General features: G+C 72.2%; 52 protein-coding genes and 4 pseudogenes (2 of these 56 only partly in view). 25 read left to right on the forward strand and 31 right to left on the reverse strand.

Annotated elements, in window-relative coordinates; all coding sequences use genetic code 11:
• Together ACFWBB_RS04140 and ACFWBB_RS04145 are read left to right on the forward strand one after the other, a co-directional pair.
• Positions 1-167: the end of a hypothetical protein gene (locus tag ACFWBB_RS04140; protein ID WP_385266647.1), read on the forward strand. The gene continues 703 nt to the left of window position 1, outside the view; only the last 167 of its 870 coding nucleotides appear in the window; its start codon lies beyond the left edge, outside the window; its stop codon occupies positions 165-167.
• A 54-nt stretch (positions 168-221) separates the two neighbouring features.
• Complete coding sequence (locus ACFWBB_RS04145) at positions 222-1,124, forward strand: aldo/keto reductase (RefSeq protein WP_385266650.1); 903 nt, start codon at positions 222-224, stop codon at positions 1,122-1,124.
• Here the strand turns inward: ACFWBB_RS04145 and ACFWBB_RS04150 are convergent.
• Positions 1,121-1,579, reverse strand: coding sequence for a pyridoxamine 5'-phosphate oxidase family protein (locus ACFWBB_RS04150; protein WP_385266653.1), 459 nt, complete (start codon positions 1,577-1,579; stop codon positions 1,121-1,123). The two genes, ACFWBB_RS04145 and ACFWBB_RS04150, sit on opposite strands and share 4 nt — an antisense overlap.
• Before the next feature lie 203 nt (positions 1,580-1,782).
• On the opposite strand from ACFWBB_RS04150, the gene ACFWBB_RS04155 reads away from it, so the two are divergent.
• Both ACFWBB_RS04155 and ACFWBB_RS04160 read left to right on the forward strand, forming a co-directional pair.
• Positions 1,783-2,178, forward strand: a complete 396-nt coding sequence (locus ACFWBB_RS04155; RefSeq protein WP_385266812.1) for a VOC family protein — start codon at positions 1,783-1,785, stop codon at positions 2,176-2,178.
• A gap of 27 nt (positions 2,179-2,205) precedes the next feature.
• Positions 2,206-3,276 (forward strand): adenosine deaminase, encoded by a 1,071-nt coding sequence (locus tag ACFWBB_RS04160; protein ID WP_385266656.1) that lies wholly within the window; start codon positions 2,206-2,208, stop codon positions 3,274-3,276.
• Here ACFWBB_RS04160 and ACFWBB_RS04165 read toward each other — a convergent pair.
• Together ACFWBB_RS04165 and ACFWBB_RS04170 are read right to left on the reverse strand one after the other, a co-directional pair.
• Positions 3,258-3,773 (reverse strand): DUF664 domain-containing protein, encoded by a 516-nt coding sequence (locus ACFWBB_RS04165; RefSeq protein WP_385266658.1) that lies wholly within the window; start codon positions 3,771-3,773, stop codon positions 3,258-3,260. The genes ACFWBB_RS04160 and ACFWBB_RS04165 overlap by 19 nt on opposite strands.
• 25 nt (positions 3,774-3,798) lie before the next feature.
• Positions 3,799-4,683 carry a LysR substrate-binding domain-containing protein gene (locus ACFWBB_RS04170; RefSeq protein WP_385266661.1) on the reverse strand — a complete coding sequence of 295 codons (885 nt, stop codon included), beginning with the start codon at positions 4,681-4,683 and terminating at the stop codon, positions 3,799-3,801.
• A 123-nt stretch (positions 4,684-4,806) separates the two neighbouring features.
• Here ACFWBB_RS04170 and mgrA point away from each other — a divergent pair, with 123 nt between their 5' ends.
• Positions 4,807-5,799, forward strand: a complete 993-nt coding sequence (gene mgrA, locus ACFWBB_RS04175; protein ID WP_385266664.1) for an L-glyceraldehyde 3-phosphate reductase — start codon at positions 4,807-4,809, stop codon at positions 5,797-5,799.
• Here mgrA and ACFWBB_RS04180 read toward each other — a convergent pair.
• Entirely contained in the window at positions 5,789-6,076 is a 288-nt protein-coding gene (locus ACFWBB_RS04180; protein WP_385266667.1) for a DUF1905 domain-containing protein, read from the reverse strand. The two genes, mgrA and ACFWBB_RS04180, sit on opposite strands and share 11 nt — an antisense overlap.
• Before the next feature lie 107 nt (positions 6,077-6,183).
• The gene (locus ACFWBB_RS04185) at positions 6,184-6,585 is read right to left on the reverse strand and encodes a nuclear transport factor 2 family protein (RefSeq protein WP_385266670.1); all 402 of its coding nucleotides are present in this window, start codon (positions 6,583-6,585) and stop codon (positions 6,184-6,186) included.
• Between the two features lie 308 nt (positions 6,586-6,893).
• Here ACFWBB_RS04185 and ACFWBB_RS04190 point away from each other — a divergent pair, with 308 nt between their 5' ends.
• The 4 genes from ACFWBB_RS04190 to ACFWBB_RS04205 are packed head-to-tail and all read left to right on the forward strand — an operon-like array spanning position 6,894 to position 11,230.
• Complete coding sequence (locus ACFWBB_RS04190; protein WP_385266673.1) at positions 6,894-7,304, forward strand: hypothetical protein; 411 nt, start codon at positions 6,894-6,896, stop codon at positions 7,302-7,304.
• 52 nt (positions 7,305-7,356) lie between these two features.
• On the forward strand, positions 7,357-9,696 hold the full coding sequence (locus ACFWBB_RS04195) for an FHA domain-containing protein (RefSeq protein WP_385266676.1): 2,340 nt from the start codon (positions 7,357-7,359) through the stop codon (positions 9,694-9,696).
• Positions 9,697-9,704: 8 nt separating this feature from the next.
• Complete coding sequence (locus tag ACFWBB_RS04200) at positions 9,705-10,259, forward strand: hypothetical protein (RefSeq protein WP_385266680.1); 555 nt, start codon at positions 9,705-9,707, stop codon at positions 10,257-10,259.
• Positions 10,259-11,230 carry a serine/threonine-protein kinase gene (locus ACFWBB_RS04205; protein WP_385266683.1) on the forward strand — a complete coding sequence of 324 codons (972 nt, stop codon included), beginning with the start codon at positions 10,259-10,261 and terminating at the stop codon, positions 11,228-11,230. Before ACFWBB_RS04200 ends, ACFWBB_RS04205 begins: the two co-directional genes overlap by 1 nt.
• Positions 11,231-11,520: 290 nt before the next feature.
• On the opposite strand, the gene ACFWBB_RS04210 is transcribed toward ACFWBB_RS04205, so the two are convergent.
• Positions 11,521-12,789: a streptophobe family protein gene (locus ACFWBB_RS04210; protein WP_385266686.1), complete on the reverse strand. Its 1,269-nt coding sequence runs from the start codon at positions 12,787-12,789 to the stop codon at positions 11,521-11,523.
• Between the two features lie 206 nt (positions 12,790-12,995).
• On the opposite strand from ACFWBB_RS04210, the pseudogene ACFWBB_RS04215 reads away from it, so the two are divergent.
• Positions 12,996-14,312, forward strand: a pseudogene (locus tag ACFWBB_RS04215) (DUF6777 domain-containing protein); the annotation flags it as partial.
• A gap of 330 nt (positions 14,313-14,642) precedes the next feature.
• On the forward strand, positions 14,643-15,095 hold the full coding sequence (locus ACFWBB_RS04220; RefSeq protein ID WP_385266689.1) for an ATP-binding protein: 453 nt from the start codon (positions 14,643-14,645) through the stop codon (positions 15,093-15,095).
• 156 nt (positions 15,096-15,251) lie between these two features.
• Here the strand turns inward: ACFWBB_RS04220 and ACFWBB_RS04225 are convergent, their stop codons facing one another.
• Positions 15,252-16,139, reverse strand: a complete 888-nt coding sequence (locus ACFWBB_RS04225; RefSeq protein ID WP_385266692.1) for a SigB/SigF/SigG family RNA polymerase sigma factor — start codon at positions 16,137-16,139, stop codon at positions 15,252-15,254.
• A 313-nt stretch (positions 16,140-16,452) separates the two neighbouring features.
• Here ACFWBB_RS04225 and ACFWBB_RS04230 point away from each other — a divergent pair, with 313 nt between their 5' ends.
• Positions 16,453-16,893: a helix-turn-helix domain-containing protein gene (locus tag ACFWBB_RS04230; protein ID WP_385266695.1), complete on the forward strand. Its 441-nt coding sequence runs from the start codon at positions 16,453-16,455 to the stop codon at positions 16,891-16,893.
• A 21-nt stretch (positions 16,894-16,914) separates the two neighbouring features.
• Here ACFWBB_RS04230 and ACFWBB_RS04235 read toward each other — a convergent pair whose 3' ends face one another.
• Positions 16,915-17,517: a ClpP family protease gene (locus tag ACFWBB_RS04235; RefSeq protein ID WP_385266698.1), complete on the reverse strand. Its 603-nt coding sequence runs from the start codon at positions 17,515-17,517 to the stop codon at positions 16,915-16,917.
• A 1-nt stretch (position 17,518) separates the two neighbouring features.
• A complete protein-coding gene (locus ACFWBB_RS04240) occupies positions 17,519-18,157 on the reverse strand; it encodes an ATP-dependent Clp protease proteolytic subunit (protein ID WP_385266701.1) in 639 nt (212 codons plus the stop codon).
• Positions 18,158-18,388: 231 nt separating this feature from the next.
• Between ACFWBB_RS04240 and ACFWBB_RS04245 the strand changes: the two genes are divergently transcribed.
• The gene (locus tag ACFWBB_RS04245) at positions 18,389-18,871 is read left to right on the forward strand and encodes a VOC family protein (RefSeq protein WP_385266814.1); all 483 of its coding nucleotides are present in this window, start codon (positions 18,389-18,391) and stop codon (positions 18,869-18,871) included.
• On the opposite strand, the gene ACFWBB_RS04250 is transcribed toward ACFWBB_RS04245, so the two are convergent.
• From ACFWBB_RS04250 to ACFWBB_RS04265, 4 genes are read right to left on the reverse strand one after another with little or no spacing between them, the layout of a single operon-like run.
• Positions 18,856-19,788: an aminoglycoside phosphotransferase family protein gene (locus ACFWBB_RS04250; protein ID WP_385266704.1), complete on the reverse strand. Its 933-nt coding sequence runs from the start codon at positions 19,786-19,788 to the stop codon at positions 18,856-18,858. The genes ACFWBB_RS04245 and ACFWBB_RS04250 overlap by 16 nt on opposite strands.
• A 44-nt stretch (positions 19,789-19,832) precedes the next feature.
• Positions 19,833-20,711, reverse strand: coding sequence for a geranyl diphosphate 2-C-methyltransferase (locus ACFWBB_RS04255; RefSeq protein ID WP_385266707.1), 879 nt, complete (start codon positions 20,709-20,711; stop codon positions 19,833-19,835).
• A 50-nt stretch (positions 20,712-20,761) separates the two neighbouring features.
• The gene (locus ACFWBB_RS04260; protein ID WP_385266710.1) at positions 20,762-21,814 is read right to left on the reverse strand and encodes a family 2 encapsulin nanocompartment cargo protein terpene cyclase; all 1,053 of its coding nucleotides are present in this window, start codon (positions 21,812-21,814) and stop codon (positions 20,762-20,764) included.
• Between the two features lie 16 nt (positions 21,815-21,830).
• Positions 21,831-23,273: a family 2B encapsulin nanocompartment shell protein gene (locus ACFWBB_RS04265; RefSeq protein ID WP_385266713.1), complete on the reverse strand. Its 1,443-nt coding sequence runs from the start codon at positions 23,271-23,273 to the stop codon at positions 21,831-21,833.
• A gap of 314 nt (positions 23,274-23,587) precedes the next feature.
• Between ACFWBB_RS04265 and ACFWBB_RS04270 the strand changes: the two genes are divergently transcribed.
• A complete protein-coding gene (locus ACFWBB_RS04270) occupies positions 23,588-24,388 on the forward strand; it encodes a VOC family protein (RefSeq protein WP_385266716.1) in 801 nt (266 codons plus the stop codon).
• Between the two features lie 32 nt (positions 24,389-24,420).
• Entirely contained in the window at positions 24,421-25,140 is a 720-nt protein-coding gene (locus ACFWBB_RS04275) for a ribonuclease H (RefSeq protein ID WP_385266719.1), read from the forward strand.
• Positions 25,141-25,154: 14 nt separating this feature from the next.
• On the opposite strand, the gene ACFWBB_RS04280 is transcribed toward ACFWBB_RS04275, so the two are convergent.
• From ACFWBB_RS04280 to ACFWBB_RS04290, 3 genes are all read right to left on the reverse strand, one after another.
• Positions 25,155-25,607: an SRPBCC family protein gene (locus tag ACFWBB_RS04280; protein WP_385266722.1), complete on the reverse strand. Its 453-nt coding sequence runs from the start codon at positions 25,605-25,607 to the stop codon at positions 25,155-25,157.
• A gap of 97 nt (positions 25,608-25,704) precedes the next feature.
• A complete protein-coding gene (locus tag ACFWBB_RS04285; protein WP_385266724.1) occupies positions 25,705-26,529 on the reverse strand; it encodes a tyrosinase family protein in 825 nt (274 codons plus the stop codon).
• 53 nt (positions 26,530-26,582) lie between these two features.
• A complete protein-coding gene (locus ACFWBB_RS04290) occupies positions 26,583-26,951 on the reverse strand; it encodes a tyrosinase cofactor (protein ID WP_385266727.1) in 369 nt (122 codons plus the stop codon).
• Positions 26,952-27,307: 356 nt separating this feature from the next.
• Here ACFWBB_RS04290 and ACFWBB_RS04295 point away from each other — a divergent pair, with 356 nt between their 5' ends.
• The 5 genes from ACFWBB_RS04295 (at position 27,308) to ACFWBB_RS04315 (ending at position 32,399) form a co-directional block, all read left to right on the forward strand.
• Positions 27,308-28,519 (forward strand): FAD-dependent monooxygenase, encoded by a 1,212-nt coding sequence (locus tag ACFWBB_RS04295; protein WP_385266730.1) that lies wholly within the window; start codon positions 27,308-27,310, stop codon positions 28,517-28,519.
• Positions 28,520-28,628: 109 nt separating this feature from the next.
• Complete coding sequence (locus ACFWBB_RS04300; protein WP_385266733.1) at positions 28,629-30,119, forward strand: MFS transporter; 1,491 nt, start codon at positions 28,629-28,631, stop codon at positions 30,117-30,119.
• Between the two features lie 32 nt (positions 30,120-30,151).
• The gene (locus tag ACFWBB_RS04305; RefSeq protein ID WP_385266817.1) at positions 30,152-30,748 is read left to right on the forward strand and encodes a TetR family transcriptional regulator; all 597 of its coding nucleotides are present in this window, start codon (positions 30,152-30,154) and stop codon (positions 30,746-30,748) included.
• A gap of 73 nt (positions 30,749-30,821) precedes the next feature.
• A complete protein-coding gene (locus ACFWBB_RS04310; RefSeq protein ID WP_385266736.1) occupies positions 30,822-31,805 on the forward strand; it encodes an aldo/keto reductase in 984 nt (327 codons plus the stop codon).
• Positions 31,806-31,973: 168 nt separating this feature from the next.
• On the forward strand, positions 31,974-32,399 hold the full coding sequence (locus tag ACFWBB_RS04315) for a DUF6328 family protein (RefSeq protein WP_385266819.1): 426 nt from the start codon (positions 31,974-31,976) through the stop codon (positions 32,397-32,399).
• Between the two features lie 6 nt (positions 32,400-32,405).
• Here ACFWBB_RS04315 and ACFWBB_RS04320 read toward each other — a convergent pair whose 3' ends face one another.
• Both ACFWBB_RS04320 and ACFWBB_RS04325 read right to left on the reverse strand, forming a co-directional pair.
• The gene (locus ACFWBB_RS04320) at positions 32,406-33,470 is read right to left on the reverse strand and encodes a hypothetical protein (RefSeq protein WP_385266739.1); all 1,065 of its coding nucleotides are present in this window, start codon (positions 33,468-33,470) and stop codon (positions 32,406-32,408) included.
• A 121-nt stretch (positions 33,471-33,591) separates the two neighbouring features.
• Entirely contained in the window at positions 33,592-34,563 is a 972-nt protein-coding gene (locus ACFWBB_RS04325; RefSeq protein ID WP_385266741.1) for an LLM class F420-dependent oxidoreductase, read from the reverse strand.
• A 96-nt stretch (positions 34,564-34,659) separates the two neighbouring features.
• Here ACFWBB_RS04325 and ACFWBB_RS04330 point away from each other — a divergent pair, with 96 nt between their 5' ends.
• Positions 34,660-36,126, forward strand: coding sequence for a serine hydrolase domain-containing protein (locus ACFWBB_RS04330; protein ID WP_385266743.1), 1,467 nt, complete (start codon positions 34,660-34,662; stop codon positions 36,124-36,126).
• Here ACFWBB_RS04330 and ACFWBB_RS04335 read toward each other — a convergent pair.
• From ACFWBB_RS04335 to ACFWBB_RS04370, 8 genes and pseudogenes are all read right to left on the reverse strand, one after another.
• Positions 36,115-37,761 carry a serine/threonine protein kinase gene (locus tag ACFWBB_RS04335; RefSeq protein ID WP_385266746.1) on the reverse strand — a complete coding sequence of 549 codons (1,647 nt, stop codon included), beginning with the start codon at positions 37,759-37,761 and terminating at the stop codon, positions 36,115-36,117. The genes ACFWBB_RS04330 and ACFWBB_RS04335 overlap by 12 nt on opposite strands.
• 313 nt (positions 37,762-38,074) lie before the next feature.
• A complete protein-coding gene (locus ACFWBB_RS04340; protein WP_385266821.1) occupies positions 38,075-39,034 on the reverse strand; it encodes a threonine/serine dehydratase in 960 nt (319 codons plus the stop codon).
• A 130-nt stretch (positions 39,035-39,164) separates the two neighbouring features.
• A pseudogene (locus tag ACFWBB_RS04345) lies at positions 39,165-39,617 on the reverse strand (polyprenyl synthetase family protein); the annotation flags it as partial.
• A 162-nt stretch (positions 39,618-39,779) separates the two neighbouring features.
• Entirely contained in the window at positions 39,780-42,770 is a 2,991-nt protein-coding gene (locus tag ACFWBB_RS04350) for an AAA family ATPase (protein WP_385266748.1), read from the reverse strand.
• A gap of 125 nt (positions 42,771-42,895) precedes the next feature.
• Positions 42,896-43,249 carry a UBP-type zinc finger domain-containing protein gene (locus ACFWBB_RS04355; RefSeq protein WP_385266750.1) on the reverse strand — a complete coding sequence of 118 codons (354 nt, stop codon included), beginning with the start codon at positions 43,247-43,249 and terminating at the stop codon, positions 42,896-42,898.
• Positions 43,246-44,721, reverse strand: a complete 1,476-nt coding sequence (locus ACFWBB_RS04360) for an ATP-binding protein (protein WP_385266752.1) — start codon at positions 44,719-44,721, stop codon at positions 43,246-43,248. Before ACFWBB_RS04360 ends, ACFWBB_RS04355 begins: the two co-directional genes overlap by 4 nt.
• Positions 44,718-46,391, reverse strand: a complete 1,674-nt coding sequence (locus tag ACFWBB_RS04365) for an FAD-dependent oxidoreductase (protein WP_385266824.1) — start codon at positions 46,389-46,391, stop codon at positions 44,718-44,720. The genes ACFWBB_RS04360 and ACFWBB_RS04365 overlap by 4 nt, the downstream gene beginning before the upstream one ends.
• A gap of 201 nt (positions 46,392-46,592) precedes the next feature.
• A pseudogene (locus tag ACFWBB_RS04370) lies at positions 46,593-47,005 on the reverse strand (radical SAM protein); the annotation flags it as partial.
• A gap of 507 nt (positions 47,006-47,512) precedes the next feature.
• Here ACFWBB_RS04370 and ACFWBB_RS04375 point away from each other — a divergent pair.
• Positions 47,513-47,635: pseudogene (locus ACFWBB_RS04375) on the forward strand (maleylpyruvate isomerase family mycothiol-dependent enzyme); the annotation flags it as partial.
• 30 nt (positions 47,636-47,665) lie between these two features.
• Here the strand turns inward: ACFWBB_RS04375 and ACFWBB_RS04380 are convergent.
• From ACFWBB_RS04380 to ACFWBB_RS04395, 4 genes are all read right to left on the reverse strand, one after another.
• On the reverse strand, positions 47,666-48,676 hold the full coding sequence (locus ACFWBB_RS04380; protein ID WP_385266755.1) for a PDR/VanB family oxidoreductase: 1,011 nt from the start codon (positions 48,674-48,676) through the stop codon (positions 47,666-47,668).
• 67 nt (positions 48,677-48,743) lie between these two features.
• Positions 48,744-49,931 carry an acetyl-CoA C-acyltransferase gene (locus tag ACFWBB_RS04385; RefSeq protein ID WP_385266757.1) on the reverse strand — a complete coding sequence of 396 codons (1,188 nt, stop codon included), beginning with the start codon at positions 49,929-49,931 and terminating at the stop codon, positions 48,744-48,746.
• Between the two features lie 121 nt (positions 49,932-50,052).
• Positions 50,053-50,658: a histidine phosphatase family protein gene (locus tag ACFWBB_RS04390; protein ID WP_385266760.1), complete on the reverse strand. Its 606-nt coding sequence runs from the start codon at positions 50,656-50,658 to the stop codon at positions 50,053-50,055.
• A 70-nt stretch (positions 50,659-50,728) separates the two neighbouring features.
• On the reverse strand, positions 50,729-52,267 hold the full coding sequence (locus ACFWBB_RS04395) for an AMP-binding protein (protein ID WP_385266763.1): 1,539 nt from the start codon (positions 52,265-52,267) through the stop codon (positions 50,729-50,731).
• Between the two features lie 263 nt (positions 52,268-52,530).
• On the opposite strand from ACFWBB_RS04395, the gene ACFWBB_RS04400 reads away from it, so the two are divergent.
• The 3 genes from ACFWBB_RS04400 (at position 52,531) to ACFWBB_RS04410 (ending at position 55,479) form a co-directional block, all read left to right on the forward strand.
• Complete coding sequence (locus tag ACFWBB_RS04400; RefSeq protein WP_385266766.1) at positions 52,531-53,772, forward strand: acyl-CoA dehydrogenase family protein; 1,242 nt, start codon at positions 52,531-52,533, stop codon at positions 53,770-53,772.
• 138 nt (positions 53,773-53,910) lie between these two features.
• A complete protein-coding gene (locus ACFWBB_RS04405; RefSeq protein ID WP_385266769.1) occupies positions 53,911-54,675 on the forward strand; it encodes an SDR family NAD(P)-dependent oxidoreductase in 765 nt (254 codons plus the stop codon).
• 3 nt (positions 54,676-54,678) lie between these two features.
• Positions 54,679-55,479, forward strand: coding sequence for a ThuA domain-containing protein (locus tag ACFWBB_RS04410; RefSeq protein WP_385266772.1), 801 nt, complete (start codon positions 54,679-54,681; stop codon positions 55,477-55,479).
• Between the two features lie 65 nt (positions 55,480-55,544).
• On the opposite strand, the gene ACFWBB_RS04415 is transcribed toward ACFWBB_RS04410, so the two are convergent.
• Positions 55,545-55,611, reverse strand: partial view of an NAD(P)-dependent alcohol dehydrogenase gene (locus ACFWBB_RS04415; RefSeq protein ID WP_385266775.1) — the end only. Its footprint extends 977 nt past the window's final position; the window shows 67 of its 1,044 coding nt (coding positions 978-1,044); its start codon lies beyond the right edge, outside the window; it ends in the stop codon at positions 55,545-55,547.

Raw genomic sequence — 55,611 nt, forward strand, 5'->3', positions numbered from 1 at the left:
GCACACCGTCCGCCGCGGAGCGCCGGCGGGCCAGGTCCGGCCCGCTGCCCGAACGCCGGGAGCCGACCGTGCACACCGTGTCCTCGGCCACCCCGCGCACGGCCCGGCACTGGAGCCGCGACGTCCAGGAGGCGCTGCGCAAGTGTGAGGAGACCGTGGCCTGTTGAGGGTCCGCGCCACCGGCCCGTGCCGGTGCGCGCGGTGCGTGCGAGACTGCACGGATGACCACCGGAACGATCACCGCGGACGCGGCGGGCACCTGGAACGTCGGCGACCTGACGGTCGGCCGCATCGGCTTCGGCGCGATGCGGCTGACCGGCAGCGCGGCCTTCCACCTCGGCACGCCGAGCGACCGTGGCCGCTCGATCGCCGTCCTGCGCAAGGCGATCGATCTCGGTGTCAACCACATCGACACCGCCGCCTTCTACTTCTCCGCCCTCCGCTCCGCCAACGAAATCATCAACAGCGCGCTCGCCCCGTACCCGGACGACCTGCTCATCGCCACCAAGGTCGGCCCCTTCCGCGACTACTCGGGGGAGTGGGGCACCTCGGCCCGCCCCGAGGACCTGCGCGGTCATGTCGAGGAGAACCTGCGCCAGCTCGGCCGCGACCACCTCGACCTGGTGTACCTGCGGCGGATGCGCCAGGAGTCGATCGCCGAGCACTTCGGAGCCCTGGCCGAGCTGCGTGCGGCCGGACTGATCCGCCACCTCGGTCTCTCCGACGTCGAACCCCGTCATCTCGCCGAGGCGCAGGCCGTCGCCCCCGTCGCCGCCGTGCAGAACCGCTACGGCCTCGGGCACCACGCCCCCGCGACCGAGGAACTCCTGCGTGTCTGCGGCGAACAGGGCATCGCGTTCGTGCCGTTCTTCGCCATCGCCGGCGACGGCGGAGCCCAGGGCGCGACCACCGCCCACGACGAGGCGCTGCTCTCCGTCGCCCACGCCCACGGCGCGTCCCCCGCCGGGGTCCGCCTCGCCTGGACCCTCGCCCAGGGGCCGCACGTGCTGGCCATCCCGGGCACCGGCGACCCCGACCACCTCACGGAGAACGTTGCTGCGGGCGCGCTGCGCCTGACGGCAGGGGAACTGGACCGCCTGAACGCCGCGCACCGCGGCGCCTAGACGACCCACACCCCGTCCCGCATGAGGTGCCGCCGGGGCAGCTCGTGTTCCTCGCGCCATGCCTGCACCGCCACCGGCCGCACCCGGAAATAGGCGTACGAGGCGCTGTCCCGGCCCGGATCCCAGCCCGTCTTCGCGCGGAAGGCCCGGGCTGCCGCCACCGGTATCTCCTCCCGTGTGTACGTCTCGACCTGGCCGTCGACGAGAACCACGTTCCGCGTGTCCCCGAAGGCCAGGCGGGCCCGGCCGGCCTCCTGGAGGTTGCGGCCGGTGGGGTTGGTGAGGCGGGTGGACAGCCACAGGTGTTCACCGTCCCAGACGAACCACAGCGCGACGAGACAGGGCAGCCCCTCCCGGTCCGCCGTGGCGACCCAGATGTCGGTCTCGCGTTCCAGCCGGTCCAGGAGTTCCTGCTTGCGCTGCGCGGGGGTGCGGGGCGGCTCCGTGATCTTCATTGCGTCGACGCTAGTGACGGCCGGGGCTCGCCGCCTCGGACCACGGTCCCGAAAGCACCTCGGGCCCGCGACCTAGGACGGGCCCTGGAGCGGGCCCGGTCACCGCCGCTGCGGAGGCGACTGGCGTGCGGGACGTTTTACGTATAACCTCTCCCGTCAATCGCATCTCCCGGTAGTTCCCGGACACTCCCCGAAAGGCCATGATGAGTCGTATCGCCCTGGTCACGCTTGTCGTCGACGACTACGACGAGGCGATCCGCTTCTACACGGAGGCGCTCGGGTTCCGGCTCGTCGAGGACGAACCCCGCCCCGACGGCGCCCGCTGGGTCGTCGTGCGGCCCGGGGACCGCCAGGACGGCACCGGGCTGCTGCTCGCCCGGGCCAAGGGCGACGCCCAGCGTGCCCGGATCGGCGACCAGACCGGCGGCCGCGTCGGGTTCTTCCTGCACACCGACGACTTCGCAGGCGACCACGCCCGCATGCTCGCCGCCGGCGTGACCTTCCTGGAGGAGCCCCGCCACGAGGCCTACGGCTCCGTCGCCGTCTTCCAGGACCTGTACGGGAACCGCTGGGACCTGCTCCAGCCCGCCACCACCTGAGAACCACCTGCCGAGGAACACAGACTCATGACCGCGCCCCACATCGACGCCGACACTCTCCGCCGGCTCCCCAAGGCCGTCCTGCACGACCACCTCGACGGCGGCCTGCGCCCCGCCACCGTCGTCGAGCTCGCGGAGCAGGTCGGCCACACGCTGCCCACCACCGACCCCGACGAACTCGCCGCCTGGTACTTCGAGGCCGCCAACTCGGGTGACCTGGTGCGCTACATAGCCACCTTCGAGCACACCCTCGCCGTGATGCAGTCCCGCGAGGGTCTGCTGCGCACCGCGGAGGAGTACGTCCTCGACCTCGCGGCCGACGGAGTCGTCTACGGCGAGGTCCGCTACGCCCCCGAACTGATGCTGAACGGCGGGCTGACGCTCCCCGAGGTCGTCGAGACGGTGCAGGAGGGTCTCGCGGCCGGCATGGCCAAGGCCGCGGCCGCGGGCACACCGGTCCGCGTCGGCACGCTGCTCTGCGGCATGCGGATGTTCGACCGCACCCGGGAGACCGCCGACCTCGCGGTCGCCTTCCGGGACGCGGGAGTCGTGGGCTTCGACATCGCCGGCGCCGAGGACGGCTTTCCGCCCGCCGACCACCTCGACGCCTTCGAGCACCTGCGCCGCGAGAACGTCCCCTTCACCATCCACGCCGGCGAGGCCCACGGGCTGCCCAGCATCCACCAGGCCCTCCAGGTCTGCGGCGCCCAGCGCATCGGCCACGGCGTGCGCATCACCGACGACATCGTGGACGGCAAGCTCGGCCGCCTCGCGGGCTGGGTGCGAGACCGTCGCATCGCCCTGGAGATGTGCCCGACCTCCAACCTCCAGACCGGCGCCGCCGGCTCGATCGCCGAGCACCCGATCACCGCGCTGAAGGACCTCGGCTTCCGCGTCACCCTCAACACCGACAACCGGCTGGTCTCCGGCACCACGATGACCCGCGAGATGTCGCTGCTCGTCCAGGAGGCGGGCTGGACCGTCGAGGACCTGCGGACCGTCACGGTGAACGCCCTCAAGAGCGCGTTCGCGCCGTTCGACGAGCGCAAGGCCCTCATCGAGGACGTCGTGCTCCCGGGTTACGCCGCCGCGCTCTGAAGCAGCCCGCGGACATAGGCGGCCTGTCCGACGTGCTGGAGGTCGTCGGACAGGACGCTGACCAGCCGTACGCCCAGGGTGACCGGCGGATCCCAGCGCTCGTCCACGACGCGCTCCAGGTCCGCCGCGGTCAGCGCGCGCAGCGCCGTCAGGCTCTGCGCGTGCACGGCGTCGTAGTACCCGGTCAGCAGGCCGCTGTCGGAGACCCGGACCTTCGCGACCTGTGCGGCGCTGTGCCCGTACCCGGTGTCATGGCGCGGCAGGTCGAGGCCGAACCGCTTCTCCCAGTCCTGGGTCAGCCACACCTGGTCGAGCCCGAAGGCGTCGGCGAGATGGTCGTCCTGGACGCGGGCGAGATGCCAGACGAGCCAGGCGATCGAGTTGGATCCGGCGGCGGGCCGGGCCACGAGGTCGTCGGGTTCCAGGCCCTCGACGGCGGCGTGGACCTCTTCCCGGATGCGGCTGTACCCGTCGATGAGGATGTCCTTGGCATGCATACGTCCACCATCGCGCACCCCGCGCTCACACGCTCCCCGTTTCCAGCAGCGCCATCAGCGCCCGGGCCGCCGGGCTGGTGGCCCGCGCGGGCGGCAGCAGCGCGACCGTCTCGTACACCGCCTCGCCCGTCCCCTTGAGGGGCAGCGCGGTGAGCGCCTCGCGCTTGTGCCGGAAGTGGCGCGGTACGACGGCGACGCCGAGGTTCTCGTCCACCAGGTCCAGGAGACTGTGCACGTCGTTGACCTCGAGGGCGACCGTGCGCCGCACTCCCGCCTCGGCGAACGCGACGTCGGTGGCCCGCCGCGGACCCCAGTCCGGATGGAAGTCGACGAACACCTCGCCCGCGACGTCCTCCGGCGTCAGCGCCGCCGAGACCCCCGCGAGGCGGTGGTCGGGATGGCACAGCACGTACATCGGCTCGGTGGCCAGCGGCGCGCAGCGGAGCTGGTCGGTGTCCGTCTGGGTCCGGTAGGCGAAGGCCAGGTCGAGCCGGCCGGCCGCCACCTCCTCGCCGAGCGCGCCCGAGCCGGTCTGCCGCAGCCGGATCTCCACATCCGGGTGGCGCCGCCGGAACGCCGCCAGCAGCCCGGCCACGTTCACCCCGGCGATGCACTGCTCGGTGCCCACGGAGAGCGTGCCGCGCACCACCCCTTGCACGGCGGCCACCGCCTCGTGGGCCGCCCGCACCTGCGCCAGGATCCGCTCCGCCTCCGCCAGCAGCGCCCGGCCCGCCTCCGTCAGCGTCACCCGCCGGGTGGTCCGAACGAACAGCGGAGCGCGCAGCTCCCGCTCCAGTGCCCTGATCGACGCCGACAGGCCCGACTGGGAGACCATCAGGCGTTCGGCGGCCCGGGTGAAGTGCTGGTCCTCGGCGACCGCGACGAAGTGCTGGAGGTGGCGCAGTTCCATGATTGAGAAGCGTAGCCGCACAATTCCATCGGATTCTTCTGTTGGACCACTATCCGCAGGTCGACCAGAGTGGGTAACGGTTCCCGAGACCGATCTTCCGTGCCAACCCTTCCTGGAGTCGCGTTGTACACCGCACATCCCGACCGCTACGCGGACATGCCCTACCGGCGCACCGGACGCAGCGGCCTGAAGCTCCCCGCGCTGTCGCTCGGACTGTGGCACAACTTCGGGCCGGACCGCCCGGTCGAGACGCAGCGGGCCATCCTGCGCCGCGCCTTCGACCTCGGCATCACCCACTTCGACCTGGCCAACAACTACGGTCCGCCGCCCGGCGCCGCCGAGTCCGCGCTGGGCGAGGCGCTGAGGGCGGACTTCGCGCCGTACCGCGACGAGCTGGTCATCTCCACCAAGGCCGGGTATCTGATGTGGCCGGGCCCCTACGGCGAATGGGGCTCGCGAAAGTACCTGCTGTCCTCGCTCGACCAGAGCCTGACCCGGATGGGCCTGGACCACGTCGACATCTTCTACTCGCACCGCCCCGACCCGGAGACTCCCCTCGAGGAGACGATGGGCGCCCTGCACACGGCCGTCCAGCAGGGCAAGGCGCTCTACGCCGGCGTCTCCAACTACTCGGCGGAGCAGACCCGCGAGGCCGCCCGCATCCTCCGTGAACTGGGTACCCCGCTGCTCATCCACCAGCCGCGCTACTCGATGCTCGACCGCCGCCCCGAGAGCGAGGGCCTGCTCGACGCCCTGGACGAGCTCCAGGTCGGCTCGATCGTGTTCTCGCCGCTGGAGCAGGGGCTGCTGACCGGCCGCTACCTGGACGGCATCCCGGAGGACTCGCGGGCGGCGAGCGACAGCCCCTTCCTGAACTCCGACGCGCTGACCGGGGAGCTCGTGGGCAAACTGCGCGCCCTCGACGACATCGCCAAGTCCCGCGGCCAGTCACTCGCCCAGCTCGCCCTGGCCTGGGTGCTGCGCGGCGGCCGGGTGACCTCCGCGCTGGTGGGCGCGAGCAGTGCCCGGCAGATCGAGGACAGCGTCGGCGCCCTCGCCAACCTGGACTTCGAGGCCGAGGAGCTGGCCCGGATCGACGCGGTGATCAACGGCTGAGCCGCTCCGTCAGGAGGACGGTCACCGAGTCGCCCTCCTGCTTTCCGATCGCCTTGCGCACCTCGGCATTGACGGGGAGTTTGTGGGTGCCGTCCCCGAGGGCCATGAACGAACCCCGGAACGGATGTCCGTCGACCGTTCCGCGGATCTTGACCAGTCCGCGGGTGCCGAAGTATGCGACGGACTCCGGCCAGACGACATAGGTCCAGCCGCCTTTAGCCGGGCTCTTTCGCAGGACGGCCGTGAATTCGGCATTCAGTGTTCCGGTTGTGCTCATGATGTCCTCCGCTCGCGGTGATCTCCTGTCGGTAGACCGCCGCGAGCGGAGGAATTCATCGCCGACCGACCGACCGACCGACCGACCGACCGACCCACCGACCGGACTCAGGCTCCGGCGGGCACCCGGTCGAGGAATCCGAGGACGGATGTGATCCGGTCCCGGTCGTCGAGGGTGATGACGTCGGATCCGGCCACCGGCGCCGCTCCTCCTCCGGCGGAGGTAGCCCCGGCCGTGCTCACGAGCTCCCAGGAGAAGCGGGCCGTGTCGTGGTGCCCGTCGACAGCGCCGGTGAGGCGGAAGACGAAGCCCGGGAACTGCGCGTGTGCCGCCGCGATCACGGCGGCGATGCCCTCGTGGCCCCGGACCTGGGCCAGTGGGTCGGTGTAGCCGCCGTCCACGGCCCACGCTGCGGTAACAGCCTTGGCCAAAGCCTCGGACTCACGCGCGTTCCAGGCCTCGAAGTAGCGGGCGACGGCATTCTCGTAACGGTCGGTGTTCGCGGACATGGCGAATCAGCCCCCAATGAGGTCATCGATACTGGTCAGGTCCCGGATCCGGGTTTTCGCCGTTCCGGTGTGACCACCTTGCCCGCACCCGCCGTCCGGGTCGATTACCTGTCGGGTAATGACGGCGGGTCCCGGCGCTCGCCGAATTTCGGCCATGAACGGCACTGAATATGCCAAGAGACTGGCCGGAAAGTCATGGTGACAGTGTTTCAAGAGTGAACATACTCGAACGTCAGGGGCAGTTCACCCCACAGGAGCCGCACGGAAAGCGAGGCACTGCCGGCAAGCGAGCACCGGGGGAGAGAGACGTGCACGACGAATTCCTGTGCCATGTCACCGCGTACGGCGTCTGCGACGGACGGCGCATCGGCGTACCGCTCGGCACCTACCGCGCGCCCACGCTGGCGCTCGCCCTGTGGTGGCTGCGGGACCGGGCCTCCTGGATGGCCGAACGGCTGGATCCGCGGCCCGAGAGCGAGCACATCCCGCCGGGCGCTCTCGTCCCGGTCGCCGACACGGTGCCGGACGTGCCCGGACTGCTGCGGGCCTGGTGTGCCGACACGGGCGGCCAGGAGCTGGTGGCCGACGAGTTGGCGGGCGGCAGGCTGGTGCGGATCGCGATCAGTGACGAGACCACCGAGTACGAACTGCTCGCCGAATCCGTCGACGCGCTGCGCATGCAGCGGACGGTCCCGGCGCTCGTCGTCCCCGTCGGCTGAGGACCTCGCCGCCCGTTGGGCGGACAAGGGTGCGAATCGATAGAATTCGGGCATGGTGGAGCGACCGGTCTCCTCGACCGCGCCCGAACTCGTGCTGGAGACCGAGACGGGTTCCGGCGCGCTGATCCCGGGCCACGACTACCGCATCGGCCGGGACCCGCTCAGCGACATCGTCATCGACGACACCCGTGTCTCCTGGCACCACGCGGTGCTGCGACCCGACGGCGACCACTGGACCCTCGCCGACGAACACAGCACCAACGGCACCTACGCCGACGGCCGCCGCGTCCAGCAGTGGGGCGTCGGTCCCGGCAGTGTGATCCGCTTCGGCAGCCCGTCCGACGGCCCGTATCTCGTCCTGTCGGGCCGTCCGCCGCCCCTGGAGGAAGGTCCGTCCGCCGTCTCCAGGCCCGCGCTGACCGGGACCTTCCGGCAGCCCACCAGCGTCCGGCCGCTGCCGGCGCGCACGGTCCGCATCGGCCGCGCCGCCGAGAACGACCTCGTCGTCGACGACCTGGTCGTCTCGCGCCGGCACGCCGAACTGCGCGCGCTGCCCGACGGCGGGCACGAGATCGTCGACCTCGGCAGCCACAACGGGACGTACCTCAACGGCCTGCCCGTCACCCGCGCCCCGCTCGGCCCGGGTGACGTCGTGGGCATCGGACACTCGGCTTTCTGCCTGGTCGGCGACCAGCTCCAGGAGTACGTCGACACCGGCGAGGTCTCCCTCGACGTGCAGGACCTGACGGTCGCCGTCGACCGGGGCCGTAAGGTCCTCCTCGACCACGTGTCCTTCCCGGTGGGGGAGAAGTGCCTGCTCGCGGTCGTCGGACCCAGCGGCGCGGGCAAGTCCACCCTGCTCGGCGCGCTCACCGGCCAGCGCCCCGCCGGCCACGGCACGGTCGTGTACGACGGCCGCGACCTCTACCGCGACTACGCCGAACTGCGCCAGCGCATCGGACTGGTCCCGCAGGACGACATCCTGCACGCCCAGCTGACCGTGCGCAGCGCTCTCGTCTACGCGGCCGAACTGCGCTTCCCGCAGGACACCGCCAAGGCCGAGCGCCGCGAGCGGGTCGAGGAGGTCATCCGCGAACTGGGGCTCGAGCAGCGCGCCGGCCAGCCCGTGCACAGCCTGTCCGGCGGTCAGCGCAAGCGCGTCAGCGTGGCCCTGGAACTGCTGACCAAGCCGTCACTGCTCTTCCTCGACGAGCCGACCTCCGGCCTCGACCCCGGCATGGACCGCTCGGTGATGCACATGCTGCGCGGCCTCGCCGACGACGGCCGCACCGTCATCGTCGTCACACACAGCGTCCTCAGTCTCGACGTCTGCGACCGGCTGCTGGTGCTCGCGCCGGGCGGCAAGGTCGCCTACTACGGCCCGCCCGGGGACGCCCTCGCCTTCTTCGGCTTCGAGCACTGGCCCGAGGCCTTCGAGGCCTTCGAACGCGACCAGGACCGGGACTGGGCGGGTGAGTACCGCGACTCGCCGCTGCGGCGGCAGTACGTCGTCAACGACAGTGAGCAGCCCCGGCTGCCCCGCTCCGGCCCGGTGATCACGCTGCCGCCGCTCCGGCCCCGCAGCAGGGGCGCCCAGCTCGGCACCCTGGTCCGCCGCTACACGGCCGCGCTCGCCGCCGACCGCACCTTCCTCGCCATCATGATCGCCCTGCCGTTCGTGATGGGCGCCATGGCCCGCGCCCTGGCCGGTGGTGCGCTCGACCGGGAGCATGCGATGAACGTGCTGCTCATCCTGTGCGTCGGCGGCGTCCTCACCGGCGCGGCCAACGCAGTACGCGAACTCGTCAAGGAGCGCGTGATCTACCAGCGGGAACGCGCCGTCGGACTGTCCAGATCGGCGTACCTGATGTCCAAGGTCGTCGTCCTCGGCACGGTGACCGTCGTACAGGCGGTGGTGCTGACGCTCGTCGCCCTGCTCGGCGTCGACCTCAACGCGCCCGGTGGCCAGGGCGTGTTGATGCCGCCCCTGGTCGAGATCACCGTCGCCGTGGCCCTGTTGGCCTTCACGGCGATGATGCTCGGCCTGCTGATCTCCGCCATGGTCCGCAAGGAGGAGGTGACGATGCCGCTGCTGGTGCTGCTCGCCATCGTCCAGGTGGTCTTCTGCGGGGCGCTGCTGACCCTGGACGGCGTGCCGGGCCTGGAGCAGCTGTCGTGGCTGGTGCCCGCGCGGTGGGCGCTCGGCGCGATGGCCGGCACCATCGGTCTCGCGAGGATCGTGCCCGGGGACATCACCGCCGATCCGCTGTTCGAGCACGCGGTGGGGGTGTGGCTGCTCGACGTGGGCATGCTCGTCGTGCTGTCGGTCGCCTGCGGGTTCCTCGTCTCCCGGCTGCTGCGCCGGCACGAGCCCGCCGTGATGCGGAAGTAGGGCGGCCCATGACGACTCCTGTCTTCCGCCCCACCCACGTGGTCCCGCGGCACGGCATGCCCGCCTGGGAGACCCCCGACCCGGCCCGTCCCACCGTGGCCCTCGATCCGCTGCTGCCCGTCCGGCTCACGGAGCGGCGCGGCGACTGGGGACGCGTGCTGTGCTCCAACGGCTGGTCGGCCTGGGTCGACGGCCGTCATCTGGTCGCCGTCCCCCAGGACCCGCCCCGCTCCGACGGCCCGGACGGCCCCCTCCCGGAGGCCGCCGACCCGCGCCCGCTCCTCGGCCGCGCCGAAGAGGCGCTCGTCCGGTACCGGGCGGCGGTGCAGGAACTCGCCGACGGTGTCCTCGACGGCGAGACCTTCCGGCGCCGCACCCACGGCCTGCGGATCGGCGTGGTCGTCGACGGCGAGGACGTGTGGCTGTACGACCCGGCGCGGGAGGGCTGGGTCTACGGCGACGGCACCCGCCTCAGCACCTACGCGACCGACCGGGCCCCGGACGCGGCCGGGGACCAGGACCACACCGCCACCCGGGTCGTGAACCCCGGCCGGGGCACCTGATGGCCCGCGCACCCGTCCCGTTCTCCGGCCGGCCATCCGAACTGGTCGGCCGGAGGATCGCCGGCTACCGCATCGAGGACGAGATCGGACGCGGCGGCATGGCCGTCGTCTACCGCGCCCATGACCTGCGGCTGGACCGGACGGTCGCGCTCAAACTGCTCGCTCCGGAACTGGCCCGCAACGACACGTTCCGCAAACGCTTCACCCACGAGTCCCGGGTGGCCGCCGCCATCGACCACCCGCACATCGTGCCCGTCTTCGAGGCGGACGAGACCGACGGGGTCCTGTACATCGCCATGCGGTACGTCGACGGGAGCGATCTGCGTCATCTCCTCGACCGCTCGGGCCCGCTGCCCCCGGCGACCGCCGTCCGCATCGCCGCGCAGGTCGCCTCAGCGCTGGACGCCGCGCATGAGCACGGGCTGGTCCACCGGGACGTCAAGCCCGGCAACATCCTGGTCGCCCGGGGCACCGACAGCGACCACCCGGAGCACGTCTACCTCACCGACTTCGGCCTGACGAAGAAGTCGCTCTCCCTGACCGGCTTCACGACGGTCGGGCAGTTCGTCGGCACCCTCGACTACGTCGCCCCCGAACAGATCTCCGGGCATCCGGTCGACGGCCGCTGCGACGTCTACGGACTGGCCTGCGTCGTGTACGAGTGCCTCGCGGGCCGCCCGCCCTTCCTGCGCGACGACGACATGGCCCTGCTCTGGGCCCATCAGAACGCCGATCCGCCCCCGCTGACGCAGGCCCGCCCCGCCCTTCCCCCGCACGTCGACGCGGTGTTCGCCCGGGCCCTCGCCAAGAGCCCCGGGGCACGTCATCCCACCTGCGGCGCCTTCGTCGCCGAACTGAGACGTGCGGCCGCCGACCGGACCACCCACCCCCCGACGGAACCGGCCGGCACGCGGGCGCCCCCACCCCCGCCCTGGTCGCGACCGGCCTTCGGCCCGCCCGGTCCGGGGTGACCTCGGCCGCCCCGTCGAGTGGCACCCGCCGGGCTGTCACCTTCCGGCGGGCGATACGCCACCCCTCGCCGACCCGCACCACGGTGTCCTCGTAGGTGACGGCTCCGCACGCCCCGTCGGCCCGGACGCCGAGCCCTTTGGAGCGGGCGCGGACCCGGCCGTCGTCCAGGACTCGAGAAGCACGTAGGTGACGTGATGCGCTACGGGGTTCGCGGCCCCGAGCACCAGGGCCGCCTCCAGCAAGGCGGGCAACATGGCGCGCACCCTGGCATTCCGGGGCGCCACCGCCGTCAACGGGGTTTCGTCCCGCCCCGGCGGCGCGCCCGCCCTGCCGGCAGACCGCCCAGGAAACCCGTGACCAGTCCCCACAGCGCGGCGAGGCCCAGCGCCGGCCACACCTCGGCGCGCAGGAACAGCTCCCCTGACAGATCGCCGCCCAGGTCGCCGATGCCGAGGACCGAGAGGCCGTAGTGGGCCGAGACACGGCCGACCAGGCAGATCATCAGCACCGTGAGCACCAGCGCCACCGCCATGTGCACGGCGTGCCGCCAAGCGGGCGTCCGGGCGGGGGAGTGGGCCGCCATCACGAACGCGGCCGCCAGCAGCAGGGCGGCGTCCACGGCGACGAGCCACCACACGCGGCCGTCGTGCTGGGCGAGGGTGCCGAGGTTCAGCCGGGTCTCGTCCGGCCCGCGCAGCACCTCGTCCAGCAGATGGGGCATCGGCAGCCCGAACGGCCCCTCGACCCGGCCGTGCCAGGTGGCGCCCAGCCCGATCGTGAACGTCAGCCACACCAGGTTGGGCAGACCTAGCAGGACCATCGCGAGGGTCTCGGCGGCGTGTCCCCGGGTCGCCGCGACGACGAGCGCGACGACGAGGCCCAGGACGACGCAGAAGAGCAGCAGCAGGACCATCGCGTAGGCGGCCGGGCGTACCGACCCGTGCAGGCGCAGCAGCCTGGCCGGCAACGGAGCCCCGGGCGAGACCAGCAGCGCCAGCGCCAGCACACCGGCCAGCCACGCAAGCCCGACGGCGAGAGTGAGGGGGACGTCCGTGGTGAAGCCGGCCTCGGGGCTGACGCCGAACAGCTCACCCAGGTCGCTCAGCGTGTCGTCGCCGAGAGGGATCCTGAAGGTCCGGCGTGCGGCGAGGGCCAGGCCGAGCAGGCCGAGCAGCCACACCACGGCGATCCTGGCCGCCCACCCGGCCAGCTCCCCTGCGCCCGCCACCGCCCGGTGCCGCAGCGGCCGCAGGAATCCGGCGCCCACCACGAGCGCCCCGACGAGGGTGACGGACAGCGGAATCACCGTCAGACCGCCCTTCGTGTCCGCGAGTCCACCGGCGTTCCCGGAGAGCTCGACCGTGCCGCCGACACCCGTGACGACGGTCGCCGCGATCACGCGCGGGAAGGCGCCCTGCGGCAGGTCCGCGGCTCCGGCCGCCCACAGCCCCAGCGCGGCCACCACCCCCATGACGACCAGTGCGGCCAGTGCCACGACGACCGCGCGCGGCCAGCCGTGGCGGGAGACTGCCTGGTCGTCCGGGGTATGCGAACTCACCCTGCCACGCTAAGCAGCGTCAGGAGAGCGCGCCTGTCGGGTGGGCCGTCCGCGCCCCGCTTGCGAGCGGCGCCCGGCCGAGGCACACAATGGTGCGTTGTGGAAGAAAGCGGCGTATGTCGGATGAGTGAGCCCTGTGGAGCCCTGTAGAGCCTCGCGGGGGCCATCGGACGAAGCGCTGCGGGAAACCCACGTCGGGAGTGCTCGTGAGCGTCGAACCGCCGTCTTCCGGCCGCCCCACGGGACCGCCCACCGGCCCGCTGTCGGGCCCGCCCTCCCAGCCCCCTTCGGGCCCGCCGTCCCAGCCGCCTTCGGGCCCGCCGTCCCAGCCGCCTTCGGGCCCGCCGTCCCAGCCCCCTTCGGGCCCACCCTCCCGGCCGTCCGGGGCAGGCTCCCCGGAGGGCGACGACGGGGAACCGGGCCGGCCCTGGTGGAAGTCGTGGCCCCGGATCGCGCTGATCACCACCGCGGTCGTGGCCGCCACGGCCCTCGCCCTGGTGCTCGCCCTGTCGAACGGGGGCGGCTCCGACCAGGTCGGCGAGGTCTTCATGCAGCCGGCCGGCGAGCGCGGCCCTGAGCCCTACACCGAGCCGGCCACCACCAAAGGCTCCTTCCCGCCGGCCACCGTCGCCCCGTCGGGTTCCTCGCCGCCCACGCGCACCGTCTCCGGTGTCGACGGCGGCGAGGAGGGACTGTACGGCGGTACCCGCAACGTCTCCAGCTGCGACGTGGAGCACCAGATCAAGGCCCTCCAAGCGGCTCCCGCGAAGAACAGGGCGTTCGCCTCGGTGGCCGGCGTCGCCCCCGCCGGGGTCCCGGCCCACCTTCGCTCCCTCACCCCCGTGCAGCTGCGCCTGGACACCCGGGTCACCAACCACGGCTACCGCGACGGCGCCGCCACCAGCTACCAGGCCGTCCTCCAGGCCGGCACGGCCGTCCTGGTCGACCGGCACGGTGTCCCGCAGGTGCGCTGCGCCTGCGGCAATCCGCTGACCCCGCCGGTCGCCCAGCCGTCCGGGTTCAAGCGGACCGGCGACTCGTGGCCGGCGTACAGCCCCGCGACCACCGTCGTGGTCAAACCCTCCATGACCGTGATCAAGGTGTTCGTGCTCTACGACCCCGGACACGCTCACCACTGGTTCGCCCGCCAACCGGGCGACAAGCCGCACAAGGACCGGCCCACCCGTCCTCCGGCGAGGCGCACGCCATCCATCACCGTCGGCACCCCGGGCATGCCGAGCACACCGACGAGCCATGGCTCGCGCACCTCGCCCGCGTGCGACTCGCCACCCGCCGACAGGCCGCCGGGCTGTCCGCCGCCGTCCTCCCGTCCGGGCTCGGCGTCCGCGTCCTCCGAGGAGCCGTCCCCGGAGCCGTCGTCGCGAGCGCCCTCCTCGGAACCGCCGTCGTCGCGATCCTCGGGCGACGAGCGGCAGGGAATCGCACCCCCGTCCTCCCGATCCCCGTCCTCCCGTTCCCTGTCCTCCGGCTCCTCTTCCTCCGCTGCCCCCTCCCCGGGGTCGCCGTCTCCGGAGTCACCGGGCTCCGAGTCGCGGCCGGGTTCACCTTCCGAATCCACGAGCGGGCCGGGCAGCTCCCTCTCCTCGCTTCCGCGGTCCCCGTCGCCGGGGGACAGCACGAGCCGGTCGCGGTCGGCCTCGGCGGTTTCCTCGCCCGCCCCGGGTTCCCCGGCCGGCTCGCCGACCGTTTGAGACCCCTCGCGGCCACCGCGCGGACAGGGCGAAAACTGATGTGGAGTGTGTGGCGAAACTCGGGGTACGAGCACAGGTGCACAGCCAGCGGCGTGCACAGCCAGCAGCGTCCGGCCAGTCCGGCCTCCGAGAGAGAAACGCATGATCGAGCATCTGGACGGGGCAGTGATACCTACCGGTTTCGACGTACCCGTGGAACCGCTGCGGCGGGCGGCGCACTTCACCGGAGAGCCCGGCTGCATAGCCGAGGCCCGGGTCTTCGCCGCGCACTTCGTCGACCAGCTCAGGACGGAGTGGTGCGCCACGATCGGTGACCGGGTGAGCGGTGAGGTGATGCTGGTGGTCAGTGAACTGGTCACCAACGCCGACCGGCACAGCAACGGGCCCTACATCCTGGAGCTGGAGGGTTCGGACGCCTCGGTCACGGTCTGCGTCTACGACAGCAGCGACGCGCTGCCGATGCGGTTCCCGAAGGACCCCGAGCGCGTCGGCCGCCACGGTCTGGAGATCGTGCACGCAGTGGCCGCGCAGGTCACAGCCGACCGCGTGCCGGTCGGCAAGCGCGTCCGCGCCGTACTGACCTTCGCACCGTAGGGACCGTAGCTCCAGGGCGGATCTCGGCTTCCCGACGCGAGCGCCCCCGCCGGTTATCCGGCAGGGGCGATCGGCGGTGGTAGGTCGGCCACAAGCGGGGCAGTGTCGGCCGACAAGCTGGGCAGCGTCGGCCGACAAGCGGGGCAGCAGGGGCGATCAGGCGCAGCCCAGCTCGCCCAGCATCCCGTGCCGCAGGCGCATGATGATCCGCTTTATCAAGCGCGAGACATGCATCTGGGAGCAGCCGAGCCGCTCGCCGATCTCCGCCTGGGTGGCCTCCTCCACGAACCGCATGTGGATGATCCGCCGGTCGCGCTCGCTGAGCTCGGCCATCAGGGGGGCCAGCGAGTGGAAGTCCTCGACGAGCCGCAGCCCGTCCTCCTCCACGCCGATGAAGTCCGCCAGGACCGCCTCCCCGTACTCCGGGCCGTCGCCGGTGAGCGCCGCGTCGAGGGAGGAGGAGTTGTAGCCGTTGGCGGCGATCTGCGCCTCGACCACCTGGCTCTCCGTGAGGTTCATCAGCGTGGCCAGCTCCGGCACGGTGGGGTCCCGGTCCAGGCGGCTGGAGAGCTCGTCGCGTGCCCTGGCCAGTTCGACGCGCAGCTCCTGCAGCCGCCGCGGGACGTGCACCGCCCACGTCGTGTCCCGGAAGAAACGCTTGATCTCACCGACGATGTACGGCAGCGCGAACGAGGTGAACTCCACCTCGCGCGAGATCTCGAACCGGTCGATGGCCTTGATCAGGCCGATCATCCCGGTCTGGACGATGTCCTCCATGTCGTCCTCGCGGCCGCGGAACCGGCCGGCCGCGAACCGGACCAGGGACATGTTCATCTCGATGAGGGTGTTGCGCGCGTACTGGAATTCGCGGGAGCCCTCTTCGAGGACGGCCAGCCGCTGGAAGAACTGGCGGGACAGCTCCCGCGCGTCGCGCGGAGCCACGCTCCGCGGCGCCTCGATGCCGGGCAGAGGCACGCCGTCCGTGCGGGTGTCGGCGGTGTCCTCCACGAGCGTGGCCTCTGTCCGGATCACGGCGCTCTCCATTGTCTCTCCCAGGAAAGTCACGGTTCGACGTCTGCTGTGCTCGGTCCGTGAGCGTGCAGGTACAGACCCGCTCTCCGGGCGGGTACCCGGTCCGCGACGACCCATGCATACGGGCTCCGCGGTCCGTCGCGACGCGCGGGCTTCCGCCCGATCCTACCGAAGGCCCGGTTCCACCGAAGCCCGGAGATCCCGGGCATCCGAGGACACCGCGGCCCGCTCCCACCGGGGAACCCGAGGACACCGCGGGCCCGATTCCACCGAGGGCGCAACGCCGGACCCTTCCCGCGTGGGCCCGTTTTCCTAGGCTGGGGAGGTGAGCAACCAAGCGCCGAACCAAGCCCGCGTGATCCCGCTGCGCCCGCCTGCCGAGCGCCCGGGCACCGCCTCCTCCCTTCCCACCGTGCCGGGACCGGCACCGGCCTCCGCACCCGTTCCCCGCCCCGCCCGGCGCGAGCCCTTGTGGCGCGACCTGGTCGGAGACGTCCTGCGCCGTGAACGCCGGGCACAGCAGCGCACGCTCAAGGACGTCGCCGACTCGGCCCGTATCTCCATGCCCTACCTCTCGGAGGTGGAGCGCGGCCGCAAGGAGGCCTCCTCGGAGGTCCTCGCGGCCGCCGCGCAGGCCCTCGGCCTGAACCTGGGCGACCTGCTGGCCCGGGCGCAGGGAGAGCTGGTCCGGCTCAGCGGCCGGCACCCCGTGGGCGGCCGTACTGTCACGCCGTCGTCGTACGACGGTCTGTGCCTGGCCGCCTGACGAGCCGCGCGGGCCGGCGTCTCACACCGTCGTGGGACGCCGGCTCAGCACCTCGTCGGCCAGGCCGTACGCCACCGCCTCCCGCGCGGTGAACACCTTGTCGCGGTCCATGTCCGCGCGCAGGGTGGCGATGTCGTGGCGGGTGTGGCGGGCCAGCACCTCCTCCACCTGGCCGCGGATGCGGACCATCTCCTTGGCCTGGAGCGTGAGGTCCGAGACGGTGCCCTGCCGGCCGCCACTGGCCGGCTGTCCGAGCAGCACCCGCGCGTGTTCCAGGACGAGCCGCCGACCGGGATCCCCGCCCGCCAGCAGCACGGCCGCCGTCGAAGCGGCCTGCCCGACGCAGAGCGTCGAGATCGGCGCCCGTACGAACGTCATCGTGTCGTAGATCGCCATCAGCGAGGTGAACGAGCCGCCGGGGGAGTTGAGGTAGACCGAGATCTCACTCTCCGGCGAGGCCGCCTCCAGGTGGAGCAGCTGCGCGATGACGACGTTCGCCACGCCGTCGTCGATCTCGGTGCCGAGGAAGATGATCCGCTCGGACAGCAGCCGGCTGAACACGTCGTAGGACCGCTCGCCCTGCGGGGTCCGCTCGATCACGTTCGGAATCGTGTAGGTCCCCATGTCACAGCCCCATCCGTCGCTTCTGCGCGGCCGGGCGGACGTCCGCGAGGGACTCCACGACCCGGTCCACGATGCCGTACTCCCTGGCTTCCTCGGCCGTGAACCAGCGGTCGCGGTCGCCGTCGCGCGAGATGGTCTGCGGGGACTGGCCGGTGTGCTCGGCGGTGATCCGTTCGATGGTCCGCTTGGTGTGCTCCAGGTTCTCCGCCTGGATCTCGATGTCCGCCGTGGTGCCGCCGATCCCGGCCGACGGCTGGTGCATCATGACCCGCGCGTTCGGCAGCGCGTACCGCTTGCCGGCCGCGCCGACACTGAGCAGGAACTGGCCCATGCTGGCCGCGAAGCCCATGGCGAGCGTCGAGACGTCGTTGGGGATCAGCCGCATCGTGTCGTAGATGGCGAGCCCCGCGTGCACCGACCCGCCCGGGCTGTTGATGTACAGGCCGATGTCGGTGCGCGGGTCCTCCGCCGACAGGATCAGCAGTTGCGCGCAGACCCGGTTCGCGGAGACCTCGTCGACCTGGGTGCCGAGCAACACGATCCGCTGGCCGAGCAGTTGGGCGGCGAGGTGGTCGTCGAAGCGGGACGGCGGGGTGTCGCCCTCCTCGGCGCGGGGGGCGAGCGTGGTGAGTGGGGTCATCGGTTCTCCTCGTCGTGGCGTCGATGCCGTCGACCTCACTCTTGACCTCGGAGCATGCCCGCACGCGGCTGCTCTGCCCGCGGCAGATTCGCCACGGGCAGAGCGGCTGCGCCCGCCCGCCTTCCAGGCGTCTCCGTCCGGCCGTCCGGATTACTCCACGGCCCGAGCGATGAGTTCCGGGGCGATGAGGAGTCGACACTGATGACCGCGCCCCATGCCCAGGAGGTACTCATGACCACCGACGGACTCACCACGTGTCTCTGGTTCGACGGCCAGGCCGAGGAAGCCGCCCACCACTACGTCTCGATCTTCAAGGACTCCGGCATCGGCGACATCGGCCGCTACAACGAGGCCGGCCCGGGTCCGGCCGGCTCCGTGCTGGCCGTGGAGTTCACGGTCAACGGGCAGAAGTTCGTCGGCATCAACGGCGGCCCGCAGTTCAAGTTCAGCGAGGCGGTCTCCTTCCAGATCTACTGCGCGGACCAGGAGGAGGTCGACTACTACTGGACCAGGCTCACCGAGGACGGCGGCGAGCCCGGCCCCTGCGGCTGGCTCAAGGACAAGTACGGCCTGTCCTGGCAGGTCATCCCCGACGGGCTGATCGAGATGATCAGTGACCCCGACCCCGAGAAGGCCACCCGCACCACCAAGGCCATGTACGCCATGAGCAAGCTCGACGTCGCCGCCCTGAAGAAGGCCTACGACGGAGCGTAGGAGCCGGCCGCCGGGGGCGCGTCGGCGGTCCGGGTCTCGGCCAGGATCTCCTTGATCACATGCCGGGAGTTCTCCGCCAGCGGCGGATTGGTCTCCCAGTAGTACGGCAGCTGGATCAGCGAGATCGACAGGGCCCAGCCCCGGCCGCGCGCCCACTCGGCGTCGTCCGCGCCCACCGCCTCCCGGAAGGTTCCGCGGGCCGGGGCGGGCAGCAGGTTCCAGGCGACGATCAGGTCCACGGCCGGGTCGCCCACCCCGACACTGCCGAAGTCGATCACCGCCGAGAGCCGTCCTTCCTCGACCAGGACGTTCCCGGGCGACAGGTCGCCATGGGCCCAGACGGGCGGCCCTGTGTGCCCCGGAGCCCGCAGCGCCTCCTCCCACAGGGCGGTGACCGCGTCGGTGTCGATCCGTCCCGTGAGCCGGGCGAGGGCGTCACGGGTGGGGGCGTCCCGTCCGGCGAGCGGACCACCCCGGTGGTTCGGCGGCCCGCCCCGCGTCTCGATCCCGCGCAGGGCGGTGACGAACGCCGCCAGGTCCGCCGCCAGCGCCTCGGGCTCGTCGAGGGCGCCGGCGACCGGATTACGGCCGTCCAGCCAGCGGTACACCGACCAGGGCCAGGGGAACCCCTCACCCGGCCCGCCCTGTTCCAGCGGTACGGGCGCGGGGACGGGCAGCTCCGGCCCCAGCCGGACCAGCAGGTGCTGCTCGTGCGCCACACTCTCGACGGCGCCGGGATGGCGGGGCAGCCGCACCACCTTGTCCGCGCCGAGCCGGAACATGGCGTTCTCCGTGCCGGAGGAGGCCAGCCGTGTCACGGGCAGACCGGCCCACCGCGGGAACTGGGCGGCGACGAGCCGGCTCACCAGCGGGGCGTCGAGACCGACCTCGTCCGGATGCATCTTCGCAGGGCACATGCGCCTCATTGCAAGGGACCGGCCCCGACGCTGTCCAACGGATTTCAGACCCGGTCGGCCGCGATCAGCAGGTACTGGAAGCTGCCGTTGCGGTACGCGGTAAGGAAGGTCTCCTCGATGCCGGTGACCAGATGGTCGGCCTGACTGCGCAGCTCCCAGTAGGGCACGGCCACTTCGGTGAGGTCCTCCACATGGACCGGCACCAGCCGGTTCCGGGCCAGCGCCCGGAAGTACGCCGAGCGCGGGTGGATGTCGCAGATGTAGTGGGCGTTGATGAGCGAGACCTCGCGCGAGGCCCGGCCGTAGGTGTCGTTGTAGCAGCCGGTGACGACGACACAGCGTCCGCCGCGGCGCAGCAGCCGGGCGTGCTCGGCGAACAGCAGGTCCAGGTCGACGTACATGGTCGACTCGTTGTTCCACGAGGCCGCGTAGGCGCCCGTCTCCAGGCCGGTGTCGAGCATGTTGCGGTGGTGGTAGCGCACCTGGTCGTCGATGCCCCGCTTGCGCGCCTGCTCGTTCGCGAAAGCGGCCTGTTTGGCCGAGATGGTGACGCCGTCCGCGTGGCAGCCGTACCGCTGGTTCGCCACGACGCTGCCGCCGCCGCGTCCGCAGCCGGCGTCGAAGACGCGGTCGGCGGGCGTGAGCCGGCCGAGGCGGGCGGCCAGCAGTTCGGCCTGGGCGTGCTCCAGCCGGTGCAGCTCGGCGGTGACCCGTGCACGGCGCAGCTCCGCGTCGGGCTCGTCGAGCACGGACCAGTCCGCTTCGCCGACGCCGTAGTGATGGTGGTACAGGCCGTCGATCCTGCCGAGTTCGAGGTTGACCGGGTTCTCCTCGGCGTTCCAGTAGTCCGCGACACGGCTCTGATACGTGGACTGGGTGGGCACCGGGACGGTCTTGGTGCCGGCGTCGTGGGCTGTGGTCAACGGTGGCTCCTCATGGTGCTGTGCATGACGGGTTGGCAAGGGCGGGGTGGTCACCAGTAGTCGGGCAGGTGGTAGCGGTGGGTGTTGGTCGCGTGCCACTCGTGGTTGCCGGCCACCCAGTCCGACAGCCCCCGGAGATAGCGCTCGAGCAGCGGCGAGGTGGCGGCGAGTACGGCCGACTCGTCCTCGAACGCCTCCATGACCTGGTTGTGGATCTCGACCGACCTCAGGTAGGCGGCCTTCAGCCCGCGCCGGTCGTTGGCGGCGACGACCTGCGGCAGATTGAGATGGGTGGGGTCGGCCGCCAGTTCCTTGGTGAAGGAGTACAGGTCGTTGACGATCGTGGTGGCGTTGCAGGCCAGCGCGGTGACCCGCTGGATCTCCGGGCGGGCGTAGAGCTGCTCGGGCAGCTCGTAGCCGTCCACCGCGTCGACGATCGACAGACACGGCCGGAAGTTGTTGAACTGCCGCATCGCCAGGTACTCCCAGATCCGCGGCACGTATCGCGTCTCCCCCCAGGCCGCCTCGCCGAGGTAACCCAGGTGCAGCCGTGCGATGTCGTGCACGAACCGGTCGGTCTGGCTGGGCGTGGCGACGGCCGCGTACTCCTTCAGCGCCCAGTGGTACGAGCGCAACGGCCCGTCGGCCTGTACCCCGCGTGCCCAGTCCTCCTGGAGGTCCGGCGGTCCGTGGTACGGGTCGAGCGCCGACTGGGCGATGATCAGCCGGCCGCCGAGCCCGCTGCGGGAGCCGCCCTTGTCCTCGTCCTCCTCGCAGTAGCAGTTGTCGACGATGTTCTCGGCCAGCAGCAGCTTGCCTGCCACCGTGAGGCGCTCCAGGTCGAGCGCGCACGGATGCTGGAGCACCACGGCGCGGCCGAACTGGAAGCCCGCGAAGTCCCCGTTCCAGGCCGCCGGGAACAGGTCCAGGCCACGGGCCCACGTCTCCAGTCTGCGGTCGATCTCCGCGGCCTTCTCGGGGTCCGCGGGCGCGACCTCCCGGTACCGCAGTCCGGGGATCGCGCCGCCGCGCCGGGCCCGCAGGCTGCGGGCGAGGTTCGGCGGCCCGGGCAGCCCACTCCCGGTGCGCGAGGGCGTGCTCATCGCGAACTCCCCGCCGTCACTCGGCCGTCCGACCGATCTGGACGTTCTCCAGGACCCCGGCCGCGTCGGGCACGAGGACGGCCATCGAGTAGTAGGCGGTGACCAGGTAGCGGATGATCGAGTTGGCGTCGATCCCCATGAACCTTACGTTCAGGCCGGGTTGGAACTCCTCCGGGATGCCCGTCTGGTAAAGGCCGACGACTCCCTGGTCGGCCTCGCCGGTGCGCAGCGCGAGGATGCTGGTGGTGTGCTGCGGACTGACCGGGATCTTGTTGCAGGGGAGGATCGGCACCCCGCGCCAGGCCGGGATCTCGTGCCCCTCGACGGTGGCCGTGCCGGGCGTCAGACCGCGCCGGTTGCACTGCCGGAAGAAAGCCGCGATCGCCTTGGGATGGGCGAGGAACAGTTTGGTCCTGCGCCGCATCGACAGCAGCTCGTCCATGTCGTCCGGGGTCGGCGGTCCGGTGAACGTGCTGACGCGCTGGGAGTGGTCGGCGTTGTGCAGCAGCCCGAACTCCCGGTTGTTGACCAGCTCCCACTCCTGCCGTTCGCGGATCTCCTCGACGGTCAGGCGGAGTTGCTGCTCGGTCTGGTTCATCGGGTTGTTGTAGAGGTCGGCGACCCGGGTGTGCACCTTCAGCACGGTCTGGGTCAGTGACAACTCGTACTCGCGGGGCGAGAGTTCGTAGTCGACGTAGCCGCCCGACAGCGTCGGCTCCCCGCTGTGGCCGGCCTGCACCGGCAGGTCGGCCTCGCCCTTGCGGTTCATCGGCAGCCGCTGCCGGGCGACGTAGGCGTCCAGATGGGCGGCGAGGGACGGCACCCGCCCGAGGAACTCGCGCAGCGTGTCCCAGGGCAGTGCCAGCAGCACGCCCGAGGTCTCCGCGCGCACCGAGCTCAGCCACAGCGGGTCGTCCTGCCCGACGGCCTCGTCGCCGAGGTGGTCGCCGCCGGAGACCACCCCGACGATCTCCTCCCCGCCGTACCTGCCCGCGGTGAAGCGGGTGAACCGGCCGTGCACCACGAGATAGGTCTCCGTGACCGGCTGCCCGGCCTCGAAGACGACCTGACCGGCCCGGACCTCCCGTACCTGGAAGCGGGAGGAGAGCTCCGCGAGGGTTCCGTTGTCGGAGTAGCCGCGCAGCACGGGCAGCTCGGTGAGGGTCTCCGGGATGACCCGCACGTCGTCCGCGCCGTTGTGCTCGAACTGCACCCGGCCCCGGCCGACGCGCAACTGGAGACGCCGGTTGACACGGTAGGCGCCGCCCTTCACATCCACCCAGGGCAGCAAGCGCAGCAGCCAGCGCGAGCTGATGGCCTGCATCTGCGGTTCGGACTTGTGGGTCGTGGCGAGCTGGCGGGCCGCCCGGGTGCTGAGACTGGTGAGCTGCGCGTCGGCGGAGGGTCCGGGGGCGGGATCGTCCAGGGCGGGACCGGTGGCGCTGTTCGGTGTGGACACATGACCTCCAGAAAGGTGCGCGGAGAGGAGCGGAGCGTCCGCGAAGTCCGGGTCGGTACTCCACGTGCATCAGCCAAACACCCTGAGTGACGGCCGGGTACGGCGTGCGGGGGGCGGATTCATGCTCTGGAGGGTGCAAACCCGCAGGGTGGGGCGGAAGGCGCCCCATGAGTGCGATCGCTTCCTCCACGTGCTCCCGCACGCCGGAGCGCTCGTGGGTCACTCCCGGTTACCCGTGTGTTCGGCGCGCGGGCCGACGGCCGGGTGACTAGCGTGAGCAACCGGACAAACCATCTCACCGGAGGGCTGCGGTCATGGCCGTACGACCATTGGGAATCCCTTGCTGGGCCGACGCGATGTTCAGCGACGTGGAGGGCGCCAAGACGTTCTATGCCGAGGTCCTGGGCTGGACCTTCGGCGAGTCGTCGTCCGAGTACGGGAACTACACCCAGGCCTACGCGAACGGCAAGGCGGTCGCCGCCGTCGTCCCGCCGATGCCCGGCCAGGAGGGCCAGTCGCAGTGGTGTCTGTACTTCGCCTCCCCGGACGCCGCCGCGACCGCAGGCAAGATCCGTGAGAACGGCGGTGAGGTGCTGATGGAGCCGATGCGGGTCGGCGAATTCGGCACGATGTGCCTGGGCCGCGAGCCGAGCGGCGCCGTGTTCGGCGTGTGGCAGGCGGGCGTCCACGAGGGCTTCGAGGCACCGCCCGAGCAGCCCGGCGCGTACTGCTGGGCCGAGGTCTTCACCCGCGAACCGGAGAAGACGGACGCGTTCCTCCCGGCCGTGTTCCCGTACGCGGCGAAGCAGCTCCAGGACGACGCGGTCGACTTCCGGCTGTTCGAGGTCGACGGCGACATGGTCCTCGGCCGGATGAAGATGACGGACGAGTTCCCGCCCGAGGTGCCGTCGTACATCAACGTGTACTTCACGGTCGACAACTGCGACGAGGCCGTGGCGAGGGCCACCAAGGTCGGTGGCGTTCTTCGGTTCGGCCCGATGGACACCCCGTTCGGACGGTTCGCGGCGATCAGCGACCCGCAGGGCGCGAGTTTCTCGGTGATCGACGTCACCACCACCGCGGGAGACATGCCGCGGACCGAGGACGTGTCCTAGCACCCCGCGGAACGCCCTGCGGGGGCCGTGGCATGATCGTGCGCATGCGTGAACGAGTGGTGGCCGCGTGCGACGGGGCCTCGAAGGGAAATCCGGGACCGGCGGCCTGGGCCTGGGTGGTCGCGGACGACGCGGAGGCGCCGGCCCGCTGGGAGGCGGGCCCGCTCGGCAAGGCGACCAACAACATCGCCGAACTCACCGCGCTGGAACGCCTCCTGGCGTCGACCGACCCGGGTGTGCCGCTCGAGGTGCGGATGGACTCGCAGTACGCCATGAAGGCCGTCACCACCTGGCTGCCGGGCTGGAAGCGCAACGGCTGGAAGACGTCCGCGGGCAAGCCGGTGGCCAATCAGGAGTTGGTCGTCCGCATCGACGAACTGCTCGACGGCCGCTCGGTGGACTTCCGCTACGTGCCCGCCCACCAGGTCGACGGCGACCCGCTCAACGACTTCGCCGACCGCGCCGCCAGCCAGGCGGCGATCGTCCAGCAGCCGGCCGGCAGCGACCGGGGTTCCCCGGAGCCGCCGGCCTCGCCGGACACCCCGAAGGCGAGGTCCGGCGCGAAAGCGAACCGCTCCGCCGGGGACAAGTCCCCCCGGCGGAGCGGTGGTTCGGCGTCACGCACGATCAAGGCCAAGTTCGCCGGCCGCTGTGTGTGCGGTCGCCCCTACGCGGCCGGCGAACAGATCGCCAAGAACGCGCAGGGCTGGGGGCACCCGGAGTGCCGTACGGCGGACGCCGACCGGAGCTGACCTGCGGCACGCGGTTACACCACCGCGCCGCGCCAGCCCCCGGTCTCGAGACCGCGATCCTCGATGTACTCCTTGAAGCGCTCCAGATCACCCTTGGTCTGGCGCTTCACGAGGCCAAGCTTGTCGCCGACGGTCTCGGCCAGGCCCTCCGGCTGGAACTCCAGCTGGAGCATCACCTTGGTGTGGCTGTCGTCGAGCCGGTGGAAGGTCACCACGCCGGCCTGCTTGGCCTCGCCGGAGATCGTGGTCCAGGCGACCCGTTCGTCCGGGATCTGCTCGGTGATCTCCGCGTCGAACTCCCGGTGCACGCCGTTCACACTGGTCACCCAGTGGGTGAGCGTGTCGGTGCGCTGCTCGACGCGGTCCACCCCGCTCATGAACTCGGGGAACGTCTCGAACTGCGTCCACTGGTTGTACGCGGTGTGCACGGGCACGCCGACCTCGATGGATTCCTCGACCTGCGACACGATCGTGTCCTCCTTCGTGTTCGTGATGCGACTCGTCTCGTCGCTCTTGTCCGTCGCGGGTTACCCGTGGCCTGCGCGGCAAACCGGCGGAAGACGATCAGTCGGTGTCGAAGGTGTAGTGGGCGGTGTGATCGAGGAGGTCCGCCGGGGTGGTGTCGTTCCAGGGCTTCATCGTCTCGTGGAGGTCGACGACGTCCGGCGTCCCGCCGCCCGGGACGTACGCGGACCCCGGGTGCCGGCGCTGCCACTGGGCCCACAGCTTGTCGATGTAGGCGTGGTGCAGCCAGAACACCGGGTCGTTGGGGGAGACCCCGGTCGCCATCTGCCCGCCGACCCACACATGGACCCGGTTGTGCAGATTGACTCCGCGCCAGCCCTCCAGATGGTTGCGGAAGCCGTCGGAGGCGCTGTTCCAGGGGGCCATGTCGTACGTCGTCATGGACAGCACCGACTCGACCTCGCCCGGGGTCGGCAGTTCACGGACGGCCGCCCCCAGCGCGCGCCGCAGGTAAGTGCGGCCGTCCACGCGGACGTTGACCGCCCAGTTGCCCGCCGACGCGGCGAAGGGGCCGTCCATCACCTGGCCGTCCCGGCTGCGCCCGCTGCCGCCGAGGAAGTCCGGCGCCCACAGCGAGGAGCGTGGTGAACGGTCGGCGGACCAGTCCCAGTACGGCAGTGCCACCGAGGCGTCCACCGACTGCAGGGCCCGCTCGAACTCGAGCAGGAATCTGCGGTGCCACGGCAGGAAGGACGGCGAACGGTGGCCGGTGCGCTCGCCGTTGTCGGTGTCGCCGAGGATGAAGCCGTTGTGGGTGGTGACGAAGGCGTCGTAGCGGCCGCTGCGCTTGAGTTCGAGGACGGCGGCGACGAACCGCCGCTTCTCGTCGGCGGTGAGCGAAGCCTGGTTCTTGCGGACGGTCATGTGTGGTGCTCCAAGGGTGCGCGGAGGTGGGGCGGGTGGCCGGTCGGCGGCGGTCAGCCGGCGGGGAACGGCACGAGCCGGGCGCCCTGGAGCTCGTCGACCGCGGCACGGGCGGCGGCCCGCGGGGTGGGCACCGGGTCGTAGTGGCTGACCACGCTGATCCAGGAGCCGTCGGCGTTGCGCATCACGTGCAGCTCGACACCGTCGACGTACACGGCGTAGCCGCCGCCGTGGTGATGGCCGCTCCCGGTGGCGGACCGGCCCTGTATCCGGCGGCCCCGGTAGACCTCGTCGAAGGGGGCGGGGGAGCCGGGGGAGTCGTGGTGGTGGTCGGCGGCCCGGGCGGTCGGGACGGCGACCAGCGGGGCACCGGCGACGGCGGCCGCCGCGGTGAGTGCACGACGACGGCTGAGTTCCGGCATGCGGGACCTCCTGGGGTGCGTTCGGTTGACGACCCCGTATGCCTATCGACCTGCGGGAGAAAGGGAGAAATCCCCCGCAGGAGGTTGGCCGCGATCCGGACAATCAATTACATGTCGTGCAATCTTCAATGAAGATGATCTTGTTGTCGACGGGTGCCCGCACCGCGCGGAAGGGGCAATTCCTTTCCGTGGGTGCATCGCTTCGGGTGATCTTTCGCGCGCCGCCCCGCCCGCGGTGGTGTGGCCCACGTGGGGAAAGTGGCGCGATCCGGCAGGTGGGGTGCCCGTCGGCGGGTGCGGCGTCCTGCTACCCTGCGTCGTCAATCAACCACGTCTGGTAACTCCTGGGAGTGTGCGTGAAGGTCGCCTGTGTCGGCGGCGGGCCCGCCGGCCTGTATCTCTCCATCCTGCTCAAACGACAGGACCCGTCCCACGACGTCACCGTCCACGAGCGCGACCCCGAGGGCTCGACCTACGGCTGGGGTGTCACGTACTGGCAGGGGCTGCTCGACAGACTCCGCGCCTGCGACCCCGAGTCGGCGCGCGCGATCGAGGAGAACTCCGTCCGCTGGACCCAGGGCGTCGCCCACGTGGGGGACCTGGCGACCCGTCAGCCCGGCGACGAGGGGCACGGCATCGGCCGGCACAAGCTGCTGGAGATCCTCGCCGCCCGCGCCCGCGCACTCGGCGTGCGGCTGGAGTTCGAGAGCGGGATCACCGCCGAGGACCCGCCGGACGCCGATCTGGTCGTGGCCTGCGACGGTGTCCACAGCACCCTGCGCACCCACCACGCGGACGGCTTCGGCGCCGAACTCACGCCGGGGCGCAACTCCTACATCTGGCTCGGCACCACCAAGGTCTTCGACTCCTTCACCTTCGCGTTCGTGGAGACCGAGCACGGCTGGATCTGGTGCTACGGCTACCCCTTCAGCTCCGAGCAGAGCACCTGCGTCATCGAGTGCGCCCCCGAGACCCTGGCCGGACTCGGCCTCGACGGGGCGGGCGGGGGCGACCAACTGGCCCACCTGGAGAAGCTCTTCGCGCACATCCTCGACGGCCACCCGCTGATCGGCCGCGCCGCCGCCGACGGCAGCACCCAGTGGCTGACCTTCCGCACCCTCACCAACCGCACCTGGTACCGCGGCAACCTCGTCCTCCTCGGCGACGCCGCCCACACCACGCACTACTCGATCGGCGCCGGCACCACCCTCGCCCTGGAGGACGCCATCGCTCTCGCCGACGCCCTGCGGGAGAGCGCGGGCCTCCCGCAGGCACTCGCCCGCTACCAGCAGGAACGCAAGTCCGCCCTGCTGTCCCAGCAGAGCGCCGCCCGCTACAGCGCCCAGTGGTACGAGAACCTCACCCGCTACATCCACCTCCCCCCGGAGCAGATGTTCGCGCTGCTCGGCCAGCGTCACTCGCCACTGCTGCCCTATGTCCCGCCCCAGCTGTACTACCGGCTGGACAGGGCGGCCGGGCGGATGGAGGCCCTGCGCCGGCTCAAGCGCTGGCTGGGTCCGAAGCTGGCGCGCGGCGCGCACACCAGGGTGCTGACCTCGCGGAAGTGACCCAGGAGGCCGTCCGGGCGCGGTGATCGAGCCTTGGGTGAATGGCAATTCACTGCTACGGTGAATTGCCATTCACCCTTTTCTTTTCCCGTAGGCCGCTGGAGTCCCCATGGCGTCGCCCGCTCCGATACCCGCCCGAGGCAGGGGAGCCGGTCTGCGGGCCCGGCTCACCATCCCGGTCCTGGCGTACTGCGGCATCCTCATGGCCGTCATGCAGACCGTCGTCGTCCCGCTGCTGCCCGACCTGCCCCGGCTGACCGGTGCCTCGCCGGGCGCGGTCTCCTGGATGGTGACCGCGTCGCTGCTGTCCGGAGCGGTTCTCACGCCCGTTCTCGGCCGCGCCGGGGACATGTACGGCAAGCGGCGGGTGCTGCTCATCTCGTTCGGCCTGATGGCCGCCGGGTCGGTGGTCTGCGCCCTGACCTCCGACATCGGGGTGCTGATCGCGGCCCGGACCCTCCAGGGCGCCGCGTCCTCCGTCGTCCCGTTGTCCATCAGCATCCTGCGCGACGAACTGCCGCCGCATCGCCGGGGATCCGCCGTGGCGCTGATGAGTTCCACCGTCGGCGTCGGCGCCGCTCTGGGGCTGCCGGCGGCGGCCGTCGTCGTGCAGTACGCGAACTGGCACGTGATGTTCTGGGTGACCGCCGCACTGGGCGGGACCGGGGTCGCGCTGATCCGGTGGGCGGTTCCCGAATCACCCGTGCGCGAGCCGGGCCGCTTCGACGTGCCGGGGGCGCTCGGCCTGGCCGCCGGGCTGATCACCCTGCTCCTCGCCGTGTCCCAGGGTGGCCAGTGGGGCTGGGGGAGCGCCCGGATCATTGGTCTGTTCCTCACCTCCGTGCTCGTTCTCGGTCTGTGGTGGTGGCACCAGCTGCGCGCCGAACAGCCCCTGGTGGACCTGCGGTTGGTGTCCAGGCCGAGGGTCGGTCTGTCCCATGTGGCGGCGCTTCTGACCGGCTTCGCCTTCTACGCCAACTCCCTGGTGACCGCCCAGCTGGTACAGGCGCCGGAGGCGAGCGGGTACGGGCTCGGACTGTCCATCGTCCAGACGGGCCTGTGCCTGCTGCCGGGCGGCATCACCATGCTGCTGTTCTCGCCGCTCTCGGCCCGGATCTCCGAGGCGCGCGGACCGCGGGTCACCCTCGCCGTCGGCGCCGCCGTCATCGCCTCCGGGTACGCGGTGCGCGTCGTCGACAGCCGCGAACTGTGGATGATCATGGTGGGGGCGACCGTCGTGGCGACCGGCACCACCCTCGCGTACTCGGCGCTGCCGTCGTTGATCCTGCGCGCGGTGCCGCCCGGGCAGACCGCCTCGGCGAACGGCTTCAACGTACTGATGCGCACGATCGGCCAGGCCACCTCCAGTGCCGCCGTCGCCGCCGTCCTCGTGCACCACACCAGCCTCGTCGGCGGCGCCCCGGTGCCGACGCTGCACGGCTATCTGCTGGCGTTCGGCGTCGCGGGAGCGGTGGCCCTGGCCGCGTGCGCGGTGGCACTCACCATTCCCGGCGAGCCCGGAGCGGACGGACCGGAAGGCACACGGGGCGCCCGTGGCCGTAACCGCTCCGTGAGCGACGGGGCGTTGGAGGGAGCATGAGCGCCGTGAGCACTTCACCCGACGCCTCCGCCATGAGCACTGCGCCCGACGCCCCTGCCGCGAGCGGCCCACCGGCCCCCGCCCGGCGCGACGCCGAGGCGACCAGGACGGCGATCCTGCGCGCCGCCCGGTACCTCCTCGCCCGCCAGACGCACGCCGACATCACGCTCAAGGCCGTCGCCGAACGCGCCGGGGTGAGCGCGCCGCTGGTCGTGAAGTACTTCGGCAACAAGGACGCCCTGTTCGCCCGGGTGATGTCCTTCGAGGAGGACGCCGACGCCCTGCTCGACGCCCCGCTGCAGGAGCTGGGCCGGCACATGGTGCGGCACGTGGTGGTCAGCCAGCGCGAACGCGGTGCCGACCCGGTGCTGCGCATCGCGTTCGCGCCCCTGCACGGCGACCACGGTGACGTCCTGCGGGCCAACTTCCGCACCCAGGTCACCGCACGCCTGGCCGCCCGGCTCACCGGCCCCGACCCGGCATTGCGCGCCGAACTCGCCGTAGCGGCCGTGCTCGGCCTCGGCGTGATGTTCGGCATCGCCCGCGGGGCCGAGCTGCGGGAGACGCCGGTCGAGCACATCGTCGACCGGTACGGGCCGACGGTCCAGGCCCACCTGGACCCGGCTTGAACCCATCCGGACCCGACCCGGGCCCGGAGCGGTCGGTTCCGCGCCAGGTCATGGCGGATGACAGACTGACCTCATGGACGAGCGCGAATTCGGTAGGTCCGGTCAGCACGCATCCGTCGTCGGTCTCGGCACCTGGCAGCTGGGCGCCGACTGGGGGGACGTCGACGACAAGGAGGCCCTGACCGTACTGGAGGCGGCGGCCGAGTCGGGAGTGACCTTCTTCGACACCGCCGACGTCTACGGCGACGGACGCAGCGAGCAGACCATCGCCGCGTTCCTGAGCGGCAGGCCCGATCTGCACGTGCTGGTCGCCACCAAGATGGGCCGCCGCGTCGACCAGATCCCCGAGAACTACGTCCTGGACAACTTCCGCGCCTGGAACGACCGTTCCCGCCGTAACCTCGGCGTCGACCGTGTCGACCTGGTGCAGCTGCACTGCCCGCCCACCCCGGTCTACTCCAGCGACGAGGTCTTCGACGCCCTCGACACCCTCGTCGAGGAGGAGCGCATCGCCCACTACGGCGTCAGCGTGGAGACCTCCGCCGAGGCCCTCACCGCGATCGCCCGGCCGGGCGTGGCGAGCGTGCAGATCATCCTCAACCCGTTCCGTCTCAAGCCCCTGTACGAGGTGCTCCCGGCGGCCCGTGCGGCCGGTGTCGGCATCATCGCCCGCGTCCCGCTCGCCTCCGGCCTGCTCTCCGGCAAGTACACCAAGGACACCGTCTTCCCGGCGAACGACCACCGCACCTACAACCGGCACGGCGAGTCCTTCGACCAGGGCGAGACGTTCTCCGGCGTCGACTACGCCACCGGCGTCGAGGCCGCCGTAGAGTTCGCGGCCCTCGCGCCCGAGGGGTACACCCCGGCCCAGCTGGCGCTGCGCTGGATCATCCAGCAGCCGGGTGTGACCACCGTGATCCCGGGCGCCCGCTCGCCCGAGCAGGCCCGCGCCAACGCGGCCGCCGCCAGGCTCCCGGAGCTGTCCGAGGAGACCCTCGCGGCCGTCCGCGACCTCTACGACCGGCGGATCAAGGAGCAGGTCGAGGGCCGCTGGTAGACGAACCCGGCGGCGACCGGCAAAAACCGCCGTTCACGGGGTACGCGCGGTGAGTGGGGATCGACGGACCCCCCTCGAACCGGGAGGACGGTACAAGTGACGGACACGGCGACGAGCGCCGAGCAGCGCACGGGGCGGGACGAGACCGAGGAGGAGAGAGCCGACCGGATGTGGGGGGAGCTCATCCAGGAGATCCGCGTCGCCCAGACGGGTGTACAGATCCTCTTCGGCTTCCTGCTGACCGTCGTGTTCACCCCGCGCTACGCGGACCTGCAGGACATCGACCAGGTCATCTACATCGTGACCGTGGTGCTGGGCGCCTGTGCGACCGGCGCCCTCATAGGCCCGGTGTCCCTGCACCGCCTGGTCTCCGGGCGGCGGGTGAAGCCGCAGGCGGTTCAGGTGGCGTCCAGGCTGACCTTCGTCGGCCTGCTCCTGCTGCTCGCCACCATGACCGCCTCGCTGCTGCTGATCCTGCGCGTGGCCACCCACGACGCGTTCGTGCCCTGGCTCGTCACGGGTGTGGTCTCGTGGTACGGACTGTGCTGGTTCGTGCTGCCGCTGTGGACCCGGCGCCGCTACACGACGAACTGAGCCGGACTACCCGGCCTCGGGCGTGGTGCCCCGGGCCCCGCGCAGGGCGGTGAGGCAGCTGCCGATCGCCTGCTGGAGCTCCTCCAGCTGCTGCACCATGTCGTCCTCGTAGAACTCCTGCGGGTCGACGTCGTCGAAGGTCAGCTCCTCGAAGACCCTGGTCGCCCGCTGGAGGCTGCTGTAGAACTTCGTGCGCCGCTCCTGGACGCGTAGTCCGGGGTCGGCCTCGACGGTCTCCACGACCAGGCTCTTCATCGTGTCGTAGGCCTCGCTCGCCCACTCGCCGGAGTCCTCGCCGTCGTCCAGCTCGTCGAGCAGCGAGAGGTGCCGCTCCGCCTCCTGGCGGAGCTCGGCCGGCGCGTCGACGGTCTGTCCGGCGGGCGTCCTGATCAGGCCGGACTCGGCGATCTGGCGCACATAGCCGATGCGGTCGGCCGAGCGGCTCTCGGTGGCCACGGCCTTCTTCAGGTCGTCGGTGCGCACGACGTCGCGGGCCAGCTCGGTCTGGAGCTCCGGGTCCTCCTTGATGCGGTCCAGGAGGGCGGCGCGGGCCGCGCGGGCGGTCGAGGGGTCGGCGAGGATCGCGGCCCGCAGGGCGGTGGGGTTCTCCGCGACCTCCAGGGCCTTCGTCGGGCGGATGCCCTCGGCCTCGGCGGCCTCGGCGATCGCGGTGCCGCGCTCGGAGGTGGCGCTGGAGCGCGAGACGTAATAGGTCAGCCATACCTCGGCGTCCGGCAGCTCGACCTCCTGGCCGGGCGCCAGCTCCTCGAAGTGCGGGACGAGACCGTCGTCGGCGGCCCGGTCCCAGGCCTTGTAGTACCGCATGACGCGTTCGGGCGAGCAGCCGGCCAACTCGGCGAACCCCTTCGCCGACACCTTCGGCGTCTCGTCCGCGCTCTGCCCGCCCGGCCGGACGCTGCGCGCCACCATCAGGCCGAAGGCCCATCCGCCGGTCCGCGCGTAGACGCCGAACTCGCGGGCGTCCCGCGCCACGAGGTCGGACAGGGGCGCGGGGGATGTCTCGGCGGACGTCTCGACGGCCGTCTCGGACAGGTCGATCGCCAGGGTCACGGGTGGCTCTCCTCTACAGGCTGCCGGCCGCGGGATCGGCACCGCGGCAGTCCAGAACGGCAGCCTATACGCGCCCCTCGGCCGGGCCCGGGCGGACCCGCGCGCGGGCGGGGCGGCGCCGTCACCCGAAGGCGCTGCGCAGCGCGGGCAGCAGGGTCTTCTCCGACCAGTCCAGGTAGGCCGGCTGGGCGTCCCCGCCGATCTGCACCAGGGCGACCTCGGTGAACCCGGCTTCCACATACGGACGTACGGCCTCGACGAAGTCGTCCGGGTCGTCGCCGCAGGGGATCGAGGAGGCGACGTCCTCAGGCGTCACGAACTGGGTCGCCGCCTCGAAGGAGTCCGGGTGGGGCAGCTCGGAGTTCACCTTCCAGCCGCTGCCGAACCAGCGGAACTGGGCATGGGCCCGCTTCACCGCCGTGTCCCGGTCGGGGTCGTGGCAGACCGGCAGCTGGCCCACACGGGGCTTGCCCTCGCCGCCGTTGCGGTCGAACGCCTCCAGCAGGCCCGGCTTGGGCTCGGTGGCGATCACGAGGTCGGCCAGCCGGCCCGCGAGCCGGCAGGAGCGTTCGCCGGAGACGGCGATGCCGATCGGCGGAGGCTGGTCGGGCAGGTCCCACAGCCGGGCCGAGTCCACGTCGTAGTGGGTGCCGTGCCGCGTGACATGCCCGCCCTCGAAGAGCGCGCGGATGATCTCCACCGCCTCCTCGAACATCTCGTGCCGTACCTCCACGGAGGGCCAGCCGCCGCCCACCACATGTTCGTTGAGGTTCTCCCCGGAGCCCAGCCCCAGCCGGAAGCGCCCCTCGGACAGCAACTGCATCGTGGCGGCCTTCTGCGCCACCACCGCCGGGTGGTAGCGGAAGGTCGGGCACGTCACGTACGTCATCAGCGGAATGCGTGACGTGGCCTGGGCGGCGGCGCCGAGCACGCTCCACGCGTACGGCGAGTGACCCTGCGAACGCAACCACGGAAAGTAGTGGTCCGAGGTCACCGAGAAGTCGAAGCCCGCCTCCTCGGCACGCACCACATGGTCCACCAGGTCACGGGGGCCGGCCTGCTCGGTCATCATCGTGTATCCGATTTGCACCATGGGTGCCGAGTCCCCGGCCACCACGGGAGGAAACGGGCCGCTCGTGACGTGAAAAAGCCCTGGGCCGCCGTCCGTCGTCCGGGGGAGGATGCGGGCATGAGCGCCCGACCGCTGCCCTCCAGCCCCCCGTCCGCCCAGGGAGTCGACGCCCTCGGCGTTCTCGCCTTCCTCGACGCCGTCGAGTCGGCCGGCATCATCGAGCCGCACAGCCTGATGATCCTGCGCCACGGCCGCCTCGTCGCCTCCGGCTGGTGGGAGCCGTACACCCCCGACCGGCTGCACCTGCTGTACTCGCTCAGCAAGAGCTTCACGTCCACGGCCGCCGGACTGGCCCTCGCCGAGGGACTGATCGCCCTCGACGCCCCGGTGCTCTCGTACTTCCCGGAGCTCGACGCGGACATCACCGACCCGCGCAGCCGCGCGATGCGGGTGCGGGACGTGGCGGCGATGGCGAGCGGGCACGAGCAGGAGACCTACGAGCGGGCGCATGCGCTCGACCCCGACGACCTCGTCCGGGGATTCCTGCTGCTGCCGCCGGACCGTGACCCGGGAACCGTGTTCGCGTACAACCAGCCGGCCACCTACACGCTCGCCGCGATCGTGCGGCGCGTCACCGGTGTCTCGCTCATCGACTATCTGCGGCCGCGCCTGCTCGATCCGCTGGGCATCGGCGAGGTCGCCTGGCAGACCGACCGGTCCGGCCGCGAGCTCGGCTTCAGCGGACTGCACGCCACCACCGACGCGATCGCCCGGCTGGGACAGCTCTATCTGGACGAGGGCAGGTGGGAGGGCGAGCGGCTGCTGTCGGCGGAGTGGGTCGCCGAGGCGACCCGCGAGCACACCGCGACAGCCGCCGGGGCGAAGGCCGACGCCGACCGCAGCGACTGGGAGCGCGGCTACTGCTTCCAGTTCTGGCGCTCCCGGCACGGCTACCGCGGCGACGGGGCCTACGGACAGTTCTGCGTCGTCCTGCCCGAGTACGACGCCGTGATCGCCGCGACCGCGGCGACGAACGACATGCAGGCCGTGCTCACCCTCGTCTGGGAGCACCTGCTGCCCGCCTTCCGGCCGGAACCGCTGAGCGGGCGCGAGGAGACGGACGCGGCCCTCGCCCAGCGCCTGGCGCACCTCGCACTCCCCCCGGCCCCCGGCAAGCCCGCGCCACCGGAACGGGGCGGGGAGTGGTCGGGCGCCGAGTTCACCCCCGACGGCGGTGCCGGCGCCGGCCGGCGCGGACCGACCGGCGCCCTCGTCACGGAGACCGCCGACGGCTGGACGCTGAGCCTCGTCGAGGGGCCGGACGGCAGCCGGCTGGAACTGCCCCTGGGGTCCGGCGGCTGGCAGGTGAACGACGAGCCGCTGCCCACCGCGGTCAGCGGCGGCTGGACCGGCGGCGACACGCTCGCGGCGCACGTCGTGTTCCTCGAGACCCCGCACCGCCTGCGGGTGACGTGCTCCCTGGCCGACCGGACCTTCACCGCCCGCTGGGACACGGAACCACTGGGCGGCGGCCCGCTGCGCGCGATGCGCGCCCCGCGCGGGCCGGTCCGCTCAGGCGGCTGAACCCGGCCGGAAGGTCCGCAGGAACGTCTCCAGGGCCTCGCTGTTGGCGGCCTTGTCCCAGTCCGCGGCGGGCGTCGTCCAGCGCAGCGAGAAGCTGCGGTGCCCGCCGAGGAGGAAGCCGCGGCCGAACGTGCGCACCTGTGCGCCGTCGACGTCGACGAGCCACTCCATGTCGGCGGCCTTGTAGCCCTGGTACGTCACCGCCTTGATGTCGCCGAGCCGCCGGAAGCCGTCGTCCCGCTTCAGACCGGGCTCGACGTCCTCGCGCCAGACGGCCACCGGGTCGGGGCCGGCGCTCTCGCTGTAGGTCACCGCGAGGGTGCGCGGATCGCCTGCCGCCCCGAAGGTGACGCGATACGCCTGGCCGTCGCGCGCCGTCTCCAGCGGCTTCCAGCCCTTGGGAAGGGCGACCGAGAAGCCCTCGGGCGCGTGGTAGACGTGGTACCCCTCGGGGAGGGCGTCGGCGGTGGCGGGCGCCGAGGGGGAGGACGCCGCGGACGTGCTCGGCGACGGCGAAGGCGACGGGCTGCTCGGTGCGGTCGACGCAGGCGCCGGCGCCGTGGAGTCTCTCTCGCCGGCGTCCTCGCCGGGCGTCGCGGCGGACGCCGAGGGCCGGGCCTGCGCGCCGCCTCCCGCCGTGTCGTCGGTGTCGGGCAGCCGGTGGGTCACGGCGAGGGCCGCGATCGCCACGGTGACCACGGCCAGAACCGTCCCGGCCGCCATGGCCCGGCCGCTCCACCTGGGACCGACGTAGCGGGCGGCGGCGCAGGCCCGCTTCAGCCCTGGGGCCTGCATGACGGCGTGCGGGTCCTCGTCCAGCACCCGGGTGAGGGACTGGCGTACGACCGTCCTGGTCAGTCGCTCCCGGGAGTCCTTGCGCAGCAGCCCCTGCACGGTCGGGGTGAGCGAGCCGGCCCGCAGCGGGGTGCGCAACGGCAGCCGGTCCACTCCCTTCAGCGTGCTCTCGGGCCGGTCCCGGTCGCGGTACGGCGGCCGGCCCTCGACCATCGTGTAGAGGATGGCGCCCAGCGCCCACAGGTCGGCCGCCGGACCGATCCGCTCGTCCCGGGCCTGCTCGGGAGAGGCGTACGCCGGTGCCGCCACACGCGGGGCCAGGGTCGCGCCCGCCAGCCCGAACCCGGTGAGGACGAGGGGTCCCCGGGCCCGCACGAAGACCTGGCCGGGGCTCAGCTCGCCGTGGGTGATGCCCTCACCGTGCGCGACCTCCAGCACGTCGAGCAGCTGCAGCCCGATCGCCGCGACCTTGGCCGGACTGAACGCCCCCTTCTGCTCGATGAGTTGCCCCAGCGGCAGACCGTCGATCCACTCGGTGACGGTCCACAGGGAACCCGCCTCCTCCACGGCGTCGACGACCGAGGCGATCCGGCCCGGGCACAGCTGTGCCATCGTCTCCGACATGCGCAGGACCCGGTCGGAGGCCTGCCGGGCCTTCTCCTCGCCCTGGTCGGCGGGCAGCCCGATTCTGGTGACCAGGCACGGCCGGGCCGCCCCGGTGTCCTCGACGTACTCGCCGTACCAGCTGACGCGGTTCGTCTCCCGGTGGACGACGTCGAGCAGCCGGTACCTCCCGGCGACCAACTCGTGCGTGGAGACGTGCGCCTTGACCATGGTCATCCTTCGCTGAACCGCTGGTACTCACCTTTCCCATGGGTACGACCGGCGCAAGGGGGTCCGTTCAATGGAAGCGCAACTCCGGTGTGATTCCTGTCTTTTATCCAAAAGGAGCACCGGTATGGATCGAGTGTCTGTACGAGAAAAGGGAATTGCCGAGGGTGTCCGGGGCCCGTCCTGCGGTGTAACCAGCGGTAAACAAGTCCACCGAAACTCTTCGGGGATCCCGGGAACGACCTTCCGGGCCGCTGTCCATTCCTGCTCGGAGGCCCTCGGAGCCCCTCCCGGGGGATTTCCCAATCCCCGCCGAGTTGCCTCAGCGCAGTCCGAAACGGTCGTTCCACGCCCTCATGTCCGCGGTCGTCGCGTTGCCCCCGCAGACCACCAGCCCCAGCCGCGCGCCGCCCCCGACCCGCTCCACGACCTGCCGGGCCGCCGGCAGGAGGCAGCCGGCCGCCGGTTCGGTCCACAGCTTGGCGTGCTCGGCGAACTCCAGGGAGCCCCGCACCGCCTCCCGGTCCTGGACCACGAGCACCTCGGTGACCAGGGCGGTGACATGGTCGTACGTCAACCGCGAGACGCTCGGCGCACTGAGCGTGGAGACGATCGACGACAACTTCACCGGCACCGGCCCGCCCGCCGCCAGCGCCTCCGACATCGCCTGCGCGCCCTCGGTCTCCACACCCCAGACCCGGATCTCCGGGCGAAGGGCGCGCAGGGCCGCGGCCACGCCCGCGATCAGACCGCCGCCCCCGACGCTGACCAGCACGTCCGTGAGCTCATCGGCGTCGGCGGCGAACTCCAGGCCGACCGAGCCCTGCCCGGCCACGACCAGCGGATCGTCGAAGGGGTGCACCAGCGTGAGGCCCTCGTCCCGCAACCGCTCCACCAGGGTGAACGCGCCGTCCATGGTGTCGGTCAGCCGCACCGAGGCACCGGCCGCCTCCACGATCCCGACGCTACGGGCGGGCGCCGACCGCGGCATCACCACCGTGGCCTTCACCTCCAGCGCGGCGGCCATCACCGCCAGCGCGATCCCGTGGTTCCCGCCGCTCACCGCCACGACCCCGGCCGCCCGCTCGGCCTCGCTCAGCGACAACAGCTTCGCCGTCGCCCCGCGCGCCTTGAACGAGCCGGTGCGCTGGAGGAGTTCCAGCTTCGCCGTCACGGGGACGCCGAGCAGCGCCGACAGACCGGGGCTGGGCACGGTCGGGGTCCGGACGAGGTGTCCGGCGATCCGCTCGGCCGCGGCTTCGATGTCCGAGATGCCGATCAAGGCGGTCAAGGCAGTCACCCTTCCGGTACGGCGGAGGCGTGCGGGCCGCGCCTTGGCTGTTGGTCTTCTCGCACCCTCACCCGGCACCGCGGCGCCGGTCAACCCGTTTCGCGATCACGGTGGACCCGGGTCAGAGGTCCCGGCGCACCGCGAAGCCGACCAGGGAGCGCAGGTCGCGGACGGCACCGGCGGCCGACGGCAGTTCCGCCAGCGCTGACTCGGCGGCGGCGACCTGCCGGCCCGCCTCGGCGAGCGCCGCGGCACGCCCCCGGCCGCCTCGGCCGGCGCGGCCGCCTCACCCGGATCGCCGCCCCGCTCCAGCAGCGAGGCCGGCCGGCGTGCGGCGGGGATGGGGTGCGGCGGGAGTGGGGGAGTCCAGCGCGGCCAGCACGGGGAACGTCTTCTTCCGCTCGCGCAGATCGCCGTGGACGGGTTTGCCGGTGACCGACGGGTCGCCCCAGATCCCCAGCATGTCGTCCACCACCTGGAACGCGATTCCCGGATGTCGGCCCGCCCGGTCCAGCGCGGCCGCCACGGCCGGGAACGCGCCGCCGAGGACTGCCCCGAGAGCGGCCGCACAGCCCTGTCCGGAGCGGCGACGGTCCTCCGGGGATTCTCGCGGGGCCGCCAACGGAGCCGAGGACACGGCGATCGCGGCCGCGCGCCCAACGGCCGCGTGTACGTGAACTGCCCTCCCCCGACCGCCGAGTTGGACCCCCGGGCCAGCCGGACGCCTGGGGCAGTCCTACGCGCCGTTCTCCGGGGTGAGCAGTCGCCGGCGGTGGGCGATGGCCACGGCCTCCGTGCGGCTTGCCGCGCTCAGTTTGGCGAGGATGTTGGAGACGTGGACGCTCGCCGTCTTGCCGCTGATGAACAGTTCCTCGCCGATCTGCCGGTTGCTGCGGCCGAGCGCGAGCAGCCGCAGGACGTCCTGTTCCCGGGCCGTCAGAGTGGCCGAACCGGCCCGGGTGCCGGGCGCTGCCTCCGCTGCCAGGCGCCCACGCCGGATCAGCGCGTCGGCCCGCTCCAGCAGGGGCGTGGCGCCCAGCCGCACGGCCGTCTCCCGGGCGGCGCGGGCCTCCGTGGCCGCGTCCTCGCGCCGGTCGGCCGCCAGCAGCGCGTGCGCGTACCGCAGTCGGCAGCGGGCGAGTTCGTAGGCGTCGCCGTAGCCGAACGCCGCCACGGTCCTCTCCCAGGCCGCCGGGTCCGGCCCGGTGGCGGCCCACGCCCACTCGGCCTCCGCGCGGGCCAGCCAGGCGTGTCCCTCCGGGCCCTGGGGCACTCCGGCAGCGCCCCGCCGGGCCACCGCCCGGGCCGGCTCCAGGAGTTCCGTCGCCACGGCCGCCCAGCGGTCGGCCGCCGCCTCGTCACCGACGCTCCGTGCCCCGGCGGCCGCGTCGGCGACCGCCGTCAGGGCGAGCGCGGTGAGCCGGACCGTGACGTCCGGGGGCGTCCCCGCGTCGTCCGTGAGGGCCTCGACCGAGGACCGCAGCCGCGCGACCGCCCCCTCGGCGTCGCCGCTCAGTACCGCCGCGTCGGTCAGCACGATGCCGGCGATCAGCGTCGCCATCCAGTCGAAGCGGCCCTCGAGCAGGGCCCGGGCCCGCTCGGCGACCTTCTGCTCGCCGCGCGCGAGGCCCACGTACAGGGCCGGACCCACCGCGTATCCCCCCGACGCGGGCAGCACCGCCAGATCGGTCGTCGCCGTCCGCAGACACTCGTCCCAGCGGCCGAGCGTGTAGAGCACCAGCAGTTGCAGATACCGCATCTCCAGCGGGTACGGCGAGGACAGCAGCCCCGCCCGGCGGGCTCGGTCCAGCCCCTCGGCCAGCCAGGGCAGACACTCCTCGAGTTCCCCGGCCTCGTAGGCGCCGATGGCCAGGGAGAACAGGGCCCGCATCTCCACCGGCGCGTTTCCCCCGCGCCGGGCCAGTTCACGCGCCTCCTTCAGGCGCGCGCGGCCCTCTTCGGAGCGGCGGCCGTCGCCCTCGATGTTGGCCAGCGAGATCAGGAGGTCGGCGCGTGCGTCCGTCAGATCGAGTTGTTCGGCGGCGCGCAGTGCCCGGCGCGCGACGCGCAGGGCGATCGCGGACTCACCTACCTGACGCGCCGCCAGGACATGTGTGGCGGCCGCCCACACCCACGTCGGCGACGGCGGTTCGGCGGGGATCATCGCCAGGGCCTCGCTGCTGTAGGCGAACGCGGCCGTCAGACTGTCGACGCCCATGAGGGTGCCGGCGAGCGTGTACCGCACGCGGGCGGCGAGCTCGGAGTCGGCGTCCTGGCCGACGCCCGCGAGCGCCGCCCGGGTCAGGGAGACCGCGCGGTGTGCCTCCCCTGCGTGTGCGGCCGCCGCCGAGGCGCGCAGCATCAGCGTGACCCGGTCGGTCCTCCCACCCGGGGGAAGGGCCGGTGCGGGCACTGACTCCCACAGGTCGAGAACGGCTTCCAGGTGGCGCAGCTCCTCGGCGGGCGCGCCGACGCGCTGGGCGTGGTCGGCGGCCTCCAGCGAGGCGGCGAGGGCCTCGCCCAGATCATGGCTCGCGCGGTAGTGGTGGGCGCGCTCCGCCGCGGTCTCCGCACGATGGCCGCGGGCGGCCAGAAGAGCGGCGAACGCGCCGTGCAGCCGGGAGCGTTCACCCGGCAGCAGGTCGGCGTACACCGCCTCGCGCGCCAGGGCGTGCCGGAAGGCGTACGCCCCGTCGTCGCCCGCGACCAGGAGCTGGTGACCGACGGCCTCGCGCAGTGCCGACTCCAGCTCGTCCTCGGGCAGACCGACGGCGTCCCGCAGCAGGTCGTGCTCCACGCGCCGGCCGGCGACGGCGGCGGTCCGCAGCACCTGCTGGGCGGTGTCGGGGAGTTGTTCGACGCGGATGAGGAGGAGATCGGCGAGCCCGCTGGGCATGCCGCCGGCCTCCGTGTCCGTGGCCGCCAGCAACTCCTCCGCGTAGAAGGCGTTGCCCTCCGCGCGCTCCACGATCCGGCGCACCGTGGCCTCCGGCAGCGGACGGTCCTCCAGAGCGCGCAGCAGCCGGGCCACCTCGGCATCGGCCAGCGGCCGCAGTTCCAGCCGGTCCACGCCCGGCAGCCGCACCAGCTCCGCCAGCAGCGGACGCAAGGGGTGACGGCGGTGCAGGTCGTCCGCCCGGTAGGAGGCCAGCACCGCCGGCCGGTGACCGGACCCGTTGCCCGTGGGCCTTTGCAGGAAGCCCCGGCTGAGCAGGAAGCGCAGCAGGTCGCGAGAGGACTGGTCGGCCCAGTGCAGGTCCTCCAGGACCAGGACCAGCGGCGTGACGTCCGACAGGTCGGCGAGCAGTGCCGCCATCCCCTCGAACAGCCTCAACCGCCCTTCCCCGCCGCCGGAGCGCGTGTCGGCGGCCCCGTCGTCGCGTACGGCATCCGTGCCCGCGCCGAGCAGCCGGCCGACCAGGGGGTGCGCGGCGAGGACGGCGGCGAACCGCTCGTCGGCGGCGAGCAGGCCCAGGATCTCGGTGAACGGCAGATACGGCAGGCCCACGTCACCGAGGTCGACGCAGTGTCCGGTGAGCACGGTCATGCCGGAACGGGCGGCCCGCGCGGCGACCTCGCCCAGGAACCGGGTCTTGCCCACGCCGGCGTCCCCGGCGATCAGTACCGCGCGCGCCTCACCGCCCCGGGCGCGCTCCAGCATGCCGGAGAGCCGGGCGAGCTCCTCTTCCCGGCCGATGAACGGAGCGGTGAACACGGTCTGCGACACGGCTCCATCCTGGCACGCGCCGCCGACAACGCGGCCCACGACCAGGAACGGAGCGCCGCGGAACGATCTCAGGGGTGCGGTCCCGACGGTGCGGTCCCGAGGGTGCTGCTCCGGGGGGTGCTGTCCTACCGGTGCAGCGACTGCGCCCAGTCCTGCGGCACCCGCCCGGCCGGCCCGGGCACGGGCTGGTCCCCGGGGTGATGGGCCGGCGGGGCCAGTTCGGGCCCGGACTCGTACAGCTCGTCGCTCGAGTAGTCCCAGAACCACTCCTCGCCCGGCTCGAAACTGCGGACCAGGGGATGCCCGCTCGCCTTGTAGTGCGCGGTGGCGTGCTGGGCGGGGGAGGAGTCGCAGCAGCCGACATGGCCGCAGCTCGCGCAGCGCCGCAGGTGGAACCACCAGCCTCCGGACGCGTCGCAGTCGACGCAGCCGGCGCCGCTGGGCGGGACGCTCGGGTCGATGGCGTCTACGTCGGTCATACGGGCTCCTCGGCGGTCTGGGGGTCCTGGGCACTGCCGGGCTCGGGGGAGGTCAGCGGCAGCAGCACCTGGAAACGGGTGTCGCCCGGCGCCGACTCGACCTGGAGGCTGCCGTGGTGCTTGTTGACCACGATCCGCCAGGAGATGTCCAGGCCGAGCCCGGTGCCCTCGCCCACCGGCTTGGTGGTGAAGAACGGATCGAAGATACGGCCCCGGACCTCCGGTGGCACACCGGGGCCCGTGTCGCGGAACTCGACCAGCAGCCGGTCGCCCTCGCGTGCCGTCCGGACGGTCAACGTGCCTTCCCCGCCGGCGCTGTTGACGGCGAACACGGCGTTGTCGACGAGGTTCGTCCACACCTGGTTGAGCTCCGCCGGGTAGGCCGGGATCGCCGGGAGCGCGCGGTCGTAGTCCTTGACGACCTCGATGCGCCGCCCGATCTTGCCCGACAGCATCAGCAGGGTGCTGTCGAGGAGTTCGTGCACGTCGACGACCCGGTAGGGGGCGCGATCGAGCTGCGAGTACTGCTTGGCGGCGTCGACGAGATGGGAGATGCGGTTGGTGGAGTCGTGGATCTCGTCCATCAGCAGCTCGGTCTCGACGGTGTAGTTGAGCCACCCCATGGCGCCCGGCAGGATGTCCTCGTCGACTGCGTCCGCGACCTGCTCCAGCCAGTCCACGTCCAGTCCGGCCTGCACGAAGGTCGGCGCGATCCGCCAGCCCTCCTGGATGTCGTGGTCGTCGAGCCAGTCGGTGAGGGCGTCCTCCCGGTCGGAGGCCTCCAAAGGGCTCAACGCCGGTGCCTTCGCGACCAGTTCGGCCGTCCGCTCCTGGATCTCGATCAGCCGGGTCAGCGCCTCCGGGTCGTACGCGCCGGAGGCGATGACGGCGAGCTTGTGCCGCATCTTCGCCACCCGCTCCCGCAGTGTCGCGGTGGCGCGCACGGCCGCCGCGGCCGGGTTGTTGAGCTCGTGGGTGAGACCCGCCGACAACGAGCCCAGGGCCAGCAGCCGTTCACGCTGCCCGATGGCTCGCTGGGTGTTCTTCGAGCCGAAGAACAGTCCCTCCAGCAGATGGGCCGCCATCGGGAACCACTCGCGCATGACGTCCGAGAACGACTGCGCGGGCAGCACGAAGAACCGCGTCGGCTCGGTCACCCGCATCGAGTTGTTGTAGACCTGCGGCACCTGATCGCCCAGGTAGGCCTGCATGGCCCCGGCGTACACCCCGCGCTGGGAGGTGCGGCTCACCTCGACGTCGTCGCCGCCGACCCGGCGGTACAGCACGACCGAGCCCTCGATCATCACGTAGAAGCAGGTCGCCGGATCGCCCTCGGTGTACACCGGACCGGGCTCGAACTTCTCCACCCGGCCCTCGCTGCACAGCCGTCCGAGCTGTTCGGGGGAGAGCTTCTCGAACAGGAACAGCGAGCTGATCTCGGCCGGACCGCACGGCATCAGCTTGCCGCTCATGACTGCTCCAGGTAACGGTGGACGAGCATCACGGCCATGGCTCCCTCTCCTACGGCGGACGCGACCCGCTTGGCGGACTCGGCGCGCGCGTCGCCCGCCACGAACACACCGGGAATGCTGGTCTCCAGGTGGTACGGCGGCCGGTCCAGCGCCCAGTCCGCCGGCGGCCGCCCGTCCGGCGTCAGGTCGGGCCCGGCGAGGATGAACCCACGCTCGTCGCGCAGTACCGTGCCGTCCAGCCAGCCGGTCAGCGGGGCCGCGCCGATGAACACGAACAGCCACTGCGCGTCGACCAGTTCGGTCTGTCCGGTCGTCACGTCCCGCAGCGTCAGCTGCTCCAGGTGGCCGTCGCCGTGCGCCGACTCGACCACCGTGCGGGCGCGCACGGAGATGTTCGACGACTCCTCGATCTGCTGGATCAGGTAGTGCGACATCGAAGCCGCCAGCGACTCCCCGCGCACCAGCAGGGTCACCGACTTGGCACCGCGCGCCAGGTACATGGCCGCCTGGCCCGCCGAGTTGGCGCCGCCCACGATGTAGACGTCGTGCCCCTGGCAGGAGGCCGCCTCCGTGAGCGCCGAGCCGTAGAACACCCCGCAGCCGGTCAGGTCGTCGCAGCCCGGCGCCGCCAGCTGCCGGTACGACACGCCCGTCGCGAGGATCACGCTGTGCGCGGCCACCGCCGAGCCGTCCGAGAACCGCACGACGCGCGCGGACCCGTTGACCTCCAGCCCGGTCACCTCGCGCGCGGTGAGGATCTCGGCGCCGAACTTGGTGGCCTGGCGTCGCGCCCGGTCGGTGAGCTGGGCGCCGGACACGCCGTCCGGGAAGCCCAGGTAGTTCTCGATACGGGAGCTCTGCCCGGCCTGCCCGCCGGTCGCCGACCGCTCCACGAGCACCGTCCGCAGCCCCTCGGAGGCCCCGTACACCGCCGAGCCGAGCCCGGCCGGGCCGCCGCCGATCACCACCAGGTCGTAGAAGTCGGCCGTCGGCGTCGTCGCCAGGCCCACATGGGCGGCGAGTTCGGGCGCGTCCGGCTCGACCAGGGGCGTGCCCTCCGCGGTGACCACCAGCGGCAGCCGCTGCCCGTCGACGCCTGCCGCGGCCAGCAGCCGCTGCCCCTCCGGCTCGTCGGCGGAGTACCAGCGGTAGGGCACCTGGTTGCGGGCCAGGAACTCACGCACCTCCGAGGACCGTGCCGACCAGCGGTGCCCGACCACCTTCGTGGCGGGCACGGGCCGGTAGTCGCTGGAGCGCCAGGCGTCCAGCAGGTCGTCCAGGACCGGGTAGAGCTTCTCCTCCGGCGGGTCCCACGGCTTCAGCAGGTAGTGGTCGAGGTCGACGACGTTGATCGCGTCGATCGCCGCGCTCGTGTCGGCGTACGCGGTGAGCAGCACACGCCGGGCGCCCGGATACACGTCCAGGGCATGTTCGAGGAACTCGATGCCGTTCATCTGCGGCATCCGGTAGTCGGCCAGGATGACGGCCACCAGGTCGCCGCGGAGTTTCAGCTCGCGCAGCGCCTCCAGCGCGGACTCCCCGGACTCGGCGCGCACGATCCGGTACGCGGCGCCGTAGCGGCGCCGCAGGTCACGGGCGACGGCCCGGGATACCCCCGGGTCGTCGTCCACGGTCATGATTACACCTACGGTAGACCTCTCAGGCGCCATAGAACGACCGTACGTGACGGGGAGGGGCCATGGCGACGGCAACGGTGATCCGGCCAGCACGTGAGTACCTGCGGGTAGGCGACCACCAGAGCTCGTACGCGCCCTCGCCGAGCACGGCATCGACTGCGGGGTTCTGACGGCCCCGGTGATCCCGTTCCTCAGCGACGACCCGGCCCAGCCGCGCGCCACCGTGCGCGCGATCGCCGCCTCCGGGGCCGCCTCCGTCACACCGCTGGTGCTGCATCTGCGACCGGGCGCCCGCGAGGCGTACAGCCGCTCGTAGCGGCGCACCAGATACGGGTGGTGCTGCGCCGGCCAGGCCATGAACCATTCAGGCGGCGCTCGCGGGCGGGCGTGCCCGGCTCCACGGTGCGCCACAGCTCGGGGTCGGTGAAGCCGACGGAGACGGATATGCCGACGTCGGTCACCTCGTTGGCCTGCCGCAGCAGGTCGAGGTCGCGCAGGATCAGCGTGCCCTTCGTCAGGATCGAGAAGGGGTCGGCGTCGTCGCGCAGGGCGGAGATGATCCCCGGCATCAGGCCGTGGCTGCCCTCGGCGCGCTGGTAGCAGTCGACGTTGGTGCCCATCGCCATGTGGTCGCCCTGTCCGCCTCGCCTCCCCGCACGGAACACAGCACGCTGCGGGCCCGTTCAGCACCCTCGTGCCGCTCCTGGTCTCCGTCGTGCGCGAGTTCCCTCCGACCACGCCGTCAAGCACGAGCTGCCTCGCCGAACTGCTCGCCGAGGCACCGCCCGCCATGACCGTCCGGGAGGGGCTCGCCGCCCTGGGCCCTGCCCTTCTGGGAACAGAGGCCCACCTGACCCTATGGAACATGGCGCGCCGGCGTACGGCGGAGGATCTCGTTGAGCGGTGGCGGCAGACGCGGGATTGCCGCCGAGGCCGCGTGGGAAGAAGTCCTGGCCGAGACCGAACTCTGCCTGCCTCGGTGGGCAGAGGATGAGCGGGACACGTTCTGCTCGTCGGCGCGCAGGTCGAGGCGTACGCCCTCGTGGTGCGCCGCCGGACCTGCGATCACCTCGCCGGGATGCTCCGCGACGGCGGCCAGACGCTGGCCGCGGACCTGGCGGAGGAAGACCGCGACCACCGCTGACGCGACCCTCCAGGGAACCGCGGCTGACTTGCTCCTGCTCGTCTACGGTCGCCTGCCCTACGAGGCGGAGGCCCTTGCCCGCGAGGGGGACGAGGACCTGCTTGTCCACTGGTTCGCCAACTCCGTGTTCTGAGACTTCCGTGACGTTGGACAGCCGGCCACGTCAGAGGTCGAGTACCAGCCTGGGGCCGCGGGAGCGCGAGACGCAGATCAGCATGGTGTCGCCCGCGGCCCGCTCGTCCTCGTCCAGCAGTGAGTCCCGGTGATCGGGGACGCCATCCAGCACGTCTGTCTCGCAGGTGCCGCAGGTGCCTTCCCGGCAGGAGAACAGGACCGGTACCCCTGCCTCCTCCACCACTTCGAGCACCGATCGGTCCGGCGGCACGGTGAGGGCGCGCCCCGACCGACTGAGTACGACCTCGAAGGACTCGGCCTCGGCTGCCTCGGCCGCCGCCGGCCTGACCGGCGCGAACCGCTCGACGCCCAGCGTGCCGGCGGGCCAGTCGGCGCAACTCTCCTGCGCGGCGCGAAGCAGCGGCTCCGGACCACAGGCATGCACCAACGTGCCTTCGACGGGCGGGCCGATGAAGGCGCCGAGGTCCAGCAGGCCGAACTCGTCCTGCGGCCGGATGCTCACCCGGTCCCCGTAGGGCGCGAGGCGGTCCACGAACGCCATGGAAGCGCGGGTACGGCCGCCGTACAGCAGCCGCCAGTCGACTCCCGCGGCCTCGGCGGCCTCCACCATCGCCAGGATCGGGGTGATGCCGACCCCGCCCGCGACGAAGAGATGGCGCTCGGCCGTACGCAACGGGAAGGTGTTCCGCGGCCCGCGCACCCGGACGGCCGAGCCCTCCCGAAGACGGTCGTGGACGTACGAGGAACCGCCGCGGCCCTCCGGTTGGCACAGGACGGCGATCTGCCAGGCGGCGGGGTCGGCGGGGTTCCCGCACAGGGAGTACTGACGGACGAGACCGTTGTCCAGCAGCAGGTCGATATGGGCTCCCGGCGTCCAGGACGGCAGCGGTCCGCCGTCCGGGCGGCGCAGCCACAGGGAGACGACGCCGTCGGCGGCGTGCACGCGGGTGTCCACGACGAGGGTCGCCTCGTCGCGGTCCGTCGGGGAGGTGCTGGGGGCTTCGAGGGCCAAGTCGGCCTGGAGCGGCTGGATGGTCATGTGCGTCAACCTGAGTCTCGTACGGGTGGGGGACGAGGGCGGCGGGGATCGAGGGGATCGAGGGCACTCAGCCGCGCGGTACGTGCAGCAGCAGCGCGTCGCCCTGGCCGCCGCCCCCGCACAGGGCCGCGGCGCCGGTACCGCCGCCGCGTCGCAGCAGCTCCCGGGCCAGGGTCAGTACCAGCCGGGCGCCGGTCATGCCGACCGGATGTCCGAGGGCGATCGCGCCGCCGTTGACGTTCACCTTCTCCAAGGGGACGCCCAGTTCCCGGACCGAGGCCAGGGCGACACCGGCGAACGCCTCGTTGATCTCCAGCAGATCGAGGTCGGCTGCCTTCAGCCTGCCGTCGCGTGCCAGCGCGTCGCGGACCGCCTCGGCCGGTTGTACGAGCAGCGAGGGATCGGGGCCGGCCACGGTGCCGTAGGCGCCGATCTCGGCGAGCGGTGTGAGGCCCTCCCGGCGGGCACGGTCCGCGCTCATCACGACGACGGCCGCTGCCCCGTCGGACAACTGCGAAGCGTTGCCTGCGGTGATCGTGCCGTCGGCGGAGAAGGCGGGTGCGAGGCGCCCCAGGCTTTCCGCGGTGCTCTGCGGCCGGATGCCCTCGTCGGCCTCCACCACGGTCTCGCCCCGGCGTCCGGCCACCGTTACCGGCGCGATCTCGGCCGCGAACGCACCCGACTCCCGGGCGCGGTGGGCCCGTTGGTGCGACAGCGCGCTGTACTCGTCCTGTTCCTCACGCGTGAACGCGAAGGGCCGCTGGTAGCGCTCGGTGGCCGCGCCCATGGACACCCCGTCGAAGGCGCAGATCAGCGCGTCGCGGTCGAGGGCGTCCTCGACGGCCGCCGCACCGTACTTCCAGCCGGTGCGGGACCCGCGCAGCAGATGGGGGGCGCCGGACATGGACTCCATGCCGCCCGCGACGACCACCTCGTGGCGCCCGGAGGCGACCATGAGGTCGGCCAGGGCGATGGCGTGCAGCCCGGACAGGCACAGCTTGTTGACGGTGCTCGCCGGTACGGCGAACGGGATGCCGGCGGCCACCGCGGCCTGCCGCGCCGTGTTCGGGCCGGCCCCGGCCTGGACGACATGGCCCAGCACGACGGCCTCCACGGCGGCCGGGTCCAGCCGCGCTTGGGACAGCGCGGCGCCGATGGCGTGGGCGCCGAGCTCGGCGGCGGACAGGCTGCTCAGCCCGCCCATGAGCTTGCCGGCGGGCGTTCTCGCTCCGGCGACGATGACGGATCCGGGCATGTCCGGTGCCTCCTGCGTGGGTGTCGTACGTGTCGAGGGGGTCGACGGTTCCGCGTTCTCCGGGTGTGCCGAGGGTGAGGGGAGACCGCGACGGGGCCGGTGCGGACGGGGGCGGTGAAGGTCAGCCGACGGAGTCGACGACGCGGTCCCCGACCAGGTGGGCCGTCTCGTTCACGGAGTGCAGCACCAGCCGCCCACCGGGCATGCGCCGCACCCTGCTGACCGAGGTGTAGCCGGGATGGAACCAGAACATCCGCGGTATCTGGAGCACGGTCGCCAGATAGGTGTTGGTGATGCCACCGTGGCACACGGCGACGATCCGGCGGCCGGGGTGGGCGTCCAGCATGGTGTTCATCGCCCCTACCGCCCTGGCCCGGAAGGCGTCCCAGTCCAGGTCGGGTACGAAGTCCTCGTAGCGCCCCTCGGCCAGCGCCACCGACCGGGGGTCGTCGGGACGGATCTGCTCGGGCGGGGTGTAGGGCTGCGAGACGTCGGTGTCCCACTCGCGCAGGTCGTCCAGGACGGTGGCGGTCAGGCCCGTCAGCTGTTCGAGCGGCGCCGCCGTCTCGCGGGCCCGCCGCAACGGGCTGCTGTAGAGGGCGTCGACGCCTTCGTGCGCCAGCCACGGGGCGAGGAGTCCGGCCTGGACGGCGCCTTCCGGTGACAGCCCCGGGTCGAAGACGCCGCCGAGGGGCAGTCCGTGCCGGACGAGCAGAAGTTCCGTCATGAAGGGTCCTTGGGGCGAGGGAGCAGCCGTGGGCCGGCGGCTGTGAGGCGGGGGCGGACGGCCGGTGGGCTCACCCGGCGATCGTCCGGTCGGAGTCCCAGTAGGGGCGGCGCATCGCCCGTTTGTCGAGCTTGCCCATGGCGTTGCGGACGAGTTCGGGGACGACCTCGTACGACTTGGGGCACTTGTAGGCGGCCAGCCGCTCGCGGCAGAACGCGTCCAGTTCCCCGTCCCGCGGCCCGTTGTCGCCACTCGCCACGACCAGGGCCCGCAGCGACTCGCCGAAGTCCGGGTCGGGCACGCCGATGACCGCGACCTCGGCGACCTGCGGATGCTCGCGCAGGACCGCCTCGCTCTCCGCCGGATACAGGTTCACCCCGCCGGAGACCACGACGTCCGCGGCCCGGTCGGTGATGAAGATGTAGCCGCCCCTGTCGACATAGCCGATGTCGCCGAGGGTGAAGACGCCGGGGGCCACGTACGCGGCCCTGGTCTTCTCCGGGTCCGCGTGATACCTCACGCCGCGGCCCTCCGGCGCCCGGAAGGCCAGCAGTCCGAGCTCACCGGCCGGCAGGGGGCTGCCGTCGTCCCCGGTCACCAGGACGTCGAAGGGCGGCTGCACGCGCCCCACCGAGCCGGGATGCGCCAGCCACTCGGTGCTGTCGATGCGCGCGACCGTGCCCGCCTCGCTGGCCCCGTAGGACTCGGTCAGCACCGGGCCGAACCAGTCGATCATGGCCCGTTTGACCTCCGGGGGGCACGCGGAACCGGTGTGCGAGACCTGGATCAGGCTGGAGACGTCGTAGCGGGCGCGTGTCTCCTCGGGCAGGGCGAGGAGCCGGGTGAAGTGGGTCGGCACCATCACCGTCGAGGTGACCCGCCCCAGCTCCACGCGGTGCAGGAACGACTCGGCGTCGAATCTGCCGAGGATCATCACCGGCCGGCCGGCCGCGAGATGACGCAGCGCGGTGAGCGGACCGTTGTGCTGGAGCGGGCCGCACACGAGATGGGGACCGGGCGGGAAGCCGGGCCGGGCCGACACCGCCTCCAGGTAGGCGGCGCTGTCCGTCACCGGAGCCCGCACCCAGCGCACCTCGGTTCCGCGGGCCCGCCCCGTGGTGCCCGAGGTGTAGACGAGCGGGGGGCGGGCCGGGCGGCCGTGGGGCATCGGCACGGGTTCCGCCCCGGCGAGCCACTGGCTCCAGTCGATGGCGCCGTCCTGGGCGGGCGTCCCGTGCACGACGACCGGGAGGGCGAGCTCCGCGCCTGCCTGCCGGGCGGCCGACTCGCCCGCCGGGCCGCTGATCACCGCCTTCGCGCCCGCGTCGGTGAGGAGGTCGACCAGCTCGCGGACGGTCAGCTGCCGGGAGGCGGCCACCGTGCCGACGCCGGCCCGCAGTCCGGCGAGGTGGGCCACCATCGTGGCCACGGCGTTGTCGCCGAGGACGGCGACCCGGTCCTCCGGGCCCGGCGCGACCTCCAGTAGCCGTCCGGTGAGACGTGCCACCTGGTCGGCCAGCCGGGACCAGGACAGGCTCTCGGTGTCGTCGCCCAGGGCGATCGCGTTCGGCAGTTCGCGGGCGCGCAGGTCGAGTGGCTGTAGGGACATGAAACCTCCGGCGCTCCTCGGTTCGTTCTCTCCCGTGCTCCACCGGTGGTGACCCGGTCCGCCCAGCGGCCGGGCAGAGGGGAGAGTCGACGCCAAGACTGTAGCGTTTATCAAGAAAGTACGGAACACTCTGACCCGGGTCGGGAACGCTTCCCCTGTTGAGCCGGTGTCGTGCTCCGCTCCGAGTCGCCGTTACTGAAGCAGCCGTCTGGTAAGTGCCCTCTGGCAGGTGCCGTCCGGACCCGTGTGCCGAGGAGGTCACCATGCCCCAATCGAACATGGACGAGTGGCGGGGCGAGGTCCGGGAGTGGCTGGCCACGCTGCTCGAACCCCGGCCGGCCGGCGCCACCAGCGGTCACGGCGCGGCCGATCTCGCCGTCTTCCACAATCTCCCGGACGACGAGGAGCGACGGCTGCTCGACCGCTGTCGCGCCTACCAGCGAGCCCGGCACGACGCCGGCTACCAGGCCCTCACCCTTCCACGGGAGAACGGCGGCCCTGGCTTGACCGCCGCCCACGCCGCCGTCTTCGCCGAGGAGGAGTCGGCGTTCGACGTACCGCCGTCCACCGAGCTGATCAGCGTCACGGTGCGGCTGGTCGCCATGTCGGTCTCCCTGTTCGGGACACCCGAGCAGCGCGAGACCCACGCCCGGGCCTTCCTCCGTACGGACCTGCTGGCCTGCCAGCTCTTCAGCGAACCCGGCGCCGGATCCGACCTCGCCGCACTGCGCACCCGCGCCCGCCGGGACGGTGAGCACTGGGTGATCGACGGCCAGAAGGTGTGGACCTCGGGCGCCCAGTTCGCCGACCACGGCCTGCTGCTCGCCCGTACCGACCCGGACGTCGTCAAACAGGCCGGCATCACCGCCTTTCTCGTCCCGATGGACAGCCCGGGAGTGGAGATCCGTCCCATCCGGCAGATGAGCGGCGGCGCCTCGTTCAACGAGGTCTTCCTCAGCGGCGTACGCGTCCCCGACGCGCTGCGCGTCGGGCGCCCCGGCCAGGGCTGGGAGGTCGCCAATGCCACCCTCGCCTTCGAGCGCACCGCCTCCGGCTCCGGGAACCGGCGCAAGGGCGGCACCTTCGACGACGTACTCGCCCTCGCGCGCTCGCTGCACCGCACCGGGGACCCGTTGGTACGCCAGCACCTCGCCGACCTGTACGTGCGCGGCGCGCTCAGGGCCGCCACCGTGGAACGCGCCGCGAGGGCGAGCGCGGCCGGCGGACGGCCGGGCCCCGAGGCATCGCTGACCAAGCTCATGGCCTCCGAACTGCTCACCCGCACCGGACAGGTGGCCGCCGAGCTCATGGGTGCCCGCATCGCCGCCGACACCGGCGAGCCGGGCACCTTCGCCTGGACGGAACACCTCCTCGGCGCCCCCGGCTACCGGCTGGCCGGCGGCACCGACCAGATCCAGCGCAACCTGATCGGCGAACGGGTGCTGAGACTGCCGGGCGAACCACGGGTCGACCGGGTGCCGTTCTCCGAACTGTCCGGCAACTGACCGCCGTCACACCGGCACACCGGCACTGACGGACACCACGCGCCGACGGGTGTGACACCACCCGCACCGACGCAGCCCCCCCGACAGCCCCCACGGGCACTACTGACGCGACACCACAGGCACTGAGGAGTGACAGCGATGGATCTGGGACTGACAGGAGCGAGAGCACTGGTGACCGGCGCGAGCCGGGGCATCGGACGGGCGACCGCGGGCACCCTGGCCGCCGAGGGCTGCGCCCTCGCGCTGTGCGCCCGCGGCGAGGAGGCCCTCGCGAAGGCTGCCGCCGAACTGCGCGGCGAAGGGGCGACCGTGTTCGCCGAGGCGGTCGACGTCACCGACCCGGCCGCGCTCGCGGGCTTCGTGGAGCGGGCGGCCGGTGAACTCAGCGGCCTGGACCTGCTGGTGTCCAACGTCTCGGCGGGCAACGTCAAGGGCCCCGAGTCGTGGGAGGCCAGCCTGCGCGGCGACCTCGTCCCGTTCGCGGGTCTCGTCGAGGCGGCCCTGCCGTATCTGGAGGCCTCCGACCGGGCGGCCGTCGTGGCCATCGGCACCACCAACGCCTCCGACACCGCCCGCCCGGCCGGAGCCAACTCGTACTCCGCCCTGAAGGCCGCCGTGGTCCAGCACGCCTCCGCCCTCGCGCACGCGCTCGCTCCGAAGGGCATCCGGGTCAACACCGTCTCGCCCGGCCCGATCGACTTCCCCGGCGGCGCCTGGGAGACCATCCGCACCAGCCGCCCGGAGGTGTACGAGGAGGTCCTCGCCAAGCTGCCGATCGGCCGCTACGGCACCGCCGAGGACGTGGCCGCAGCGGTGGCGTTCCTGCTGGGCCGCACCGGCTCCTTCTGCGTCGGAGTCAACCTCGTGGTGGACGGCGGGCTGCTCACCCGCGTCCAGTACTGAGCCGTGGCGGGCCCGGCCGGCCGCCTGGACGCCGTACTGGTCTGCGGCGGCAAGTGGCACGACTTCGACTACGCGCGGCTGCGGCTGCTGGAGATGCTGGGCGAACACCCTCGCGTGCGCACCACCGTCCACCAGGACTACGACTGCCTCCCCGCGCTGGAGGCGGCCGACCTGCTGGTGACCTACACCTGCGACGTGCGGCCCCGCCCGTCCCAGCGGGCCGCGCTGACCCGCTTCGTCGAGCGGGGCGGTCGCTGGCTGGCCCTGCACGGCACCAACTCGGTGATCGAGGCGTCGACCGACGGCGGGCCCCGAGTCTTCACCACCCCGCGGCTGTTCGGCGAGCTGGCCGGGGTGCTCGGCAGCCAGTTCCTGGCCCACCCGCCGATCGAGCCGTACGAGATCCGGGTGACCCGGCCGGACCATCCGCTGGTCGAGGGCGTCGAACCGTTCACGGTGACCGACGAGTTGTACGTGTGCGAGCTGCATGGGGAGCTGGAGATCTTGCTGCACGCCGAGTACACGGGACCGTGCCGCGGGTTCGCCGAGGGTGACACGGCCGCGCTCGACGAGGCGCCCCGCCCCGTGCTGTACCTCAAGCGGCACGGGCTCGGCGAGGTCTGCTACTTCACCCTCGGCCACTGCCGCGGCCGGTACGACGTCCAGGACCTCGGCCTGGCCGACACCGGGCGCGTGGACCGGGGGCCCTGGCGGACACCGGAGTTCCTGACCGTGCTCGGGCGCTGCGTGGAGCGGGCGGTGGGTGCGCGACGGCCGGCCGCGACGTCGGCACCCGCCCGCTGAGGACCGCCGGGACATGGCTTGGTCCCGGCCCCTCACGACAGGGGCCGGGACCAGGCCAGGTCCGGTCAGCCGTGCGGCAGTACCACCGCGCGGCCGCTGATCTCCCCGGCGTGCAGGCGCTCGTACGCCAGT

This window comes from Streptomyces sp. NPDC060000 (genome assembly GCF_042737375.1).
GTDB lineage: Bacteria > Actinomycetota > Actinomycetes > Streptomycetales > Streptomycetaceae > Streptomyces.

Bases quoted from the DNA above. Each gene is read 5' to 3' on its own strand.
- ACFWBB_RS04145 (WP_385266650.1), top strand. From the start codon at position 222: ATGACCACCGGAACGATCACCGCGGACGCGGCGGGCACCTGGAACGTC.
- ACFWBB_RS04150 (WP_385266653.1), bottom strand. From the start codon at position 1,579: ATGAAGATCACGGAGCCGCCCCGCACCCCCGCGCAGCGCAAGCAGGAA.
- ACFWBB_RS04155 (WP_385266812.1), top strand. From the start codon at position 1,783: ATGAGTCGTATCGCCCTGGTCACGCTTGTCGTCGACGACTACGACGAG.
- ACFWBB_RS04160 (WP_385266656.1), top strand. From the start codon at position 2,206: ATGACCGCGCCCCACATCGACGCCGACACTCTCCGCCGGCTCCCCAAG.
- ACFWBB_RS04165 (WP_385266658.1), bottom strand. From the start codon at position 3,773: ATGCATGCCAAGGACATCCTCATCGACGGGTACAGCCGCATCCGGGAA.
- ACFWBB_RS04170 (WP_385266661.1), bottom strand. From the start codon at position 4,683: ATGGAACTGCGCCACCTCCAGCACTTCGTCGCGGTCGCCGAGGACCAG.
- ACFWBB_RS04180 (WP_385266667.1), bottom strand. From the start codon at position 6,076: ATGAGCACAACCGGAACACTGAATGCCGAATTCACGGCCGTCCTGCGA.
- ACFWBB_RS04185 (WP_385266670.1), bottom strand. From the start codon at position 6,585: ATGTCCGCGAACACCGACCGTTACGAGAATGCCGTCGCCCGCTACTTC.
- ACFWBB_RS04195 (WP_385266676.1), top strand. From the start codon at position 7,357: ATGGTGGAGCGACCGGTCTCCTCGACCGCGCCCGAACTCGTGCTGGAG.
- ACFWBB_RS04200 (WP_385266680.1), top strand. From the start codon at position 9,705: ATGACGACTCCTGTCTTCCGCCCCACCCACGTGGTCCCGCGGCACGGC.
- ACFWBB_RS04205 (WP_385266683.1), top strand. From the start codon at position 10,259: ATGGCCCGCGCACCCGTCCCGTTCTCCGGCCGGCCATCCGAACTGGTC.
- ACFWBB_RS04220 (WP_385266689.1), top strand. From the start codon at position 14,643: ATGATCGAGCATCTGGACGGGGCAGTGATACCTACCGGTTTCGACGTA.
- ACFWBB_RS04225 (WP_385266692.1), bottom strand. From the start codon at position 16,139: ATGGAGAGCGCCGTGATCCGGACAGAGGCCACGCTCGTGGAGGACACC.
- ACFWBB_RS04235 (WP_385266698.1), bottom strand. From the start codon at position 17,517: ATGGGGACCTACACGATTCCGAACGTGATCGAGCGGACCCCGCAGGGC.
- ACFWBB_RS04240 (WP_385266701.1), bottom strand. From the start codon at position 18,157: ATGACCCCACTCACCACGCTCGCCCCCCGCGCCGAGGAGGGCGACACC.
- ACFWBB_RS04245 (WP_385266814.1), top strand. From the start codon at position 18,389: ATGACCACCGACGGACTCACCACGTGTCTCTGGTTCGACGGCCAGGCC.
- ACFWBB_RS04250 (WP_385266704.1), bottom strand. From the start codon at position 19,788: ATGTGCCCTGCGAAGATGCATCCGGACGAGGTCGGTCTCGACGCCCCG.
- ACFWBB_RS04260 (WP_385266710.1), bottom strand. From the start codon at position 21,814: ATGAGCACGCCCTCGCGCACCGGGAGTGGGCTGCCCGGGCCGCCGAAC.
- ACFWBB_RS04270 (WP_385266716.1), top strand. From the start codon at position 23,588: ATGGCCGTACGACCATTGGGAATCCCTTGCTGGGCCGACGCGATGTTC.
- ACFWBB_RS04275 (WP_385266719.1), top strand. From the start codon at position 24,421: ATGATCGTGCGCATGCGTGAACGAGTGGTGGCCGCGTGCGACGGGGCC.
- ACFWBB_RS04285 (WP_385266724.1), bottom strand. From the start codon at position 26,529: ATGACCGTCCGCAAGAACCAGGCTTCGCTCACCGCCGACGAGAAGCGG.
- ACFWBB_RS04290 (WP_385266727.1), bottom strand. From the start codon at position 26,951: ATGCCGGAACTCAGCCGTCGTCGTGCACTCACCGCGGCGGCCGCCGTC.
- ACFWBB_RS04300 (WP_385266733.1), top strand. From the start codon at position 28,629: ATGGCGTCGCCCGCTCCGATACCCGCCCGAGGCAGGGGAGCCGGTCTG.
- ACFWBB_RS04305 (WP_385266817.1), top strand. From the start codon at position 30,152: ATGAGCACTGCGCCCGACGCCCCTGCCGCGAGCGGCCCACCGGCCCCC.
- ACFWBB_RS04310 (WP_385266736.1), top strand. From the start codon at position 30,822: ATGGACGAGCGCGAATTCGGTAGGTCCGGTCAGCACGCATCCGTCGTC.
- ACFWBB_RS04315 (WP_385266819.1), top strand. From the start codon at position 31,974: ATGTGGGGGGAGCTCATCCAGGAGATCCGCGTCGCCCAGACGGGTGTA.
- ACFWBB_RS04325 (WP_385266741.1), bottom strand. From the start codon at position 34,563: ATGGTGCAAATCGGATACACGATGATGACCGAGCAGGCCGGCCCCCGT.
- ACFWBB_RS04330 (WP_385266743.1), top strand. From the start codon at position 34,660: ATGAGCGCCCGACCGCTGCCCTCCAGCCCCCCGTCCGCCCAGGGAGTC.
- ACFWBB_RS04335 (WP_385266746.1), bottom strand. From the start codon at position 37,761: ATGACCATGGTCAAGGCGCACGTCTCCACGCACGAGTTGGTCGCCGGG.
- ACFWBB_RS04355 (WP_385266750.1), bottom strand. From the start codon at position 43,249: ATGACCGACGTAGACGCCATCGACCCGAGCGTCCCGCCCAGCGGCGCC.
- ACFWBB_RS04360 (WP_385266752.1), bottom strand. From the start codon at position 44,721: ATGAGCGGCAAGCTGATGCCGTGCGGTCCGGCCGAGATCAGCTCGCTG.
- ACFWBB_RS04365 (WP_385266824.1), bottom strand. From the start codon at position 46,391: ATGGCGCCTGAGAGGTCTACCGTAGGTGTAATCATGACCGTGGACGAC.
- ACFWBB_RS04380 (WP_385266755.1), bottom strand. From the start codon at position 48,676: ATGACCATCCAGCCGCTCCAGGCCGACTTGGCCCTCGAAGCCCCCAGC.
- ACFWBB_RS04385 (WP_385266757.1), bottom strand. From the start codon at position 49,931: ATGCCCGGATCCGTCATCGTCGCCGGAGCGAGAACGCCCGCCGGCAAG.
- ACFWBB_RS04390 (WP_385266760.1), bottom strand. From the start codon at position 50,658: ATGACGGAACTTCTGCTCGTCCGGCACGGACTGCCCCTCGGCGGCGTC.
- ACFWBB_RS04395 (WP_385266763.1), bottom strand. From the start codon at position 52,267: ATGTCCCTACAGCCACTCGACCTGCGCGCCCGCGAACTGCCGAACGCG.
- ACFWBB_RS04400 (WP_385266766.1), top strand. From the start codon at position 52,531: ATGCCCCAATCGAACATGGACGAGTGGCGGGGCGAGGTCCGGGAGTGG.
- ACFWBB_RS04405 (WP_385266769.1), top strand. From the start codon at position 53,911: ATGGATCTGGGACTGACAGGAGCGAGAGCACTGGTGACCGGCGCGAGC.